Source organism: Winogradskyella arenosi (genome assembly GCF_003337305.1).
Taxonomy (GTDB): domain Bacteria; phylum Bacteroidota; class Bacteroidia; order Flavobacteriales; family Flavobacteriaceae; genus Winogradskyella; species Winogradskyella arenosi.
Genome location: NZ_QPJO01000005.1, coordinates 230,685 through 288,355 on the forward strand (window position 1 = coordinate 230,685; position 57,671 = coordinate 288,355).

General features: G+C 36.8%; 40 protein-coding genes and 1 tRNA gene (2 of these 41 cut by a window edge). 18 read left to right on the top strand and 23 right to left on the bottom strand.

The annotated features are described in order from the left end of the window. On the bottom strand, positions 1 to 1,917 hold the 5' portion of the coding sequence (locus tag DFQ08_RS14260) for a S9 family peptidase (RefSeq protein ID WP_114310713.1). It extends 285 nt beyond the left edge of the window; only the first 1,917 of its 2,202 coding nucleotides appear in the window; the start codon lies at positions 1,915 to 1,917; its stop codon lies off the left edge, out of view. 184 nt (positions 1,918 to 2,101) lie between these two features. On the opposite strand from DFQ08_RS14260, the gene DFQ08_RS14265 reads away from it, so the two are divergent. Both DFQ08_RS14265 and DFQ08_RS14270 read left to right on the top strand, forming a co-directional pair. Then, positions 2,102 to 3,475, top strand: coding sequence for a hydroxymethylglutaryl-CoA reductase, degradative (locus DFQ08_RS14265; RefSeq protein ID WP_262508901.1), 1,374 nt, complete (start codon positions 2,102 to 2,104; stop codon positions 3,473 to 3,475). 155 nt (positions 3,476 to 3,630) lie between these two features. After that, complete coding sequence (locus tag DFQ08_RS14270; protein WP_114310714.1) at positions 3,631 to 4,563, top strand: GYDIA family GHMP kinase; 933 nt, start codon at positions 3,631 to 3,633, stop codon at positions 4,561 to 4,563. Positions 4,564 to 4,671: 108 nt separating this feature from the next. On the opposite strand, the gene DFQ08_RS14275 is transcribed toward DFQ08_RS14270, so the two are convergent. From DFQ08_RS14275 to DFQ08_RS14305, 7 genes are all read right to left on the bottom strand, one after another. After that, positions 4,672 to 6,819 (bottom strand): SurA N-terminal domain-containing protein, encoded by a 2,148-nt coding sequence (locus tag DFQ08_RS14275; RefSeq protein ID WP_114310715.1) that lies wholly within the window; start codon positions 6,817 to 6,819, stop codon positions 4,672 to 4,674. Between the two features lie 263 nt (positions 6,820 to 7,082). Further along, the gene (locus tag DFQ08_RS14280) at positions 7,083 to 8,372 is read right to left on the bottom strand and encodes a hemolysin family protein (RefSeq protein ID WP_114310716.1); all 1,290 of its coding nucleotides are present in this window, start codon (positions 8,370 to 8,372) and stop codon (positions 7,083 to 7,085) included. A 3-nt stretch (positions 8,373 to 8,375) separates the two neighbouring features. Beyond that, the gene (locus tag DFQ08_RS14285) at positions 8,376 to 8,567 is read right to left on the bottom strand and encodes a hypothetical protein (protein ID WP_114310717.1); all 192 of its coding nucleotides are present in this window, start codon (positions 8,565 to 8,567) and stop codon (positions 8,376 to 8,378) included. 33 nt (positions 8,568 to 8,600) lie between these two features. Continuing rightward, entirely contained in the window at positions 8,601 to 9,167 is a 567-nt protein-coding gene (lptC, locus tag DFQ08_RS14290) for an LPS export ABC transporter periplasmic protein LptC (protein WP_114310718.1), read from the bottom strand. Beyond that, entirely contained in the window at positions 9,168 to 10,541 is a 1,374-nt protein-coding gene (locus DFQ08_RS14295) for a hypothetical protein (RefSeq protein WP_114310719.1), read from the bottom strand. Between the two features lie 16 nt (positions 10,542 to 10,557). Next, the gene (locus DFQ08_RS14300) at positions 10,558 to 11,880 is read right to left on the bottom strand and encodes an outer membrane protein transport protein (RefSeq protein WP_114310720.1); all 1,323 of its coding nucleotides are present in this window, start codon (positions 11,878 to 11,880) and stop codon (positions 10,558 to 10,560) included. Further along, a complete protein-coding gene (locus DFQ08_RS14305; protein ID WP_114310721.1) occupies positions 11,880 to 12,608 on the bottom strand; it encodes a type III pantothenate kinase in 729 nt (242 codons plus the stop codon). Before DFQ08_RS14305 ends, DFQ08_RS14300 begins: the two co-directional genes overlap by 1 nt. A gap of 103 nt (positions 12,609 to 12,711) precedes the next feature. On the opposite strand from DFQ08_RS14305, the gene DFQ08_RS14310 reads away from it, so the two are divergent. Then, a tRNA-Phe gene (locus DFQ08_RS14310) sits at positions 12,712 to 12,787 on the top strand. 434 nt (positions 12,788 to 13,221) lie between these two features. Here DFQ08_RS14310 and DFQ08_RS14315 read toward each other — a convergent pair. The 13 genes from DFQ08_RS14315 to DFQ08_RS14375 form a co-directional block, all read right to left on the bottom strand. Next, entirely contained in the window at positions 13,222 to 14,598 is a 1,377-nt protein-coding gene (locus DFQ08_RS14315; RefSeq protein ID WP_114310722.1) for a sugar porter family MFS transporter, read from the bottom strand. A 46-nt stretch (positions 14,599 to 14,644) separates the two neighbouring features. Continuing rightward, a complete protein-coding gene (locus DFQ08_RS14320) occupies positions 14,645 to 15,469 on the bottom strand; it encodes an endonuclease/exonuclease/phosphatase family protein (protein WP_114310802.1) in 825 nt (274 codons plus the stop codon). A 10-nt stretch (positions 15,470 to 15,479) separates the two neighbouring features. Beyond that, positions 15,480 to 17,327 carry a family 43 glycosylhydrolase gene (locus DFQ08_RS14325; protein WP_220235590.1) on the bottom strand — a complete coding sequence of 616 codons (1,848 nt, stop codon included), beginning with the start codon at positions 17,325 to 17,327 and terminating at the stop codon, positions 15,480 to 15,482. Next, positions 17,324 to 17,662, bottom strand: coding sequence for a sulfatase/phosphatase domain-containing protein (locus DFQ08_RS14330; protein WP_114310723.1), 339 nt, complete (start codon positions 17,660 to 17,662; stop codon positions 17,324 to 17,326). The genes DFQ08_RS14325 and DFQ08_RS14330 overlap by 4 nt, the downstream gene beginning before the upstream one ends. Before the next feature lie 2 nt (positions 17,663 to 17,664). Further along, entirely contained in the window at positions 17,665 to 18,552 is an 888-nt protein-coding gene (locus DFQ08_RS14335; protein ID WP_114310724.1) for an alpha/beta hydrolase, read from the bottom strand. A 40-nt stretch (positions 18,553 to 18,592) separates the two neighbouring features. Next, complete coding sequence (locus DFQ08_RS14340; protein WP_114310725.1) at positions 18,593 to 19,117, bottom strand: sugar-binding domain-containing protein; 525 nt, start codon at positions 19,115 to 19,117, stop codon at positions 18,593 to 18,595. Positions 19,118 to 19,214: 97 nt separating this feature from the next. Further along, the gene (gene bglX, locus DFQ08_RS14345; protein WP_114310726.1) at positions 19,215 to 21,557 is read right to left on the bottom strand and encodes a beta-glucosidase BglX; all 2,343 of its coding nucleotides are present in this window, start codon (positions 21,555 to 21,557) and stop codon (positions 19,215 to 19,217) included. A gap of 2 nt (positions 21,558 to 21,559) precedes the next feature. Then, positions 21,560 to 22,363 carry a carboxylesterase family protein gene (locus tag DFQ08_RS14350; RefSeq protein ID WP_114310727.1) on the bottom strand — a complete coding sequence of 268 codons (804 nt, stop codon included), beginning with the start codon at positions 22,361 to 22,363 and terminating at the stop codon, positions 21,560 to 21,562. A gap of 18 nt (positions 22,364 to 22,381) precedes the next feature. Then, positions 22,382 to 23,743 carry a glucoamylase family protein gene (locus DFQ08_RS14355; protein ID WP_114310728.1) on the bottom strand — a complete coding sequence of 454 codons (1,362 nt, stop codon included), beginning with the start codon at positions 23,741 to 23,743 and terminating at the stop codon, positions 22,382 to 22,384. A 265-nt stretch (positions 23,744 to 24,008) separates the two neighbouring features. Further along, positions 24,009 to 25,721 (bottom strand): LamG-like jellyroll fold domain-containing protein, encoded by a 1,713-nt coding sequence (locus DFQ08_RS14360; RefSeq protein WP_114310729.1) that lies wholly within the window; start codon positions 25,719 to 25,721, stop codon positions 24,009 to 24,011. Positions 25,722 to 25,732: 11 nt separating this feature from the next. After that, positions 25,733 to 27,268, bottom strand: coding sequence for a RagB/SusD family nutrient uptake outer membrane protein (locus tag DFQ08_RS14365; protein ID WP_114310730.1), 1,536 nt, complete (start codon positions 27,266 to 27,268; stop codon positions 25,733 to 25,735). A gap of 12 nt (positions 27,269 to 27,280) precedes the next feature. Next, positions 27,281 to 30,313, bottom strand: a complete 3,033-nt coding sequence (locus DFQ08_RS14370; RefSeq protein ID WP_114310731.1) for a SusC/RagA family TonB-linked outer membrane protein — start codon at positions 30,311 to 30,313, stop codon at positions 27,281 to 27,283. Positions 30,314 to 30,562: 249 nt separating this feature from the next. Beyond that, entirely contained in the window at positions 30,563 to 33,373 is a 2,811-nt protein-coding gene (locus DFQ08_RS14375; RefSeq protein ID WP_114310732.1) for a helix-turn-helix and ligand-binding sensor domain-containing protein, read from the bottom strand. 553 nt (positions 33,374 to 33,926) lie between these two features. Between DFQ08_RS14375 and ilvD the strand changes: the two genes are divergently transcribed. From ilvD to argH, 15 genes are all read left to right on the top strand, one after another. Then, positions 33,927 to 35,606 (top strand): dihydroxy-acid dehydratase, encoded by a 1,680-nt coding sequence (gene ilvD / locus DFQ08_RS14380; RefSeq protein WP_114310733.1) that lies wholly within the window; start codon positions 33,927 to 33,929, stop codon positions 35,604 to 35,606. A gap of 98 nt (positions 35,607 to 35,704) precedes the next feature. Beyond that, positions 35,705 to 37,438 carry a biosynthetic-type acetolactate synthase large subunit gene (gene ilvB, locus DFQ08_RS14385; protein ID WP_114310803.1) on the top strand — a complete coding sequence of 578 codons (1,734 nt, stop codon included), beginning with the start codon at positions 35,705 to 35,707 and terminating at the stop codon, positions 37,436 to 37,438. Positions 37,439 to 37,440: 2 nt separating this feature from the next. After that, complete coding sequence (gene ilvN, locus DFQ08_RS14390; protein ID WP_114310734.1) at positions 37,441 to 37,971, top strand: acetolactate synthase small subunit; 531 nt, start codon at positions 37,441 to 37,443, stop codon at positions 37,969 to 37,971. Positions 37,972 to 38,054: 83 nt separating this feature from the next. Continuing rightward, the gene (gene ilvC, locus DFQ08_RS14395) at positions 38,055 to 39,560 is read left to right on the top strand and encodes a ketol-acid reductoisomerase (protein ID WP_114310735.1); all 1,506 of its coding nucleotides are present in this window, start codon (positions 38,055 to 38,057) and stop codon (positions 39,558 to 39,560) included. A gap of 85 nt (positions 39,561 to 39,645) precedes the next feature. Further along, complete coding sequence (gene ilvA / locus DFQ08_RS14400; protein WP_114310736.1) at positions 39,646 to 40,914, top strand: threonine ammonia-lyase IlvA; 1,269 nt, start codon at positions 39,646 to 39,648, stop codon at positions 40,912 to 40,914. A gap of 79 nt (positions 40,915 to 40,993) precedes the next feature. After that, on the top strand, positions 40,994 to 42,586 hold the full coding sequence (locus DFQ08_RS14405) for an NADP-dependent glyceraldehyde-3-phosphate dehydrogenase (protein WP_114310737.1): 1,593 nt from the start codon (positions 40,994 to 40,996) through the stop codon (positions 42,584 to 42,586). Between the two features lie 427 nt (positions 42,587 to 43,013). Next, complete coding sequence (locus DFQ08_RS14410) at positions 43,014 to 43,643, top strand: GNAT family N-acetyltransferase (RefSeq protein WP_114310738.1); 630 nt, start codon at positions 43,014 to 43,016, stop codon at positions 43,641 to 43,643. 4 nt (positions 43,644 to 43,647) lie between these two features. Then, entirely contained in the window at positions 43,648 to 44,826 is a 1,179-nt protein-coding gene (locus tag DFQ08_RS14415) for an argininosuccinate synthase (RefSeq protein ID WP_114310739.1), read from the top strand. A 107-nt stretch (positions 44,827 to 44,933) separates the two neighbouring features. Further along, complete coding sequence (gene argC, locus DFQ08_RS14420; RefSeq protein ID WP_114310740.1) at positions 44,934 to 45,917, top strand: N-acetyl-gamma-glutamyl-phosphate reductase; 984 nt, start codon at positions 44,934 to 44,936, stop codon at positions 45,915 to 45,917. 190 nt (positions 45,918 to 46,107) lie between these two features. Next, positions 46,108 to 46,908, top strand: a complete 801-nt coding sequence (proC, locus tag DFQ08_RS14425; protein ID WP_114310741.1) for a pyrroline-5-carboxylate reductase — start codon at positions 46,108 to 46,110, stop codon at positions 46,906 to 46,908. A gap of 156 nt (positions 46,909 to 47,064) precedes the next feature. Continuing rightward, a complete protein-coding gene (locus DFQ08_RS14430; RefSeq protein WP_114310742.1) occupies positions 47,065 to 48,198 on the top strand; it encodes an aspartate aminotransferase family protein in 1,134 nt (377 codons plus the stop codon). 146 nt (positions 48,199 to 48,344) lie between these two features. Beyond that, entirely contained in the window at positions 48,345 to 49,280 is a 936-nt protein-coding gene (locus DFQ08_RS14435) for a Rossmann-fold NAD(P)-binding domain-containing protein (protein ID WP_114310743.1), read from the top strand. An 80-nt stretch (positions 49,281 to 49,360) separates the two neighbouring features. Beyond that, positions 49,361 to 50,137 (top strand): acetylglutamate kinase, encoded by a 777-nt coding sequence (gene argB / locus DFQ08_RS14440; RefSeq protein ID WP_114310744.1) that lies wholly within the window; start codon positions 49,361 to 49,363, stop codon positions 50,135 to 50,137. Then, complete coding sequence (locus DFQ08_RS14445; RefSeq protein WP_114310745.1) at positions 50,134 to 51,195, top strand: M20 family metallo-hydrolase; 1,062 nt, start codon at positions 50,134 to 50,136, stop codon at positions 51,193 to 51,195. The genes argB and DFQ08_RS14445 overlap by 4 nt, the downstream gene beginning before the upstream one ends. 127 nt (positions 51,196 to 51,322) lie before the next feature. After that, entirely contained in the window at positions 51,323 to 52,600 is a 1,278-nt protein-coding gene (gene argH, locus DFQ08_RS14450; protein WP_114310746.1) for an argininosuccinate lyase, read from the top strand. Between the two features lie 121 nt (positions 52,601 to 52,721). Here argH and DFQ08_RS14455 read toward each other — a convergent pair whose 3' ends face one another. Together DFQ08_RS14455 and gltB are read right to left on the bottom strand one after the other, a co-directional pair. Further along, the gene (locus DFQ08_RS14455; RefSeq protein ID WP_114310747.1) at positions 52,722 to 54,185 is read right to left on the bottom strand and encodes a glutamate synthase subunit beta; all 1,464 of its coding nucleotides are present in this window, start codon (positions 54,183 to 54,185) and stop codon (positions 52,722 to 52,724) included. A gap of 4 nt (positions 54,186 to 54,189) precedes the next feature. Then, positions 54,190 to 57,671: the 3' portion of a glutamate synthase large subunit gene (gene gltB, locus DFQ08_RS14460; protein ID WP_245935446.1), read on the bottom strand. 1,033 nt of this gene lie beyond the right edge of the window; the window shows 3,482 of its 4,515 coding nt (coding positions 1,034–4,515); its start codon lies beyond the right edge, outside the window; the stop codon is at positions 54,190 to 54,192.

Here is a 57,671-nt window from a genome sequence, read left to right on the forward strand (position 1 = left end):
TTGAGGCGTTGTCATATAACGTTCCGTGTATATAGAATCGTAAAATCTCCAGCTTGTTACAGGAGCTACAGCGATGGCCATTTTAAACACATCATTTCCTTTAAACAAGGCATTACTACTCATAAAGCCACCATAACTCCATCCCCAAATACCAATACGAGACGCATCTATATAATTGCGTTCCCCTAATTGTTTTGCAGCTTCAATTTGGTCTTCAACTTCATATTTCCCCAATTCGTTTTGCGTCACTTTCTTAAAATCGGCGCCTTTAAACCCGGTTCCTCTTCCATCTATACAAACCACAATATATCCTTCTTGGGCTAGCATTTGATACCAATAATCATTGGCACCATTCCAACGGTTGGCCACTTGTTGGGATCCTGGTCCTGAGTACTGATACATAAATAAAGGATACTGCTTTGTGGCATCAAAATCCTTAGGTTTAATAGTCCACATATTAAGAGCATTACCATTAACTGAAATAGTACTAAATTCCTTTTCAGAAATCATATAGTCTTCTAATTGCTCAGCTAAGGCTTTATTATCTATAATCTTTTTTAATAATTCGCCTGTTTTTGCCCTATGCAAAGTGTATTGTTGTGGCGTGTTTGCATTAGAAAAAGTATTGATAAAATAGGTGAAATCCGCACTAAATGAGGCACTGTTCGTCCCCGTTTTCTGGGTTAAACGCTTTTTGTTTTTCCCATTCAATTTAATACTATATACATCTCGATTTATCGATCCATTCTCAGTGGACTGAAAATAAATAGTATTGGCCTTTTCATTAAATCCGTAATAATCTGTAACCTCCCAATCTCCTGTGGTCACTTGATTGATCAGCTTTCCATCTTTATTATAGTGATAGATATGGTTAAAGCCATCTAACTCACTCGTCCAAATAAAACTATTATCTTTTAGGAAGGTTAAGTTGAACGTCACATCGATATAAGCCTTATCTTTTTCTGCCAAGACTTTTTTAGCGTCCATAGTTTTGGTGTTAAACATCCATAAGTCTAATTCGTTTTGATGACGATTCATATACTGAACGCTTAAAACGTTAGCCTCATTGGTCCACTCTAATCTAGGAATATAGAAATCCTTATAAGTTTTATTTACTTTTAACTCTTCAAGCTTTTTAGAGGTTACATTGTAAAGATGTAAGGACACTTTAGAATTGGCTTCCCCGGCTTTAGGATATTTAAAAACGTGTTGTGTAGGATAGAGCTCTGAACCATAAACATCCATTGAGAATTCTGGAACATCAGTTTCATCAAATCGAATAAAGGCAATTTGTTTACTATCGGCACTCCAATCAAAGGCTCTTACAAAACTAAATTCCTCTTCATAAACCCAGTCTGTAATACCGTTGATGATTTTATTTTTTTCACCATCAGTGGTAATTTGTTCTACCGTTCCGCTTGTTAAATCCTTTACATAAAGGTTATTCTCAAAACCGTAAGCAATCTTGGTTCCATCTGGAGAAAGTGTTGGCTCTTGTACCAACTGATCGGAAACTTTAGTTACCTTCTTTGTGGCAATATCGTAAATGTAATATTCTCCTAATGTAGAACGTCTAAAAACAGGTTGCGACTGTGTTGTTAATATCAATTTAGACTCATCGCTATTAAACTTATAATCAAAAAAACCTTGAATCTCAGCAATATCGGCTGAAGACACTAAGGTTTTCACTTTTTCTAAGGTTACATAATCGTAGATATCTATGGTAGATGTTCTATTTTGTCTATTAAAATTTAACACTGAATACTGTTTCCCATTCGCCATTGAGTGCAAGGCTTGCATGCCTTCAGTTCTAAATTGTCCGCTCCAGATCTCTTCTAAAGTTATTTGTTTATCTTGACAAAAAACAAGGGTGGTCATTAAAAACGCAACAATAGCGGTAAGGTGTTTAATTTTCATGTGTTGATGTTTATATTCTTGTATACGTTAGGCGCTGTTAACTCTGAATCATAAGGTTGTATGATTCCATTTATGGCCTATTGCTTTTATAAATTTTATGATTGTCACAAAGCAATGCCAAGTTTACTAAAAATTATACAAAAAACCGCCTTTATTAACAGTAAATCGGGTTTTACAATCGATTATGCAGGCATTTTCTAGCAATCCTAGTATCTTTGTTTTTTTTAAAATTAGAACCCACATGTCCAACACCATTTCCGGCTTTTCAAAGCTTTCAAAATCTGACAAAATTAATTGGCTATTAGAGACCTATTTTTCAGAACAAGACCAGGCAAGAACACTTGTAGAAAGCTACTGGAACACAGACGACAAACTACAGAAGCTACACGACGAGTTTATTGAAAATACCATTACCAATTATTATTTACCACTAGGTGTTGCGCCTAACTTTTTAATCAACGATACCCTTTATGCCGTTCCGATGGCTATTGAAGAAAGTTCCGTTGTGGCCGCCGCGAGTAAAGCAGCTAAATTTTGGTTAGAACGTGGAGGTTTTAAAGCTGAAGTCATTGCCACAGAAAAAATTGGTCAGGTGCATTTTATGTACCATGGTGATGTTGCTAAACTTAAGGCCTTTTTTGAGGAAGTGAAGCCCATTTTAATTAAAGATACTGCAGCCATTACAAAAAATATGGAGCTTAGAGGTGGCGGTATTTTAGATATTGAATTGCGCGACAAATCGGATGACTTGCCGCACTATTTTCAACTTCATGCGAAGTTTGAGACTTTAGATGCCATGGGCGCCAACTTCATCAACTCTTGTCTAGAGCAATTTGCCAACACTTTTAAAAGAGAAGCCCTCCTTTATAAGGCTTTTACTGAAGAAGAGCAAAACCTCACTATTGTGATGAGTATTTTATCTAATTACGTACCTAATTGTGTAGTGCGTGCCGAGGTCTCTTGTCCTATTTCAGAATTAAAAAGTAAGGATATTGGAGACCCTGAAGCTTTTGCTCAAAAATTTAAACAAGCAGTAACTATTGCGGAATTAGAACCCTATAGAGCCGTAACCCATAACAAAGGCATCATGAACGGTATAGACGCTGTAGTATTAGCAACCGGAAATGATTTTAGAGCAGTAGAAGCTGGCGTACATGCCTATGCCGCTAAAGATGGCTCATACACAAGCTTAACACATTGTACGGTAGAAAATGACCGCTTTACGTTTTGGATTGAAATTCCTCTTGCTCTAGGAACAGTTGGCGGATTAACACGTTTACATCCATTGGTTAAATTTGCTATGGAAATGTTGCAGAATCCTAGCGCTAAAGACCTAATGAAAATTGTAGCTGTGGCCGGATTAGCTCAAAATTTTGGGGCGGTAAAATCTTTAACCACCACCGGCATTCAAGAAGGCCATATGAAAATGCATTTAATGAATATTTTAAATCAGTTTGAAGCTACCACTACAGAAAAGGAGCAGTTAGTAGAACATTTTAAAACCAACGTGGTTACTCACAGTGCCGTGGTGGAGGCTATAGCGGATTTACGAAAATAAATACGTTCTGATAAGAGCAACTGGGTATTGTACAACGATCTATTGATTAACACGAATTTAGTCCTGTTTTTATACCACGAAATTTAAAACTAGTACAGCGAAGAGATTTCCCTAAGCCTGATAACCGTAACAAACTGGACAAAAAAATTGAACCATTGACACAGAAAACGCAAACCTTTAGAAGTCACGGAAAACTACTACTTACTGCTGAATACGCGGTCTTAGATGGGGCGAAAGCTTTGGCTATCCCAACAAAATACGGGCAATCCTTAGCCGTTACAACGCATAATAATTCTGTTATAGACTGGACGAGTTATAACGAATGTAATGAGATTTGGTTTAGCGATCAATTTGAAATCTTAAAGACTTCTAAAGGCCTACAAGTCCAATCAACCTCTAAAAGCGAGGTTAGCCAACGCCTTATTCAGATCTTTTCAGCCATACAGGGTTTAAATCCTAATTTCTTTAATTCTGATGTAGGTTATAGTATTACCACACATCAAGATTTTAATCGGGCTTGGGGTTTAGGAACCTCTTCAACCTTAATTAACAATATGGCCCATTGGGCTAAGGTAGATGCTTATAAATTGCTAGCGCTAACTTTTGGCGGTAGCGGTTATGATATTGCTTGCGCACAACACGACACCGCTCTTACCTTTCAAATAGAAAAGGAAACTGCTCCAAAAGTAACCCCAGTAGCTTTTGACCCTAATTTTAAGGATCAGCTGTATTTTGTGTATTTAAATGCAAAGCAAAATAGTAGAGATGGAATAGCGTCTTACCGTAAACTTGGACTATTAACCGAAGCCAAAAAGCAAGCGATTAATAGTATAACGGCCGATTTGGAACAATGCACTTCGCGTGTAGAATTTGACCGCTTAATCCATTCTCATGAACAACACATTTCTGAGTTAATTGCACAACAACCCATACAACAGCGTCTGTTTAGTGATTTTAAAGGCGCTATTAAAAGCCTTGGGGCTTGGGGTGGCGATTTTATCTTGGTAAGTTCTAAAGACGATCCAAGTGCTTATTTTAAAACCTTAGGTTACCAGACTATCATTCCTTATTCCGCAATGGTCTTATAAATAGTAAGCATAATTCTTAGCTTTCATAACTAAGGACACGTATAAACCTAAAAAAAGGCTTCACAACAATGTGAAGCCTTTTTTAATATACTCTAGTCTAATCTGGATTTAGTAAACCGTCTTAGCTCTGTTATCTTCAATCTCAGCCGCATCTTCTAAAGCTGTAAACACTTTAGTTTGAACCGCACTTCTACGCTCTGCGTTTAATCGGTTCATAATCGCTGTATAGTTATCTAATTCTGTAGCTTCAGTCACTTTAGTCACTTCAACCACATAAACACCTTTATCCCCATCAATTGGGCTCGAGGTTTCTCCCTGTGCTAACCCGAAGGCTGCACCAATAACTTTAGGCTCAGCTCCTGCCCCAGATAAAGTAGTATTATTAATAGTTAATGCTGCTGCTGTTCTAGGGCTCTGTCCTTGATTTTTAGCTACATCAGCAACTGTTGTTCCTGTAATTTTTTCGCGAATCAGTTTTGCTTTCTTCTCTTTTCTGATTTCTGGAATAGCTGTAATAGACGCATCTTCTGTACTCATTAAACCAGCTTCTCTTTTTTCTACAACTTTAGCTACGATAAATCCGAAGTTGGTAATTGGGAAATTTTTATAAGCGCCTACCTCTGTATCTTCATCAAAAGACCAACGTACTACTTCTCTCTGACTTCCTAAACCAGGAATTGTTTCATCTAAAGGATTAAATGTAATTGGCTTTACAGTTAAGTTACGTTCTTTAGCTAAAGCTGTAAAATCACCATCTTTCGCTGCGATTTCAAATTTAGACATCTTGTTGAAAACATCTTGAAGTGTAGCATCTGAAGGTTCAATTTTAGTTGCAACTGTCGCTACTTTTACCGCTTTATGAAAGCTCTTTTGTTCTAAAATTTCAATGATATGGTAACCAAATGTTGTTTGGACCACATCGATATCGCCTTCCTTGTTATCAAAAGCATAGGCTTTGAATTCTGGAGCCATTCCTGCTAAATAATCAAATTCAATTTCACCATCTTGCTCGTTACTCACTTTATCAGAAGATAAATCTAAAAGATCCATAAACTTCGTTCCACCTTTAATAGCGGCGTAGATACTATCTGCAGTTTTCTTAGCTTGCTCAGGTGTTTTTGTTACAGAAGCATCAGCTCTTTGTCCACCAACATGAGGGATTAAGATATGACGTACTTTAACTGAATCTGGCAATTGTTTCGTAGCAACAACTTTAGACAATTTATAAAATCCGTTGTCTTTGTATGGTCCGTAATACGCACCAGCACTTAAGTTCATTAAAGTATCTTTCGCTACTGTTGGTAACTGACCTTCTCTTAAAAATGAATCGTTGTATTTAATTGCAGAATTAGAATTTACAAATTCTTCGATGTCTGTTGCAGAATCAAACCCAGGAATTGTCTCTGTGTTTTTGCTGCTTTCATTGTATTCTTCTCTGTCCGATTTTAAAGCTAATAATTCCGCTTTAATAGCATCTTCATCAGCTTTAGAAGCTTCTTCTTTAAACTCTACATAAACCACTTCAGTAGTCGCATCCGTAGTGTAAGTTTCTTTATGCGCTTCCATATAAGATTTGATTTCGCTAGTAGACACTTCTACCGCGCTATCATCAATACTTGTGTAAGGCACTTGAACATATTTAATGTCTACTGTTTTAGCATCTGCTAAATAAGCATCTTCAGCTTCTTTAATGGTTGTATTTACACCCGCTTTAATCATGTTGTAATAAGTCTGCTGAATGGCGTTTGTTGCAATAGTCTGTTCGTTGTTTGTCCAGCTATCATAATTTACTAAGAAATTCCCTAACGGTGCTGTTTCACCATCTAAGTCTTTTAAGTTAGCAATAAATGCATTTAGACGATTAACATCGAAGTTTCCATTTGCATCTTGAAACTCTGGATAAGAAGAAAAACTTAATTTTAATAAGTCTCTCATTTCATCTTTTTCTACAGACAATCCTAATTCTTCGAATTCAGATTCTAATACAATTCTGCGTAACTCTTGGTTGTAGATTGCATTCATAGACTGTGTAGACGTTTGTCTTCCACCAGCTCTATCTTGATAGTTTTTTACTTTTTGTTGAAACTCAAGTCTATTGATGTCTTTACCGTTAATGGTTGCAACAACATCTTGAGATCCGCCGGTTAGGGCATCAGAATTTTTGAATAAATCTCCGATTACGAATGAAAATAACGCTAATGCAATTACCAATATTAATACCAGTGAGCGTTGTCTAATTTTATTTAAAACTGCCATAGTCTTTTTGTATCGTCTTTAATTTGGTGTAAATAAGTGTGCGAAAATAGCATATTCTATCAAATAATAAAAGGAGAAGTTTAGTTTTTATAAAGTTGAAAATCTTTAGGCGAAATTTTATAGGAACATGCTAATAAACAGCGGCTCTTAAGCCTTGAATTCTTTAGCATTTAAAGCGGCACTATGCTTATAAAATCTTCTAAAACACTAGGTCATAAAAAGGATTTAAAACGACCTATACACCATTTGAAGTAAAGGGTTTGTTAATCGACCTCTAGAACTTTAAGAATCACTTCGTCTATTTTTGTTGAAGACACTTCGGTAATGGTGAATTTAAAATTCTCTATAAATACATCATCATTCTCTTCTGGAATTCCTTCAGTGGCATTAACGATTAAGCCACCAAGGGTTTCGTAGTTTTCACTCTTAGGAAGATTAAGTTTATAGGTTTCATTGATATAATTCACTTCTAATCGTGCTGAAAACTTATATGTGATGTCGTTAAGCTGCTCTTCTACCATTTCTACGGTATCATGTTCATCTTCAATTTCACCAACAAGTTCTTCAATAATATCTTCAACCGTCATAATCCCCGATGTTCCGCCGTATTCATCAATAACTACCGCCATACTACGACGTTTTTTAATCAAAATATTCAACACATCTTTTACCAAGATGGTTTCAGGAACAAAACCTACAGGCATTAAAATAGCATCTATAGATTTCGGTTTTTTAAACAACTCAAAGGAATGCACATAACCCTTAATATCGTCTATATTATCTTTATAAATAATAATTTTAGTACGACCAGTTTCTATAAAGAGCTGTCTTAAATTTTCAATACTATCGGAGATATCAACACTTGTAATTTCGGTTCTAGGTACCATCACCTCTCGGGCTTTCACTCCTGAAAACTCTAAGGCATTTTGAAAGATTTGTATTTCACTATCCAAATTATCTTCATCTTCTACAGACTCCATTTGCTCTGTGATATAATTTCCAAGCTCTACTTTAGTCATGGCCAACACCACATCTTCCCCTTCAGTTTTAAAGACATATTTTAAGACGTTATCTGAAATCCAGATGATAAAATCTGAAATCCAAGAAAAGACCACATAAAACACATAAGTAGGTACAGCTAATACTTTAAGTAAGGTATTGGCATATATTTGAAAGAAGACTTTAGGTAGAAACTCTGCAGTAACTAAAATCACTAGGGTAGAAATAACCGTTTGAGACAATAGCTGTAGATCTACAAAGAGATAACTAAGAATAGGACTCTCTGAAGGCAGCATGGAGTTAAACCAACGTACTAAAACCTCACCCATTTTAAGCCCATATATAACTAAAGCGATATTGTTACCAATAAGCATTGTCGCAATATACTTTGAAGGTTTAGCTGTTAATTTTGCTAGAATATTACCTAAAAAATCACCTTGCTTTTTCTCTAATTCAATATGAATTTTATTAGAAGAGACATAGGCTATTTCCATTCCGGAAAAGAAGGCAGAAAGTATAAGTGTGGATATAATAATGACTAGATCAGCAGTCATACATTATTTGTTATTACGGTCTTCAAACTTTTTACTAAAACGCTTTCTAAAGAAAAACATAAAAGTCGCTAAAGCCACAAATGCGAGGGATAGGTAAGCACGACTTCTTTCTTCTGACCATTTAGTGATGGCATCGTAAAGGAAAAGCACAGCAAAAACAAGATAAGCGTAATGAAAAATCTTTTGTATTTTCATGGGTTAGGTTCAATTATTAAAGCACAAAGATAGTTAATTATCTACTTCAAAATCACCACCCATTTCTAAGACTTGAGTTTCTTTTAAGTTTTTATCCGAATCAAAGCCCACTCCATGGGTAAGACTTGTTAAACTTTTAAACACAAAAGGTTCATTAGTAAAGGCCCACTCTAGCTTTTGATTGTAATACAATTGCTCTGTAAACAAAGTATCTTTTTGGTGGGTTGCAATTTTAACATCGCCACGTAGGTCTATAAGATCTGTATCTGAATAAACAATGGCATAATTGGAGGTAATGGTGGTTTTGTTACCATCATCATCAAAAATAAAGAGCTCTACGCCTTCTGGAAATTCAGAAAAGGCAAAACTTCGATTAGAGTAATCTAACATTTTTGGACTTAATAGATTGGCTAATAAACGTACCGTATCTTCCTCAAATTCGGTATAGTCCAAATCTATATTTACAGCCTCACCAATAGGTTGGTTTTGTAACACACCAACTTGTTGAACTTTGTCAAAGTCGTTGTTACAAGAAAAAAACATAGTCACAACGATTGCTGTGACTATGAATTTAATACTATGTAAATGAATTGTTTTCAATTAGTTACTTGGTACGGTTACTGAACGTCCTATCCAACATCCTATTTTAATGACTTCACCTGCACAAGTACAGTTAAAGATTTCCGTTTTAGACGGTGCGCTTCCTCTATAACTAGCTGCTGTTTTAGCGGCAATAGATTTTAAACGACCATCTACTCTTCCTGCCTTTTCAGCTTCTAAAGCTGCTAACCAGAATACGGCTCTTTTATTAAAGTTTGTATCTCCACAGCTATTTGCACTCTTAGCATACATTGATGCAATTGATAAGTGTGGTGATCCATCAGATGGATTAAGTTTTAAAGCTTCCATGTAATATTGTCTCGCTTTACCGTAACTTCCTTTAGCTTTCAACTCTTGTGCTAACTTCTTATAAAGTTTCGCTTTCTTTAATGGGTCTGACTCTAATTCTATAGTCTGATCGAAATACTTTTGCTCATTAGTTAATAAATACAAGTAAAACGCTGTATCTGCACTTGGCTCAATCTTATTTTTTTGTTGTACTAACTTTAAGAATAAAGGATCTGACTTACACTCTTTAGCATACATTCTGTTCATGGCACGTTGTAACCACTCTGGATTGTTTTTATTAGCTTCAAAGTCTTTTTCGTATAATGGCACTAACACCTCACAGTTAGCACGTTGCCCTAACTTCTGGTCCATACTCCCAATAATCTTAGTTTCAAAAACCTCGATATTAGATTCGTAGCTTCCTTTACGGCTTTTTTCAATTTTTGTTAATGTTCCTCCAGCTTCTTCTTTTTCAGCATACTTATTTAAGTTCTTCGTGTAGCCTGCAATTAAACCTTCAATAATTTCATTAACATCATCATACTTATCAAATAACTTCTGTGCATCATCTTGTGTTTTTGCACCTGCATCATATAAATCTACCGCAAGAGAGAAGTAAGTATAAAGCCCTACGGCACTTTTAAAGTTAGCCGCATCTTTTTGGTACGCCTCATCAAACATGTTATAAACTTCCTGATCTGTTTTGTTCAGTACCTCCCTGTATTTATAAGCTAAGTTTGCTTTATCTGCAAGGATTTCTCCTAGAGGATATCTTGACTCAAAATACTGTCTACTCTGATCATATAAACTCATTAAATCGTTAATATGTGCTATTTGCTCTGCACCTGTACTATTTTCAATTTTATGCTTTAGAATTTTTTCTCCGTGTACATAGATAGCTCGGTTAAATTGAGGGCACTTTTCTCTAACAATCTTCCAAGGACCATAGGCTTCGTCATATTTTTTATTCTTGGCATAATCATTAAAAATAGAGAGGTTATTCATACACTCCTCATCTTGTTGAGCAAATCCAAGATTAACACTCATAAAAAGTGCTAGAAAAAGTATTGTTATTTTCGTTTTCATTTGTAAATATTATTTGTTAATTATATTTTCTCTGTTCGAACCAACGAGCATTCAAAGATAAGCTTAGATTAAAGTTTACAAAATTCTCTTTGATTAAATTTTGATTCGTTGTTCCACGTTGCCCAAATTCTACACCTAAATTAGCATTAGAAAACAAGTTTCGGTTCCCAACTGGTAAACCTAGACCAAAAGATATGCCAAACTCTTTAATGGATTCATCTTTTATGACTAAACCTGTTTTAGCCATATTAAAACCTGCTCTATACACGACACGTTTAAAATATCCGGAAAATGTATTATAGTTTGGGATATAAAATCCACCAACGGCGATTTTTGAAGCATCTTCAAAAGATGTATTTTGATTAGAGAACACCGGGTTTGAAAACTTACTTGTGTTTTGAAACGTATATTCTGCCCCTACAAACCAAGACTTCGGATTTCCGATACCAGTACCAAAGGTTAAGGTTGACGGCAAGTCTAATTCCGTTTTATCTAAACCTTGAGCTTCAAGATCTGCATCAATAGTGGAAGATACTCCAGTAATATCATAAGTCTCCCCATCTATAGTTACCGTGGAGAACGAACGTACATTTCTTGAGGTCAATTGACTCTCTGGCGCATACGTTGCCGTAGCCGACCATTCTAATTCTTCCGTAATATAAGTTTTATAAGCTACCCCGAAGTTTAGATTTAATCCACTTAAATCTGAGCGGTTAAATTCGCTAGTTTGGTATTGCACCACGCTACCGTCTGGCTCATAAGCCACCTCTAAACCTGTATTTTGAATGTTTCCGAAATTGTAACTAAAATCGACACCAACACTTAATTTTTCATTGACTTGGTAACCGAGTCCTGCAAAAACTTTGTTAACACCACCTTCCCCTTCAAAACGATTAACAAAGACCTCATCATTATTATAATCATCTAATTTATAACCTACAGAAGTAAATGGCATTAATCCGAAGCCAAAACCAAATTTACCTATTGGCATTGAAATGGCTATATAATCGAAAATTGCGGTATTCGCATCATCTTCTGCCGTATTGCTTTTTAAAGTAGAATTGGTCATGGTTCCTGCTACCGTAAACTTTACCGGCCTGCTTTCACCATTAAACGGCATAGATTTCACACTATTTCCGGCATAAGCCGCAGGATTTCTTAAATTAACATGAATACTGTCTAGGTAAACTCCCATACCTCCCATGCTTCGGTTTTCCACCGTACCTTTAGCCATCAAGCTTCCAATACCGTAAAATGAATAGGGAGAACCTGTTCCTTGTTGTGCAAAAGCTGCAGAACTTATAATTGTAATACAGATTACAATGAATCGTTTTATCATTATTTTGAATTATATTCTAGAATGTAATTCAAACCCTCTAGTAGAAAATTTGAATTCGCAAATATGGTATTTTTTAATTGGTTTGACAAAAATTTGCTATCTCCTCCTGTTAAAATAACTGTTAAATCTCTGTATTCGTAGATATAATCTTCTAATACACCGTCAATTTCTTTAGTTACGCCGTGAATCACCCCTGAGTGTATAGCCGATTCTGTAGAGTCTCCAATTAATTTATCAGGCTGCCTTGTTTCTAATAACGGAAGATTTGCTGTTAAATTATTTAAGGCCTTATAACGCAACCGAATTCCTGGTGAAATGGCGCCTCCGAGATAATGTTTGTCTTGGGTTACAAAATCGTAAGTAATACAGGTTCCGGCATCAATAACCAACACATTTTTATTAGGAAACTGATCTACCGCTGCAGCCACCAAAGCCATACGATCTACACCCAAGGTTTTAGGGGTTTGATATTTGTTTATAAAAGGAAAGTTTAAATCTGAATTTAAAACCAACAGCTCTAAATCTTCTGCGACACGATCAACCTGCACTTTAGATAAATGCCCTACTGAAGAGATTATCGCTTTTTCTAATTTTGGGTAGGCGGTTTTGAGTTTTTGGTATTCTTCTGGAAAGCTTTCTAAGGTAAAACTCGATTTATGTAATAAATTTTCAAAATTAAATATTGCGCACTTTACGTACGTATTCCCCACATCTACAACAAGATTCATAGTCTTTTTATATTTCCACAAAAATATAAAATCAAATTTTATTAAAATTGCTTTGGAGATATTAAAAAAGCGCTTATATTTGCACCCGCTTAGCAAAGCAATTGGTGCCTTAGCTCAGTTGGTAGAGCAAAGGACTGAAAATCCTTGTGTCCCTGGTTCGATTCCTGGAGGCACCACCACCAAAACCCGATTCAGATGAATCGGGTTTTTTGGTTTTATACTATTGCCTAATTATTTCTGTTATAACCTATTTAGGGGTTAAGCACGGTTTAGACAAGTATAAACGTGTTTTTTTAACTCGCTAACCGTTGTGCATAAACGTTAGATAATCATCTTTATACAAAATTATCTTAGACACCCATACACTATCCATACATCATCTATATACCATCTATACTGGCGCTATACTTTACTAGACTTTATAAAACTGACATTATATTGACCTAAGCCACTCAAGCTACTTTAATTTAATAACCTTATCGCCTTTTTACATTACTTATAAGTGTCCTGGTATAATCTTATGTCCTACAACAATTTAACCATTTCCAGTACAAACAAAAAAATCAAGACGTTTCCACCTTGATTTTTAAATATGAGTCTTAAAATTTAAGTCTTATTTCCAGAATTCTTCAATTTCCTCTAAAGATTTCCCTTTAGTTTCAGGGATAAACTTATAGGTCACAAAAACAATAACTAAAATAAAGACGATAAAAATGTAATACGGCAATGAGCCGTTCCATGGCGCACTGGTATTCATTTCACTTCCCATAACCACCGGAAAAGACTGTGATACCATATAATTTGCTGCCCATTGTGCCGCAACCGCTACAGACATAGCTACACTTCTTATCTTATTAGGGAACATCTCTGCCAACAACACCCAAACAACAGGCCCCATTGATAATGCAAACGATGCAATAAACATTAACACACCAATCAAAGACAACACCCCAACATTACCTTGCTGTAAGGTTACACTTAACAATAAGAAGCCTACTATCATCCCAACAGATCCGATATACAATAAGGGCTTTCTACCAAATTTATCTACCGTAAACATCGCCACAAATGTGAATACTAAATTTACGAATGCTAAAAGTATTTGTTGCTGCAATACATCTTCTTTTCCAAAGCCTAAAGCTTTTTCAAAAATATCAGCACCGTAATACAATACCGCATTAATACCTGTAAATTGCTGCAACATTGACAACACAGTACCAATGGCAATGATAGCTAATATGCCTTTTGAGAAATAACTCACTTTAACACCATCATTAGTCTTGTTTAAAGACTCTTTAATGTTGTGCAGCTCCTTATTAGCCACTTCATTTCCATTAATCTGTTGTAACACGGCTAATGCCGCTTTTTCTTTTCCTTTTAAAGCCAACCAACGTGGACTTTTAGGCACGATAAACAACAAGATTAAAAACAGAATACTTGGAATTAATTCTGACCAAAACATTCTTCGCCATCCGAAATCAATATTTTCTTCTACACTTAGATCACTTCCTATAAAATATGTTGCTAGGAAAACTACAAAGAAACCAATAACAATAGCTAATTGGTAATAAGTAACCATACGCCCTCTAATATCTGAAGGGGCAATTTCTGCGATATACATCGGAGCATTCATAGAAGCCACACCAATACCTAGCCCTCCAATAATTCTAAACACCACCAACATACTCACCGTTTGTGGTAAAAAGTCTGGAAGCCCCGAACCATATGCTGAGACCGTAAAAAAGATAGCCGATATAATTAAAGACCACTTTCTTCCTATTTTTATACTTAAAGGTCCTGCGACGATAGCCCCGACAAAACAGCCCAAAAGTGCACTACCAACAACCCAACCTTTTAAGGCATCACTGAGATTAAAATATTCTGTAAGATAAAATTGTGCACCGTTGATGACACCTGTATCATAACCAAAAAGCAAACCACCTAAAGCGGAAACCGCTGCGATTAGCAATAAAAAAACACCTTTTTTCATTTTATATATGTATTTAATAATATTTAAGAGACTTAATTAATTTCTGTTACTTGAGCCGCAATGTAATTAAAATTGGCAAATGATCTGACGGATATTGCAAGTTCCAATTATCACTGAGTGCGGCGTATTTTGGCACTTCCACTTCTTTTGAAACAAACACAAAATCTATACGTCTGGTTACAGGCTTATTGAAATGAAAACCATTAAAAGTTCCCTCCGGACCAAAGCTTAGTTTTGCTATTTGTTTTGAATCGTTTAGATCTTCCATGATACGATGAATACTCGGATGATCTGGCTCCATATTAAAATCCCCCGTTAATACGACCGGTACATCTTCTATATTGAAAGCTTTAATTTTTTCAAGAATTAAGACCGCACTATTGGTCCGTGCTAATTCCCCCACATGATCAAAATGAGTATTAAACAACCAAAAGGTTTTTGCTGAAGCTTTATCTTTTAGTAAAGCATAGGTACAAATCCTATGGCATACCGCATCCCATCCTCTAGAAACTTCATCTGGAGTTTCGGATAGCCAAAACGTTCCTGACTTTAAGATTTCAAACTTCTGTGTTTTATAAAACAGGGCAGAATACTCGCCTGCATCTGCACCATCATCGCGTCCTACGCCCACATAACTATAGTCTACCAAAAGACTATCCATGGCTTTCATTTGATTAGGCATGGCTTCCTGAACCCCAATAATATCGGGTTCATAAAATTTAAGTTGCTTTATAAAAAACGGTTTTCTATTAGCCCAGCTATTCACCCCATCTTTAGGATAATCTAGCTTTATATTATAGCTCATCACAGAAATATCTTGAGCGAAGGCAAAGCTAGAGAGCCCCATAAAACAAATTAATAAATACTTCATTATTCTAAACTTATTCAACATAAACAACTGAACTCTTTTCTGAAATGCCATTTTCATTAAACGCTTCAATTGTAAAATAATATGGCGTATCGCGATCTAAACAACGCATTAAATGTGTGGTGGTATCATAAACCTGCCAAGACTGATAAAGCTTATCTTCAGCGATACCCCATCTTATATTATAGCCTTGAGCCCCTTCTACAGCGTTCCATGTAAAGGCGGCGTCTCTACGATCTGCTTGGCGTTCCACCTCAAAACCAGCTACTGCTGATGGCTTGGCTTCTAAACCTAAACCAAACACTCTAAACTCTGACATGGCAAAGTTAGCACCAGGTACTTTTACATTATGATAACGCACATATCTCGCTTTTACCGCTTCCTCTAAAACAATATAGGCGTTAGGGGTATCTTTTTCACTTGTGCTGCGATCTACAACGGTTGTCCAATTATTACCATCTTCTGAAGTTTCAATTGTAAATTGATGTTTTAAACCTTCAGTACGTGTATATATACCCGATTCATGATCGTGAAAATTTAATTGAAAGGCATGGATATATCCAGGCTTTAACATTTCAACAGTGATTGTTTGCTTATCATCATTGGCTTCTGCCACCCAAAATGTCTTTGGATCTTCGTCTGTTAAAACTTTAGAGATGATACGACCTTGTGCATCTTTTTCTAAGGGTAATTCTGTAACCTCAACGGCATCGTCATCTGAAGTAAACTTTTTAACCTGCATTAATGAAGAGGCTACTGTTACCTCAGCTTTATACGATAATAACATCCAACCATTATGTTGCCCTGCCTTGGTAGGATGATTAGCACCAAAACGTGGATAATCGCCATAAGCGGTATTGCTATACATTAGTCCATCTTCGTCAAAATAAGTGGGAAACATGCACAAACGGCGTTCCCATTGCGCATTTGAGGCTAAAGCCATCGTCGCAAAATGCCAGTACTGCCCGTTGGTTTGCTTTACCGTAATTCCATGTCCGGCTCCATTGGTAAATCCACCGGGTTTAAAACTCATCGGGTTATTTTTCATATATTCAAAAGGCCCTAATGGTGTTTCTCCAACATATACTCCATCGGCATAAACATTAAATTGTGTTCCTGGAGCGGCGTATTGTAAATAATATTTTCCGTTGTGCTTGGTCATAGAAGCCCCTTCCATATACCCTTCTTTAAGTGTAGGATGAAAGTTATTTTCCCCAAAGCGTTCCCATCCATGCTCTTCTTCAACAAGATTGAACAATTCTTTACGCACCCCTGTTTCTAAAAAGCGATCGTCTTTATTGAGCATCTTTACATGAAGTGGATGCACATTAGAAGACCCCCAATACAAGTAGGTTTTTCCATCATCGTCTATAAACAATTCCGAGTCTTGAATGTTATTTGTAATGGAAGCCGTTGGGTTCCACTTTCCACTTTTAGGATCGTCGGTATAAAGAATACTACCATAGCCTGCAGGGTTACCCGCAAAATAAACTAAGGAATCTTTATAATTAAAGGCGGTTGGGGCGTTACTCCCTTCAAAAAACCATTGTTTCGGCTTAATGAAATCCCAATTTACCAAATCGGTAGAATGCCAGTATCCAAAAGAGCGGGTGACAAACATGTAATATTCCCCTTTAAATTCTATCACTGCAGGATCTGCCCCAGAACGGTACGATTGGTTACTGCTAGAATTATACACCATATAGGTATAATCTATATCTAACGGGTTAATATAGGTTTGAAAACCCTCCTTTACCATGGCCTTTTCCGTGGAACTCACAGGTGGCGTTTCCGTTTTATCCGTTTCATTTTGGCAAGAAAAAAACAAGCCTATTGTACAGAAAAAAAGTAGTTTTTTCATCGTTTATAATTTAGTGTCTTAGCGGTTAATGGGTTGTAAGAGGTCCCTATATGCCCTCGTAATCGTTCAAATTGTTTAAAAGCACGTTGCACTTTTACTTTCGGTTCGCGTTCAAATTCCTGATTACCAACTTTATATCGATCTTGAAGTGCTTTAAGTTGTACGCGTAATTGTGCTTCTATTGTATCGTAGTTTGGATTTTCAATTTGATTCTGAAGTTCTTCAGGATCGGCTTCTAAGTCATACAACTCCCAAATATCTATATCACCATAATTTTGCTGACAAGACTGAAGCGCCAATAAAAGGACGATGGCTATTACTAGAGATTTTTTCATCCTTATTTTTCTTTAATGATTTTAGTCTGAATGACCTCATTATGAATTACGGTTTGATTAAAAAACTCAAATATCTGATCTAAATCTTTATTAGCAGGGATTCTCGCTATCTCATGACCAGCTCCTTTTACCATATGAAAATAAAAAGCCGTTTCTAAGGCTTGTAGTTTGGCTGCGATGACTTTAGATCCATCAAGCTTCAAATATCCAGCTTGCTGCGGAAGACATAAGCGATGCGATTCGTTTGCGAAAGGCACATAATTATCTTCCGTGCCGTGATATAAAACCGCAGGAATGGCATTATGTTTTGAAATGTAACTAGCATTAAGCACGGCTCCCGCACAGGCAAATACTCCGGCAAATTTCACATTGGCATATGCCGCTTTATCCTTTATAAAATAATCCCTAAGAAATACCGCGTTAAGACTACCTTCTGCCCCAGCACTACTTCCTCCAGCAATTATTTTTGTGGTATCAATTTGTAAGTTTTCAGCTTGAGCTATAAGATATTTTGCAGCATCTAAATAATCAATAGTAGCTTGCTTAAAGGTTTCTATCTTCTCATCCTTGGTACAATCGCAACCAAATCCGGTAGCTTTATTTTTTCGCAACAAACGGTAATCGATAGATACCCCGATATAATTTTGTGCTTTCGCCACATACGACACCAATTTTTGATCATCCGGATAAGCTCTATGACTCCCAGAAAATCCACCGCCATGCATCCATAGCAAAACGGGTAATTTTTCATCTTTTCCTATCCCTTTTGGTGTAAATACATCCATTTTTAAGGTGTCTTTCCCTTTTATGGCATAGGTATAAGTGGTCATTGTTTGCGCCGAAAGCCCCAAACTCAATAAGAAAATACATAAACTGCTGATTGATTTCATTTAATCTAGTTTTTCAATTAATAACCCATTTAAAACGGTTTTATTTTAAACTGATATGTTGTTTGGGTAAACTTATAAATTCTACATCACGGTAAATTCCGCCGTAAAACGTAAAATCGGCATCAAGTGGTGGAATATCTTCGTTATGGGAATTGTCTACAGTAACCTCAATACGGTTATAAGCATCGTAGTTTAAGTAAGTCGTAATATCAAAATTAAAGGCTGTATAGCCTCCATGGTGCGTTCCGACCTCCTTTCCATTAATATAGACAACCGCTGATTGGTTAAACTCATTAAATTTTAAATACTGAATGTGCTCTTGAGATTCCGAAGCTATAAACAGTGTTTTTTGGTAGTAGCCTAAACCCCTACGGTAGCCCGGCTCATCATCAAAAGCATCTGTAGCATTCCAGCTATGCGGAATATTTACGGTTTCCCAAGTTGTTTTATCACTAGAATACTGCCAACCCGAATTAATCATTTTCGTCTGAGCCTTGAGAAAACAAGTAAAAGCCACATACAGCAATAAGACTAGGGATTTGTACTTAAAACATATATGTGGCATAGGGTAGCTATTAATCTAACGGATACTTGTAATGTGTAACACACCTTAAATAACCTGCACTCTATAGCAGGTTATTTAAGGTTGCATTACAACACTGTTATTTTGTTAATTGAAATGTTTTCATCATCTCTGTATCAGAATCAGTCCCTACAAAAACCTGAAATTCTCCTGGTTCAGCAACAAAATCTAATGCTGAATTATAGAATTTTAAATCTTCTACAGTTAGGGTAAAGTTAACGGTTTTAGTTTCGCCTTTTTTAATGGCTACTTTCTCAAAACCTTTTAATTCTTTTACGGGTCTGGTAACGGAACCAACAAGATCTCTAACATAAAGTTGTACCACTTCTTTACCATCATAATCCCCGGTATTGGTAACATCTACAGAAACCTCAACCGTTCCATTATTATCGATACGTGTTGTATTTAAGTTGAAATTAGAATACTCAAAAGTGGTGTAACTTAGACCATATCCGAAAGGATATAAAGGCTCGTTACGCACATCAATGTAGTTACTTTTAAATTTCTCAAAGCGACCTTCATCATTCCCTAAAGGACGACCTGTATTTTTGTGATTGTAGAAAATTGGCACTTGTCCAACATTTCGTGGGAAGGTTGCTGTTAATTTTCCAGAAGGGTTTACCGCTCCAAATAACACATCTGAAATGGCTCTTCCTGCTTCACTTCCCGGGAACCACACATTAAGAATAGCAGGCACATTATCATTCTCTTCAACTAACACCAAAGGACGTCCCGTGAACAGCACTAACACCACTGGTTTTCCCGTTTTAAGCAAAGCATTTAATAAATCTTTTTGCACTTGAGGAATGCCTAAATCGGTTCTACTACTGCTCTCTCCGCTGAATTCTGCTGACTCTCCAAGGGTCGCTACAATAACATCAGATTTTGAAGCCACTTGAAGCGCTTCATCTAATAATTGTTTATCGGTACGGCCGTCTCTAGGAATTGACTTCCCGAACATTGTAGCGCGTCGTTCTAATTCTAAATCGTAATCTACATTACTTCCTTTAGCGTATAATAAAGTAGCTTTATCACCGATAACTTCCGTTAAACCATCAAAAACAGAATTAGATTTTTCTTGATCTGTAGCCACACTCCAAGTCCCCGCCATATTATTAGCAGCCTTAGCCAATGGACCTATTAAACCAATAGTTCCTGACTTCTTAATCGGTAATAATTGAGCTTCATTTTTAAGCAATACCATAGATTCCGCTGCAACTTTACGCGCAAAGGTTCTATTTTCTGGGGTAAAAATTTCAGTATTTGCTCTCTTTATATCACAATATTTATAAGGGTCATCAAATAAACCCAATTGAAATTTAGCTGTTAACATACGTCTTACAGCCGTATCAATATCGTCCATTGAAATTTTTCCATTCTCATAAGAGGTTTTCAGTGTTTTTGCGAAAGCAGCTGGAATAGAAGGCGAATCGCCAGCCATATCCATATCTACACCCGCTTTTAAAGCTTGCTCTGAAACTTCAAATTTATCACCTACACCATGAGGGATCATTTCATAAATTCCTGTATAATCGGTAACCACAAAACCATTGAATCCCCAATCGTCTCTTAAAAGATCTGTTAACAACCATTTGTTTCCTGTTGCTGGCACACCATCAATTTCATTAAATGAGGCCATCACAGATCCAACACCAGCATCTATCGCTGCTTTGTAAGGTTCTAAATACTCATTATACATTCTTATTTTACTCATGTCTACCGTATTATAATCACGCCCTGCTTCTGCAGCACCATATAATGCAAAATGTTTTACACAAGCCATTAGCGTATTATTGGCACTAAGATCATCTTGCTGATAACCTCTCACCATTGCTTCAGCAATACGGCTTCCTAAAAATGGATCTTCACCATTTCCTTCAGAAACACGTCCCCATCTAGCATCTCTAGAAATATCTACCATTGGAGAAAAGGTCCAGTTTACCCCATCTGCACTAGCCTCTGTAGCCGCAACACGAGCCGTTTGTTCTATCATCTCCATATCCCATGAACTAGAAAGTCCTAATGGAATTGGAAAGGTTGTTTTATAACCATGAATAACGTCCATCCCAAAAATTAATGGAATTCCTAAGCGACTTTTTTCAACCGCAATTTTCTGAACTTCATAAATTTTCTCTACTGTTTTAATATTAAATAAGCCTCCAACTTTACCCTCTTCAATACGCTTACCAACATCAGAACCTTTAGCCGCACCTGTGGTAATATCTCCTGAAGTAGGAAGGTTTAATTGTCCAATTTTTTCATCAATAGTCATTAATTCTAAAATAGAATCTACTTTTGATGCATACGGGTTCTCAGTCTGTGATTGCGCCGTCTTAGCCGTATCTGTATTAGAATTACAGCTTGCCAATGTCATTGCCATAACAGCAATTGCGATAGTTTGTACGTTAATTAATTTCTTCATTATTATATTTTAGTATTTGAAAAAAGCCATGTTAATAATTCTGGTTCTGCAAAAGCAGGGTCCCAACTGTTGTGGTTTGCAAAATCATAAAGCGTAAGTTTAGGAAAACCACCTGCATTTATAATTGCTGAAGCCATTGCTAAGGATAGCTTAGGATCTACAACATCATCTTTAGCCCCGTGAAAAATCCAAAGTGGTATATGCTGAGCAAAAGCGGTTACCGATTCTGGATCACCACCACCACAAATTGGAATGGCGGCTGCGAACATTTTAGGATGACGGTAAATCAACTCAAAAGTTCCCATACCTCCCATGGATAAGCCCATAGCATACACCTGGTCGGTTTTGATATAAGGCTGAGCCAACATTTGGGTCATTAAATCGATAACGGAAGCCATTGCTTTAGTAGGCGCTTCCTTATATTTATAATTAAATGTGATTGGTTTTGTGGAACGATCCGCTTCTAGTTTTGCCCAATAATCATCTTTAGGACATTGTGGAAAAATGACCATCGCTGGAAATGAATCTCTCACTGTTTTCTTTAAAAACAAACCACTACCATGCAGCAATTGGCTCTCGTTATCCGATCCGCGTTCACCTGCACCATGAAGCACGACAATTAGGGGATAAGCTTTAGAGGCATCAAAATTTTTAGGCAACAGTTTTCTGTACTTTAAAGTATCACCATGAGCAATATGCTGTTCATAAGAGAATAGTGCTTTTGGTGCTTCCTTTTCTTGAGCATGAGCTGTTGTTGCACTAGAAATCACGATACTTAAAAATGAGATTAAAAATAAATATTTCATAAGCCTATAAATGTTGGATTAAAATGAAAATCCAAGATTGGTTAAACCATTCTGAACGTCTTCATTTTGCATAAAATAATTCCACAATAATCCTGTTCTATAATTCTCAATCATGATAATTTCTGGGCCTTGATCTATAGCTAAATACCGTTCTGTTACCCAATTGTTATAATGTGGACTAAAGGCATCATAAAATCCAGCAGGACCTAATAAGGTGTTCTTCTTACTATAGAAATAATGCAAGGCTGCTAATGATTTTTCTGGTGTATAGGGCATAGAACTTATGGCAGCTGTTGGAGAAATTACTCCTAAATCATTATCAGGATTATGCGCTGAATATCCTGTAGAACCGTCCGCATTACGACTGTAACTTGCGGTAAGTCCCCAACAATCCTCACCGTAATCAGCATAATTATTTGGGTTATTCACACAATGTTGATAATTGATATTACTGTGATTAACATTTAGCTCCCAGTAGTTGGCATACTGATCTGATAAATTTGTAGGATCTAGACCCAAATAGGAATAATGAGCCCAAAATAATGGACCACTACCTGAACCCGCATGATCTAAGACTAAAGGAATACCATACTGACTTGACCCGGTAACAATTGCTCCATTACTCGCCCATCCTTCATGATACACCTCTGGAGTAATACTATAATCTGGAGAAGCTGCACCTAGAATAAAAGCAATTAAAGTTTCGTTATAGCCTTTTAATTCGAGGTCCATAGCAAAGCCGTGATTAGGACTCCAATGCCAATACAAGGCATTTTCATTTTGAGTATACCAATTCCACTCTACACCTTTCCATAATGCATCTGCTTGACTCGCTAAAGCCATCTCGTCCTCAGATCCATTTTTAAAATACTCTTTAACACAGATAAGGCCTTGTGCTAAAAGTGCCGTTTCTACTAAATCACCTCCATTATCTTGATCACTAAATGGAATAACGTTACCGTTGTTACCATCTATCCAATGTGGCCAAGCCCCATGGAAACGATCGGCATTTTCAAAGAAATTTAATATTTGATTGAGACGTTCATAGCCTTCGCTTCGAGAAATAAAACCTCTTTCTATCCCTACAAGAATAGCCATAAGTCCGAAACCACTTCCACCAGTGGTCACTACATTTTGACTATCTGACGGCGCATCCATATGGTAACGCTCTCTTGCGGCACCCGAATTAGATTCCGCATAATCCCAAAAATATTTAAATGTAGACTCTTGGGTAAGATCCATTAATTCATCATCCGTTAAAGTTTCAACTATCGGATCATCATCACCATTAGGATCGTAAGGTTCTTGATAGCCAGGACCATCATCGGAACCACAATTAAAACAGAACAAGGCGATTATTAATAAATTAAACACTTTCATATTTTTTAATCGTTAATTATATTTTTAGCGTCACCCTATTGCGATGAGCTAATTTATGTTGAATAAACCCTGTATAAAAATCCACTTATCACCTTCAGAACAAGACATAATTTAGGCTGCTCTGATACTTTTATGCACAGCGGAATCTATAGCCCAAAGTATTGGGATATAGCGGCATAATTAGGGATTCTAAGCATGCCGCCAATAAAATATAGGGGTAATTAGTCGGGATTATTCAATTCAATCTTTTCTAACTTTTAGCGTCTTAAAGCATCTCTGCAATCTCTGACGGCGATAAGGCTTTATTAAACAACCTTAACTCATCAATACCACTTAAATCTGATAAGTGCCCCCAGTAACTGAAGGTCTCCCCACCAGCTCCAATTGTAATCTCTGTACAACCCGTCCAGTCTATACTAGAGCCTAATGCAGATGAAAGTTGCTCTACACCGTTAAAGTAAATTTTACTTTCTGTAGCCGAAACTGTTAGAGCCACATGAACCCATTCGCCGGCAGTAACATCAATAACACCACCGTCATTCCAGCTTTCTGCATCACCAGTCCCAACATTCACTTTTATACGTTGCTCCGTTTCACTCCCTTCTCTGAATAATCTGAAACCTTGATTTCTATTTTCAGGGATATCATTTCCTACAACTAAAATTCCTGAACGATCCGGCGTTCCATCAACTTTATACCAAAAGGTTGCACTAAAAGCATCAGCACCAAACAAGCCATCTATAGGAAATGTAAGGTAAGAATCTGCCGCACCCATAAACGCATTTCCTCCTTCGTAACCTTCACCTAAAAAGGTTGTAGCCCCTACCATAGTTGGTTCATCTAAGCTTACAAATTCAGTATTAAACCCATCAAAAGGCATGTAAAACGTTTCACCATCATAGGTTGGCTCATAAGGATTAGTGACGTTAATCATATTCTGAATTTCGTCTTGCGTTAATGTGGTATCAAACAAACGCAATTCATCCATAATACTGTTGTCCGATTCGTGCCCCCAATAGCTAAAGGTTTCACCTCCTGCACCAATGGTTAAATCCGCAGTTCCTGTCCAATCAATAGCACCACCAAGTTCTGCTGTATACACAGGTAAACCATTAAGGTAAATGATCGTTTCTGTTGATGAAATTGTAAATGCTACATGTACCCACTCGTCAGCAGTGACATCTATAACACCACCATCATTCCAACTTTCAGCATCTCCAGTACCAACATTTAATTTAATACGTTGCTCTGTTGCACTCCCTTCTCTAAATAACCTTAAACCTTGATTTCTGTTTTCAGGAATATCATTTCCGATAGTTAAAATCCCTGATCTATCTGGATCTCCGTTCACTTTGTACCAGAACGAACCACTCATATTACTTCCAAACATACCTTCCACTGGGAATGTGATGTAAGAATCTTGAGTTGCACGGTAAGCGTTTGTTCCTGCAAAATACTCACCTGCAAAAGTTGGAGTACCAACCTCTGAAGCCTCTGTTATAGATAGAAGTTCTGTATAACTACCATCGAAAGGCATATAAAAAACCTCACCTGCAAATAGTGCTTCATAAGGAGGGGCTTTAGAAAAGTTAACCGTACTGATGGTTGCATTTCCGGCTAAATCATTACCGGTTACCGTTAATACGTGATTGCCACTAGAAAGGCTATTATAAGTAAAGGTTTCGTTAACCACTCTATAATCTAAAAACGTATCGAAGGTTGCAATGTCTACACCGTCTAAGTTAAGCACCACTGAACTTACTTCGATATCATCTTCTACTTCAAATTTAATCTCAATAGGCACTATCAGCTCTAGACCTGTGATTACCGTTCCTTCTGTAGGATAGTTAATGGTGACTACAGGTGCTCCTGCATCTGGTCCTGGATCTACGTCTGTAATTGGATCAATACCATCGTAGCATGATGCCATGCTTAGCATTACAACCAATCCTAATATGTATTTATATATGTTTTTCATGTTCTAGGTTTTTATTGGTTAAGTGGTAATAAATCTAACTGTGCTTGTGGGTAAGGTAAAAGCTTATCATCAGCTGTAAATGTTCGTCCTTCATAACTTAATTCATCAAACTTATTTAAACGAATCATATCAAAGTAACGTACCCCCCATTCCATAGCAAGTTCAGCAAATTTTTCATCCATAACATCATCAGTAGTTACTCCTGTTAATGCTGGCATTCCCACTCTTGCTCTTACTTCGTTTACAGCATCGTCAGCAGAGCCTGCTGAACCACTTGCGCCTTGCGTTAAGGCTTCTGCATACATTAATAAGATTTCTGCGTATCTGATAACTAAAAGGTTTTTACCAGAACCATATCTTGTTCTACCAGGCGTTAAATCTACAGATGGTAAATAATGTTTTCCACTGGCAAACATCGCTCTAGCGTAATCGTTAAAGATGTCACCATCTTCAGTTACATTAGAGATAAAGCTTGGTAAGGTTGCATAAGCCGGATCTGAAGTGATTTCATCAATACCACGAGGTGTGAAATTAACACTTGTAGTTAATCGTGTAGTTTCCCCTCTATCAATCATGAATTTAATAAACTTTAAACTTGGCTCATAGAAGCCCCAACCTCCAGAAGCACCTTCTACAACTGGTGTCCAATTTGATGGTCCGAATGGTCCGTACTCATGAGCGTTCTCAGTACCAGATTCTGTACCGTAATCTGAGAACTGGAGTTCAAATAAATTTTCATTACTACGCTCGCCTTCTTTTTTAAATAAATGGTAGTAATCTGGATACAGGTTGAACTTATTAGAATTGATAATTTCTCCTGTAACATCGGCTACAGCTTGGTAATTTTCTAATTCTAATTGCGCTAATGCTTTAATTGCCAAAGCGGTATACTTAGTAACCCCACCAGAAACATCTTGTCTTTCGTTTGGTCTAGCATCTGGCAAGAAAGGAATGGCTTCATCCATTAGATCTGAGATGTATTGCATGACTTCTGCTTTGGTTTTTACCCCATTATCTAACTCTTCTGTAATATTAGACGTTTCAATAATAAAGATATCTCCCCAAAGTCTAGACATTTGAAAATGTGTAAACCCACTTAATACTTTACATTCTGCCATATATTGGTCTGCACGTTCTATATCTTCATCTTCAACAGCAAAATCTTTGTACGACTGTATGGTTTCGCGAGAGCTTACAATTCTTACGATATCACCATAGAAATTCTCCCAAATTTGGTTGTACATCCAAAACCCGTTATCGTAATTAAAAAGGTCTGTATCTGCAAACTGCGGTTGATCTCCAAGCCCTCCTGCATTTACATCATCACCTCTAACACCAATTAATAATGGATCTTCCCATCCTCTTGAATACACTGCTGAATAGGACCCGATAAGTGGTAAAATCATATCCTCAGAAATGGTAAAATCTAGATCATCTGCTGCGAGCTGACCATCATTTTCTTCTAATTTATCTGCACATGAAAAAACGACCATACAGATTGCTAGCGTAAGCGCTAACGGTTTTATTATTTGATTTATATTTTTCATAATAGCTTTTTTTTAAATTTTAATATTCACACCAAAAGTATATACTGCAGGAACAGGATAGGTCTGACGATCTACACCATTACTAACTTCAGGATCGAATCCGTTGTAACTAAAAACCGTGATAGGACGCTCTGCCGTACATGTAAATCTTACTTCTGGCATATTTTCACCCAAAGCTTTTGCAGGAAGTGTATAGGCTAACTGAATATTTTGAACTCTAAAGTACGAACCATCTTCTACAAAGAAGCTGCTCATTTTCTGATTCCAAGCTTTTCTTCTTCCTTCTGAGGATGGGAAAGAATTACTTGTCCCTTCACCATGCCATCTATTAATTGCAAAATCAGCATCAATATTAGTGTCATTAGTAAAGATCACCTCACCTCTTTTACGATTTAAGATTTTATTTCCAGTCTGACCAGAAACTGCAACAGAGACTTCAAAGTTTTTATAAGACACATTGAAGTTACCACCATAACTAAAGGTTGGTAAATAAGAACCTAATACCACACGGTCATCAGCATCAATAACACCATCGTTATTTTGATCTTTATAAATTAGATCTCCAGGAATTAATTGGTTATTATTTTGATTTGCTTCGTACTGTGCAGTTGGATCTGCTGCTACTTGCGCATCATTTTGGTAAACACCAGCAACTTCCCAACCATAAAAAGCATTTACAGGCTCGCCTACAATAAGACGTTGACGGAACTCAGCACTCCCTGTATCTACATAACCTTGTTCGCTATCTATTTTAGTGACTTCATTTTTAAGAGTTGCAATGTTACCTCCAATAGAGAAACTCCAATCGTCATTAATATGCTGTGTCCATGCGGCTGCAACTTCTAAACCTTGGTTACGCATTTCTCCAATATTAGTATCAACAACTTCAGCAGTAATAGGCGTTACCTTAGGTAATACTAAATCTTTAGTATCACGAATGTAATAGTCAACTTCTAAAGTCAATCTATTATTAAAGAGACGTGAGCTAATACCAAAGTTTGTTTCTTCTAAAATCTCACGTTTTAAGTTTTGAAACGTATTGGTTGTTAAAATACCGTTCATTTGTGTATCTCCAATATCTGCCGTTGTCTGAGATACGGTTCTTGTACCGGCACTACCGCCTAAGAATCCATTGGCTAACTGCCCCCAACTTCCTCTTAATTTTAAGAAGTCTATAGTATTGCTATCCTTTAAAAAGTTTTCTTCAGAAAGCACCCATCCTAATCCAACAGCTGGTGTTGTTACCCATATTTCTCGAGGGAATCTTCCGTCTCCTTCATGCCTTAAGGTGGCATTAAATAAATATTTATCTTTATAACTGTATTCTACTCTACCAAAGTAAGCAATAGAATATTGACGGTCTCCCGATTCAAAAACTTGCTCATTAAACGTTGTTGGATCGGCAAAATTTAAATACCAAGAGCTCTCTAAGCCAATACCTTGAATTTCATTACCTGTCGCTGAAAACGCATTATCCTGATAGTCTCTGTAAGAAGATCCGGCTAAAACGGTTAGGTTATGATCTCCAAAAGTATCTGTATACGTTAAAGTGTTATCCCAAATTTGCTTTGAGTATTTTAACTCAGCTCTTCGTATACCAGATTGTGCACGTTGCGATTGCCCAGAAATAAAATACGGTAAATACACATTACGTTCCGATATCGTAGAATAATCATGACTGTAAGATGTTTTAAACTTTAATTTATCTGGAATTAAGCTATAGTCTAAAAACATACTTGTTAAAACCTTTCTGATTTTAAGCTGATTATTATTATAAGTCATTGAAGGGAATGGGTTTTGAGACCCACGGTAACCTAATAAGGTAGCATCTGAAAACGGTGTTGATGTCGCAGCCGTATTGGTATAATCATATACTGGTAAGATTGGCACTGCTGAATACGCTTGAAACCAAGCTCCATTTTCAGGATTGTATTGCGTAGCATTACTAAAAATAGCATTAGTACCAAGCGTTAAACGCTCTGATAATTCAATATTTATATTAGATTGAATGTTAAAACGCTCATACTCATTTTTCATATCTAAAATTCCTTCTTGCGAAAAGTAGTTAGCATTTACACTATAAGTCGTTTTTTCTGACCCCCCTGTAACACCTATAGCATGACTAGAAATTGGAGCTACACGCAGAATCTCCTTATACCAATCTGTATTTACATCTGGCACATTAGGATTTACACGACTTCTCCCAAAACGTTGCATAGCATTGTTTACAAAATCGATATCAGCTTGAGAATTGGATTCGTAAGCCATCGTAACAAACTGCTCTGCATTGGCCATTTTAAGTACATTTTGAGCATTCTGATACCCGGTGTAGCCATTATAAGTAAATACAGGCTTCTGCTCGGTTCTACCATTTTTAGTTTCAATGATAATAACACCGTTAACCCCCGCTTGTCCAAAAATTGAAATTGAAGACGCATCCTTTAACACTGAAATCGTTTCAATTTGATTGGTATCCAAGAAATCAATGGTATCATAAAACATACCATCAACCACGTAAAGTGGTGTATCTCCACCTTTATAAGAATTGGCTCCCCTAATTCGCACTGTTGGAGATCCCCCAGGTGTACCGCTACTTACCACCTGTACACCAGCCACTTTACCTTGAATAGATTGCATAACATTACTACTCGGTGTTTTAGCAACATCTTCAGATTTTACAGTAGAAATGGCTCCGGTTAAATCGGCTTTTTTCTGAGTTCCATACCCAACAACAACGACTTCATTAAGCGATGCAATATCATCCTTTAAGATGACATTGATTTGAGATTCACTGGTTACGGTGATGACCTGCGGCGTAAATCCGACATAGCTAAACTCAATTTGGTCCCCGACTTCAGCTTTAATGGTATAGTTTCCATCAAAATCTGTAGTGGTTCCTCTACTTGTTCCTTTAATTATGACACTTGTCCCTGGTAAGGGCATTCCATCACTCTCACTTGTTACAGTTCCATTAATTTCTTTCTGTTGTGCAAAAGAACAGATCGAAAAAAACAACATCAACAATAGACTAATTTTTGTTTTCATATAGATTGTTTAATATTAAATAATAGAGTTAGTTTATTTAATTACGAAGTTAAAATCTAATGTTAAACCTTGTTAACATCTATTTACATTTTAAATACGCCATACATCGGCAATACAGGGTACATCGCACCACAAAACCAGCTATGACGTACTATAAAGCTATAAAAAAAACGTTGTAGTAGGGTTATATTCTCCTAAATGACGTAGTAATGACGTAGTGATGTGTCATCATAATAAGAATTATTACATCTAATTTTTGATATTTAATAAATAATCCACCAAAGAAATGTCATTTTCCAAATCTAACTTCTTTTTCAATCGGTATCTATGGGTTTCCACACCTCTGACCGAGATATTCATTAGCGGAGCGATTTCTTTAGAGGAAAGATTCATTTTGATGTAGGCACAAATCTTCAAATCTTTCGGAGTAAGGACCGAATGTTTAGCCTTAAGGGTTTCAAAAAATTCATCATGTACCTGACTAAAATTATTCTCAAAAACTTCCCATTCGTCTTTAAGAACTATAGAATTATCGAGCTTTTTTACCAACTTTTTATACGAATAATAATTACTGAAACTATCCTTATTTGCCATCAATTCCTTTTTGATATCTTGAAGGGTTTCATTTTTCTTCACCAAGGCCATGGCATTATTAGCTAATTGTTTACTCTTAAGTTTTATTTCATTCTGTAAAGAGTCGTTTTTTAATTGTACAATTCGCTTTTCATTTTCTAAAGTTTGCTCACGAAGCATTTCTTGTTGCGCTTTTTGGTACTTCTCCCTTATAAGTCGTTGCTCTTTGGCCATTTTTTTATGGTGAAGAGTATAAAATAAAACCACTGTTAATAGCACTAAAACAAAATAGACCACATAACCCCAAGTATCCTTGTACCATGGTGGTAAAACTTCTAAATTTAAAACTTGTACCTCGGAAACGTTCCCCGCATTATCGCCAGTTCTAAAAAACAAGGTATAGTCTCCATCTAATAAATTATCGAACTCTACTTTTGGCCCCTCCACTTTATACCAGTCCGCATTTTTCGGTAGCACTTTAGATTCTGATATATGATATTCAAAATAATGATTTTTTGATTTAGACGATGACAGCACCACACTAATACTTTCCTTAAACTTAAAATCTATTGGTGCTTTATCTAAATCCTGAATCGCTACAGGAACTTCGTTAATGCTGATGCTTTCAATTTTAGGTTTATACAATTCTACACGTGCGGTGGCTTTAGAATTAATAATCATAAAGCCGTTATCCAAGTTCAATGCGTAAATAGAGTCCGATAGCACAGAAACATTTTCATAACCTATGATATAGCTATTCTTTAGAAAACTATCATTGAGCACAAATTCTTTTTGGCTGTTATCTAAAGATTTAAATTTTATAAAGCCTGCTTTATTTTTTAAGGCAAACAAATCGGCATTATCATCAGAAATAATATAACTCTCTTTTCCTAAGACATCATTTAATAAGGTATAAGGTACAATGGAATCTAAGACAGGTTCATACTTCTGCCATCCCCCATTGGTCGATTTAAAGCTAATATTGTTCTTTATATTATAGACACGAACATTATAAGGTGAACTAATTCCCTTAGCTTCATAGCTTAAGACCGACTCAATGCTCTTATAATCTTCAGAAAATTTAATTTTAGACACTCCTTTTATGGCATGAGCCACCCAAGCGGTGGTTGGATTTTCAAACACTAGAAATCGCGCCGGGATTGCTGTTTTTCCCAAATGCTGGGCCTTCCAAACCCCATTCTTTTTTTCAAACTTTACCAATCCAGAGTAGGTCCCTTGAATATAGGTCCCTTGGCGCTCCGGAACTTTCTTAATTGTCCAACCCCCAGTATAGTTCGATATTAAAGTGAGTTGATCATTTTTAACAATAAACGTTCCTTCGTTATGACCACAGAACAAATCGCCTTCAACAATTTCCAAATCCCAAACCTGCCCTTGAGACCCTTCAATAAATTGCAATGTTCCATCGTCTTTTAAACGAAATAATCCTGTATTCGTTCCTACATAAATATGCCCCTTATAAGGTAACACATCGTAAACCGCGCCGAGCTTTCCAGAAACATCGTTAAAAAAGTAATTAGAACTATGCAGTTCTACATTTGCAATACCATTATCTAAACCCAGCCACAGATTATCGGTATCATCTAAACATTGCCCTAAAACCGTATTATTAAACAGTCCATTTTCCTTACTAATATGAAACTTTTTACGCCCTTGATGGTCGGTGAGAAACAATCCATCTTTAATAGTCCCAAAAACCATATCCCCATTTTTAAGGACCGAAAACTCATTTAGCTGGTGCTGTTTAATCGCTTTATTAATTTCAAAATCGGTAGGTTTAAGTTGGTCCTCCTCTAAGAAATAACTTCCTTTTAAAGAGGTAACCAGGAGCAGTTTCCCTTCATAAGCATCGATAGAAACGATTTTGGTATCTTTTAAGAGGTCATCAAAAAAGAAAGGTTCCAAACGCATATCCTTTAACACAAAAACACCCTCATTTAAGGTACTTACCAACATTTTATCATCAACAACACTACAAGAAATAATAACCGATCGCGACTTAAGCTGTGTTACGGTTTTAAAATCATAGACATAGACGTTTAAGAACGATCTAAAAATAATTTTATCCTTATACTTTACAATTCCCCAAATCTCTTCATTAGGTGCAATTTGATCGGCCACCAAAGCACTTAAAGAATGGTATTTTAGTTGTGCAAATTCATCACGTTCCCAATACCCAAAAGCTTCATAAGACCCCGTGTACACTCTATCCTTAGTTGCTAAAACAGAACGTACAATAGTTTTATTGGGTAACGGATAAAATTTCCAAACCAAAGCATCATACTCTAGCAAACCACTATTGTTAGCTACATACACTTTACCATCAGGAGCTCTGGAGATATCCCAGTTTTGGTTTCCCGCTTTATATTCGGCCAAGGTGTAATTATGGATACTAGGCGCAAATTGCCCAAAGCATTTAAATGAAACTATAATTAAAAGTAATGTGAATGAAAGAAACTTATTCATAAGCTTAAAATACCTAATTAGGGTCACAGGATTAAAAAAATTGAAGTCGATAGACACGCTAAAAAATGCCCAAAGAGACGTAAATCTAACCTTCGTTATTCACAAAGATAAAACATTAGGAAGACTGCTAATTTAAAATCCACTTCAATTCTTCGCGTCGCATATTTTACGGGCCATCTCCGGAAATTTGTCCTCTAAATATTTTGCAGAACAGATTTAAATTCCAATATTTGACAAGTACAATGAACAGACAATTCTTAAATAGCATTATTATTATTCGCATCGAAATTATTCTTCGACGCCATGGGATGCTATAATATAAAATTAAATAACACTATATCGTAAGCCTTCCACTCTTTTGGAAGGCTTTTTTTTATGCAAAAAATTAAAGCTTTTGAACATCATAATTAAAACCTATTAAATAACTGATTTACAACAATTTAAGACAAACCCGCAAACATTGAATTTAGATGAACAATTGCAATCTTATTATCAAAACCATACATAACAAGTAATTTAGATTCATTAAATCAATTTTGCCTTTAATAAAACTATGAGCGAATTAAATAAATACAGTAAAACCGTAACTCAAGATGCCACACAACCGGCTGCTCAAGCCATGTTGCATGCTATAGGGTTAACAAAAGAAGATTTTTTTAAACCTATTGTTGGTATTGCCAGCACGGGTTACGAGGGCAACCCTTGTAATATGCACCTTAACGATTTGGCTAAACTTGTAAAGCAAGGCACAAAAAATGAAGACGTTGTAGGCCTTATCTTTAATACCATTGGAGTGAGTGATGGTATTTCTATGGGAACACCAGGCATGCGTTACTCGTTACCTTCTAGAGATATCATCGCAGATTCTATGGAAACTGTTGTTCAGGCTATGAGTTATGATGGTTTAGTGACTGTTGTAGGCTGTGATAAAAACATGCCAGGCGCGTTAATGGCCATGATCCGATTAAACCGACCGTCTATATTAGTGTATGGCGGAACCATAGATTCAGGATGCCACAACGGAAAAAAACTTGATGTTGTTTCTGCTTTTGAAGCCTGGGGAAGCAAAGTGGCAGGCACCATGGATGAAACCGAATATCAAAATATTGTTGAAAAAGCCTGTCCGGGCGCTGGGGCTTGTGGCGGAATGTATACAGCCAACACCATGGCATCAGCCATTGAAGCCTTAGGAATGACCTTACCATTTAACTCCTCTAACCCCGCTTTAAGCGATGCAAAAAAAGAAGAGTCCGTAAAAGCAGGTGAAGCTTTACGTGTGCTTTTAGAAAAAGATATTAAACCTTCAGATATCATTACCAGAAAATCAATTGAGAATGCCGTAAGACTGGTCACGATTTTAGGAGGCTCTACCAATGCCGTATTACACTTTTTAGCGATTGCTAGAGCGGCTCAAATAGATTTTACCTTAAAAGATTTCCAAGACATAAGTGACAACACGCCATTTTTAGCCGATTTAAAACCAAGCGGTAAATACTTAATGGAAGATGTGCATGCCATTGGCGGTATTCCTGCCGTTTTAAAATACTTATTAAAGAAAGGCTTAATTCATGGCGATTGTTTGACGGTTACTGGAAAAACGATTGCTGAAAACCTATTGGATGTTGCAGATTTAGCCGAAGGACAAGACGTCATACATTCTATAGAAGAACCAATTAAGATTTCAGGACACCTTAGAATGTTGTATGGCAATTTAGCGACCGAAGGAAGTGTTGCTAAAATTACAGGAAAAGAAGGACTCTGTTTCAGAGGAAAAGCTAAGGTTTTTGAAGGCGAATATGCGGCTAACGATGGTATCCGAGACGGAAAAGTTAAAAAAGGAGATGTCGTGGTTATTCGTTATGAAGGCCCTAAAGGGGGACCAGGAATGCCAGAAATGCTTAAACCAACAGCGGCTATTATGGGGGCCGGACTAGGAAAAGATGTGGCGTTGATAACCGATGGACGTTTCTCTGGAGGGACTCACGGTTTTGTAGTAGGTCATATTACACCCGAAGCACAAGAAGGTGGAACCATTGCAGTTGTAAAAGACGGTGACATTATTACCATTGATGCAGAAACCAATTCCATTTCTCTTGAGGTCTCTGAAGAAGAACTTCAAAAAAGACGTGAACAATGGACCGCACCAGAATTAAAGTTTGAACGTGGCGTCTTATACAAATACGCCAAAACCGTATCATCAGCATCGAAAGGATGTGTTACTGATGAGTTTTAAAATAAGAAAAGACAAGGAGCATATAGCCAAGAATTAAATGGCCTTTATCAACAAGACCAATGACCTCAACCGCCACACTCCATAATCCATTAAACCCTATGGAAATTAAAACAGAAGAAAATAAATTGAAGCAAAGCTCTACTACAGAACGTATTTCTGGTAGTGAAGCCATTATTAAGTGTTTATTGGCTGAAGGTGTCGATATACTTTACGGATATCCAGGCGGTGCCATTATGCCTGTGTATGATGAACTTTATAAGTATCAAGATAAAATTCACCACGTCCTAACACGTCATGAACAAGGAGCAACACATTCGGCTCAGGGCTATGCCAGAATTTCTGGAAAAGTTGGAGTTTGTATGGCTACCTCAGGACCTGGAGCTACTAATCTTATCACTGGAATTGCAGATGCACAGATAGACTCAACTCCTATGGTATGTATTACAGGTCAGGTGGGTTCCCATTTATTAGGAAGTGACGCGTTTCAAGAAACCGATATTGTAGGCATCTCTACACCGGTAACCAAATGGAATTGCCAAATTACCAAGGCCTCGCAAATTCCAGAAATGTTAGCTAAAGCCTTTTATATTGCTAAAAGCGGAAGACCAGGACCTGTATTAATTGATATTACAAAAGACGCACAGTTTGAAGAATTCGACTTTAAATATGAAAAATGTAAAGGTGTAAGAAGTTATAAGCCCGTTCCCGAAACGGATACAACATCACTTCAAGCCGCTGCAGACCTTATAAATTCCGCTAAAAAACCACTAATTGTATGGGGACAAGGCGTTATTTTAAGTAAAGCCGAAGAAGAATTTAAAGCCGTCATTGAAAAAGCCGGAATTCCATCTGCTTGGACCATTTTAGGCGCCTCAGCCATACCAACTGATCACACTTTAAATGTAGGTATGGTAGGTATGCACGGTAATTATGCGCCTAATGTTTTAACCAATGAATGTGACGTCTTAATTGCAATAGGGATGCGTTTTGACGATCGTGTTACAGGTAATTTAGCCTCATATGCAAAACAAGCGAAGGTCATTCATTTTGAAATTGACCCTGCTGAAATTGATAAAAATGTAAAAACAGATATCGCCGTGCTTGGTGATGCTAAAGCAAGTCTAAAAAGTTTACTGCCATTATTAGAACCAAATTCGCATAACGATTGGCATCAAAAATTTAAGGATTTATATGCTATAGAATACGATAAGGTTATAAAACATGACCTTCACCCAACTAAAGAGGGCTTAACCATGGGCGAAGTGCTTAAAGAAATCAATATTCAAACTAAAGGAGAAGCAGCTATAGTAAGCGACGTGGGGCAACATCAAATGATTGCCTGCCGTTATGCTGACTTTAAAGTTTCTAAAAGTAATATAACCTCTGGTGGCTTAGGCACAATGGGCTTTGCGCTTCCTGCTGCAATTGGTGCAAAAATGGCCGCTCCAGAAAGAGAAGTTGTTATGATTGCTGGTGATGGCGGTTACCAAATGACTATTCAAGAACTAGGCACTATATTTCAACAACGTGTACCGGTAAAAATAGTAGTTTTAAATAATGAATTCTTAGGAATGGTACGCCAATGGCAACAGTTATTTTTTGACAAGCGTTATGCTTCTACAGAAATGACTAACCCCGATTTTATAACCATAGCTAAAGGTTACCATATCGAGGCTCAAAAAGTTACAGAACGAAAAAATCTAAAAGCAGCTATCAAAGACATGATTGATTGTGAGGGGCCTTATTTCTTAGAAGTAAGAGTAGAAAAGGAAGATAATGTTTTTCCTATGATCCCAACAGGTGCAAGTGTTTCAGATATAAGATTAGAGTAATTATGGAGAATCAAAATATCAAATTCACCGTATCAATATATACGGAAAATAACATTGGTTTACTGAATAGAATTTCAGCAATATTCCAAAGAAGACATATGAACGTTGAGAGTCTTAACACCTCACCTTCAGAAATTGAAGGGGTTTCAAGATTTACCATCGTTGTAAATATTACAGAGTCTCAAATGAAAAAAGTCATCGGACAGATAGAAAAGCAGGTTGAAGTGATCAAAGCTTACTATCACACCGAAGAAGAAATCATTTACCAAGAGTCTTGCTTATTTAAAATTAAATCTGAATTGCTCTTTGAAGAGCGTCAAATTCAAAATATCATTAGAGAAAGCAACGCCAATATCGTTACGGTAAACAAGAAGTTTTTTGTCTTAGAGAAATCGGGAAGAAAAGAAGAAATCGATTTGTTGTACCGCGAATTAAATGCCTTTGGCATCATGCAATTTACAAGATCAGGACGTGTAGCGGTGACTAAAGACGAAATGAAAATTTCTACCCTACTTAAAGCGTTTCAAGAATAAAAAAATTAAAGAAAAAAGAAGATAGCCTAAGCTTAAAACATACAACAGCTTTAATCTATTTTCTGAACTAAAAACAAATAACAATGTCAAATTATTTCAACACATTAGCATTAAGAAATCAATTAGAGCAATTAGGAAAATGTCGTTTTATGGACCCTTCAGAATTTGAAGATGGCGTTAACGCATTAAAAGGAAAAAAAATCGTCATTGTAGGTTGTGGTGCACAAGGGCTTAACCAAGGGCTTAACATGCGCGACTCAGGTTTAGACATTTCTTACGCCTTAAGACAAGTAGCAATAGATCAAAAACGCGAGTCTTACAAAAATGCTACGGCTAACGGTTTTAACGTAGGGACCTATGAAGAATTAATTCCTACTGCCGATTTAGTCCTTAATTTAACGCCAGACAAACAGCATACTAATGTTGTAAATGCTGTAATGCCTTTAATGAAAAAAGGAGCGACTTTAAGCTATTCGCATGGTTTTAATATTGTTGAAGAAGGTACTGAAGTTCGTGAGGATCTTACCGTAATTATGGTGGCACCAAAATGTCCAGGAACCGAAGTAAGAGAAGAATACAAACGTGGTTTTGGTGTTCCTACTCTTATTGCTGTGCATCCAGAAAATGACCCAGAAGGTAAAGGTTGGGCGCAAGCCAAAGCTTATGCTGCTGCTACAGGAGGCGATAGAGCTGGTGTTTTAGAATCGTCTTTTATAGCCGAAGTAAAATCGGATTTAATGGGCGAGCAAACAATTCTTTGTGGCTTATTACAAACCGGAGCGATCTTATCTTTTGATAAAATGGTAGAAGAAGGTATAGAACCAGGTTATGCTGCTAAACTTATTCAGTACGGTTGGGAAACGATTACCGAAGCTTTAAAGCATGGAGGAATCACCAACATGATGGATCGTTTATCGAACCCTGCTAAAATTAAAGCCTTTGAATTATCTGAAGAGTTGAAAGGCATTATGCGTCCTTTATTTGAGAAGCATATGGATGACATTATCTCTGGACATTTCTCTAAAACCATGATGGAAGACTGGGCTAATGATGACGAAAATCTTTTAAAATGGCGTTCAGAAACTGGTGAAACTGCTTTTGAAAAAACAGAATTAACCTCAGCACATATTACAGAACAAGAATATTTTGATCACGGCGTATTATTAGTTGCCTTTGTTAAATCTGGTGTAGAACTTGCTTTTGAAACTATGGTAAGCGCGGGTATTATTGAAGACTCAGCATATTACGAATCTTTACATGAACTTCCATTAATTGCTAATACCATTGCTAGAAAGAAATTATTTGAAATGAACCGTGTAATTTCTGATACAGCTGAATATGGTTGTTATTTATTTGACCATGCTTGTAAGCCGTTATTAACAGATTTCATGAAAACTGTGGACACCTCTATTATCGGAAAATCATTTTCTAAAACTACAGGTGTAGACAATAAAGAATTGATTGCGGTAAACGATGCCATTAGAAATCACCCAATAGAATCAGTAGGTCAACGCTTAAGAGCAGCCATGACCGCTATGAAGGTTATAAAATCTGAAGACGTAGCCGTTGAAGATTCTGTATTGGCCTAAAATATAGACCCTACCAAGTTTTTGTTTAAAACTTGGTAGGTATTTTATTAATTAAAGAGAATTTCTGCCTTTGCAGAATGTTAGCATGGAAGAAACGACAACAACATACAAACCTACTCTAAAAGCTGTTGAAGCTGCTGCCGAAAAACTTAGAGGCATTGCACATGTCACACCGCTCATAAAAAATTTACAATACTCAAAATTATTTGACGCCAACATCTATTTTAAAAGAGAAGACCTACAAGTGGTCCGCTCGTATAAAATTCGTGGTGCTTACAATAAAATTTCATCTTTAAGTCCAACGCAAACTAAAAATGAAATTGTCTGCGCTAGTGCCGGCAACCATGCCCAAGGTGTAGCAATTTCTTGTAAGTTGTTAAAAATTAAAGGGACTATTTTTATGCCTTCACCAACACCAAATCAAAAAATTGAGCAGGTGAAGATGTTTGGGGAAGACTATATTACGGTGGTTTTAGTGGGCGACACTTTTGATGATGCTAACCATGCGGCTATGGAAGAATGCCAACGCTTAAACAAAACGTTTATTCATCCTTTTAATGACGAAAAAGTTATTGAAGGTCAAGCTACAGTTGGATTAGAAATTATAGACCAGGCCAAAGTGCACCCTATTCACTATGTTTTTGTACCTATTGGTGGTGGCGGACTCTCATCGGGCTTATCTTCAGTTTTCAAAATTCTCTCACCGCAAACCAAAATTATTGGGGTAGAACCTAAAGGCGCTCCCTCAATGCTAACTTCTATAAAAAACAATAAAAACACCGAGCTAGAAGCCATTGAAAGTTTTGTTGATGGTGCTGCTGTAAAACGTGTTGGTGATTTAAATTTCGCTATTTGTAAAGAAAACCTATCGGAGGTCGTTACCGTAGATGAAGGCAAAATTTGCCAGACCATTTTAGACCTTTATAATAAAGACGCCATAGTGGTAGAACCTGCTGGTGCATTAAGCATATCTGCCTTAGAACAATATGCCGATGAGATAAAAGGTAAAAATGTCGTTTGTGTTGTTAGTGGTAGTAATAACGACATTACCCGAATGGCAGAAATTAAAGAACGTGCTTTAATCTATGCGCAATTAAAACATTATTTTATAATTAAGTTTCCACAACGTGCCGGTGCTTTGCGCGATTTTGTTGTGGATATCTTAGGCCCAACTGACGATATTACTCATTTTGAATATACCAAAAAGGTAAACCGAGAAAATGATGTTGCCGTTGTTGGACTTCAGTTAAAATCACCCGAAGATTTAGAACCTTTAATCTCTAAGATGAAGCGTCATAATTTCTTTGGTGATTATTTAAACGATAAACCCGATTTATTTCAATTCTTAGTATAGCTTAACATAGATTTAACCGGAGTAAAGGCGCTATTTGTGTACCTTTAATAAGAATATAAACCCTAAACTAAAGGTCATTATGAAGTCTACTTTTGAGGACATTCCCTCCCGCTTTCAAATCAATACCCTTATTAAACAAAACACCTATTTAGTCGGTGGTAAATTAATACCATGGCAAGGTGAAACTTCGGAAGTTTATTCCACAATTTCATCCACAGCGACTTACAAACCCACCCTATTAGGTACCATTCCTACATTAGGGGAAACGGAAGCTTTAAGTGCGCTTGATGCCGCTTGCGAAGCCTACAATAAAGGTCAAGGTTTATGGCCTACCATGAAAGTGGAAAACAGAATAGCGTGCATGGAAAACTTCGTGACGCAAATGAAAACCAAACGCGACGAAATTGTTAAACTTCTCATGTGGGAAATTGGTAAGAATTTAGCCGATTCTCAAAAAGAGTTTGACCGTACCGTAGAATACATTTACGATACCATTGAGGATTATAAACAAATGGATCGTGATAGTGCGAAATTTGAAAAACATTCTGGTGTTAATGCCCATATTAGACGTGGACCATTAGGAGTCGTTTTATGTTTAGGACCTTATAATTATCCTTTAAATGAAACCTTCGCCCTTCTTATCCCTGCGATTATGATGGGAAACACCACCATTTTTAAACCTGCTAAACATGGGGTTTTATTAATTACACCTTTATTAGAAGCGTTTAAAACTAGTTTCCCTAAAGGGGTTGTAAATATTATATATGGTAGAGGCCGTACTGTGGCCGCACCCATTATGCAGTCAGGGAAAGTAGACGTACTCGCCTTAATTGGTAATAGTAAATCCGCTAACGCCTTACAAAACCAACATCCAAAAAGTAACCGCTTACGCTTGGTCTTAGGCTTGGAAGCGAAAAATCCTGCTATTGTATTACCCGATGCCGATTTAGATTTGGCTATAGAAGAATGTATAGCAGGTTCCACCGCTTTTAACGGACAACGATGTACGGCTTTAAAAGTACTTTATGTGCATGATAGCGTTGTTGAAGAATTTAACAAACGATTTTCAGCTAAGGTAGATGCCCTTAAGTTTGGAAATCCATGGGAAGAGGGAGCTCAATTAACCCCCTTACCAGAACCCGAAAAACCTGCATACATCCAAGGTCTTATTGATGATGCTACCCAAAAAGGCGCGCAGATCATCAACACCAAAGGTGGAGAAACTACAGAGAACTATATTTTTCCAGCGGTATTATATCCCGTATCTAAAACGATGCGTGTTTTTAAAGAAGAACAATTTGGCCCTGTAATTCCTATAGTGCCGTTTAGTGATATTGATGAGCCTTTAGATGACATGGCCGCTTCTAACTATGGCCAGCAAGTAAGTCTCTTTGGTAAAGACGTTAAAACCTTAGCTCCTTTAATAGACACTTTGGTCAATTTAGTTTGTCGTGTTAATCTTAATAGCTCTTGTCAACGTGGACCTGATGTATACCCATTTACGGGGCGTAAAGATTCTGCAGTTTCTACATTGAGTGTCCATGATGCTTTAAGATCCTTTTCAATAAGAACCTTTGTAGCCTCTAAAGACAATGCATATAACAATGCTATTTTAAAGGACCTATTAGATTCTAGAGCCTCTAATTTTGTTAGCACAGATTACATTCTTTAATTTAAGAGACAATAAATAAGATATGTACAATTTAAAATTGATTTATTCCGAAATCCATAATTTTTGAGTAAATCAATTTTAAATTAATGGTCATCAAAAAATTTTACCTATATTAGTACTATGTTTACATTGAAACACAAATATAGAGCACCCAGACCAGAAGGTCTTGACCTACGCAAACGACGCCACTAATACTTCTTATTAGTCGCTAATTCTATATTCATTTTATTCATTTCATTGTGTTCAACTCAAATTTCAACTTACATCCTCAATCCTTAATTATCACTTTAGATAATCCTAGTATTGTACGCCACTTTTTCTCACGTCGCCCGTAAGGGTATGACTATTTTTATAGAACTCAGGTGAGTCCAGTTCTGCTTTCAAACATTCAAATTCAACAACATTTATAATTTAAATATCAATTACAATGAAAATTGTTATTGCTGATAAATCCCATAGCATATACGCGGAAGTCATTTGTGATACTATTGCAGAAGCCGCTAAAGTTAGAGGAACAGGTATCGCTAAACGTAAGCCCGAATATATCATCACTAAAATGGAGAACGGTAATGCCGTGATTGCTTTAGAGGGTGATAAATTTGCAGGATTTTGCTATATAGAAGCATGGAGTCATGGAAAATTTGTAGCCAATTCTGGACTTATTGTACATCCTGATTTTAGAAATTTAGGACTTGCTAAGAAAATAAAGAAAGTGGTTTTTGACCACTCCAGAACCAAATTCCCAGATTCTAAAGTGTTTAGTATTACTACAGGTTTAGCGGTTATGAAAATGAATAGTGAACTCGGTTATAAACCAGTTACATTTTCAGAACTAACCGACGATCAATCCTTTTGGAAAGGCTGCCAAACATGCAAAAACTTTGATGTGCTTACAAGAACAGAACAAAAAATGTGTCTTTGTACCGGTATGCTTTATGATCCTGAAAAAGCTGAAACCACAAAAGAAGTCAGTCATAATTACGATAAAAAAACATGGACTAGACTAAAAAACCTCAAGCAATCCATGTTCCTTAAAAAAGAAAAAAAACAAAATTAAGCATATGAAAAAGTTAGTTATCGCCTACAGTGGCGGATTAGACACCTCTTACTGTGCAGTAAGTTTGAGTAAAGCAGGATATGATGTACACGCTGTTAGTGTAAATACTGGCGGTTTTACTGCTGAAGAAATTAAGACCATAGAAAGCAACGCTTATAAAATGGGCGTCTCTACTTATAAAAATATTGATGCCATTGCTTCCTATTACCAAAAAGTCATTAAATATTTAATTTTCGGAAATGTCCTAAAAAATAATACCTATCCCCTATCTGTAAGTGCCGAACGTATTATTCAGGCTATAGAAATTATAGAATATGCCAAAAGTATTGATGCACAATACATTGCTCATGGTAGTACTGGCGCCGGAAACGACCAGGTACGTTTTGATATGATTTTTCAAACTTTAGCTCCAGAAATAGAAATTATAACACCGATTAGAGATCAAAAACTGACACGTCAACAAGAAATTGATTATTTAGTTGAAAACGGTATTGACATGTCTTGGAACAAAGCCAAATACTCTGTTAATAAAGGGCTTTGGGGAACTAGCGTTGGCGGCGAAGAAACCCTGACCTCAGATAAACCCTTACCAGAATCTGCCTACCCGTCACAATTAAAACATACCGATGCAGAAAAAGTAGTACTCTCTTTCTCAGAAGGCGAACTTGTTGCAGTGAATGGGATAAAAAATGATCCTGAAATTAATATTGAAGTGTTAAACACCTTGGCTTCTGGTTATGCCATCGGCAGAGATATTCATGTTGGGGATACCATTGTTGGCATTAAAGGTCGTGTTGGTTTTGAAGCTGCTGCTGCCCTAATCATTATAAAAGCGCACCACTTATTAGAAAAACACACCTTAACCAAATGGCAACTACAACATAAAGATTACTTATCTAATTTTTATGGAATGCACTTACATGAAGGGCAATACTTAGATCCTGTAATGCGAAATATGGAAGCCTTCTTACAAAGCAGTCAAGATAAAGTGACCGGTGATGTGTTTATCACCCTAAAACCTTACCATTTCTCTTTAGATGGAATTTCATCAGAACACGATTTAATGCGCGCAAAATTTGGAAGTTATGGCGAAGAGAATAAAGGCTGGACTGCTGAAGAAGCTAAAGGTTTTATTAAAATCTTCGGAAATCAGAATAAGATTTACCAACAAGTGAATAATTAATTAAGAAGAAAAACACTCCTGAAGTCCCCTCAAGGGGACAGATCACTCAGTTAAATTGGACTATTGTCCCCTTGAGGGGACTTTAGGGGTGTAAAATTTGAATTGATATGAGTACGTTAAAAATAGGAATTATCGGCGGAGCCGGTTATACAGCAGGAGAGCTAATCAGACTTATATGCAACCATCCGAAAACAAATCTCAATTTTGTATTCAGCACCTCTAATGCAGGGAACAAAGTATATAAAATACACCAAGATTTAATAGGTTCAACAGACTTAGAATTCACAAGTACAATTAATCCAGATGTCGATGTTTTATTCTTGTGTTTAGGACATGGAAATTCAACCGCTTTTTTAGAAAAAAACAAATTTTCAGACCATACTAAAATCATTGATTTAAGTAATGATTTCAGGTTAGTTGCGGATAAGAATTTTGAAGGTAAAGATTTTATCTACGGTTTACCAGAGCTTAACAAAGACGCTATAAAAAACGCCAATCACATTGCAAATCCGGGTTGTTTTGCAACAGCCATACAACTCGCTTTATTACCATTGGCAAAAGCCGAAGTTCTACACCATGATGTTCATATTAATGCTGTAACTGGGGCGACAGGTGCTGGAACCTCGTTATCTAAAACCACGCATTTTACATGGAGAGATAATAACTTTTCGCACTATAAGGCCTTTACACATCAGCATTTGGGGGAGATTAATCAGACGGTAAACCAATTACAAAACGATTTTGACTCTGACATCAATTTTATGCCGAATCGCGGTAATTTTTCAAGAGGAATTTTCGCCACGCTTTACACCAAATTTGATGGCACACTTGAAGAGGCCAAACAATTATATAAAGATTTCTATGACGATGCGGCGTTTACCTTTATTTCTGATGAAGAAATTCATTTAAAACAAGTGGTAAACACCAATAAATGCATTCTTCATTTACATAAACACGAAGGAAAATTATTAGTCACAAGCATCATCGATAATTTATTAAAAGGCGCTTCAGGGCAAGCCATTCACAATATGAATTTAATGTTTGGATTTAAAGAAATAGAAGGCTTACAATTGAAGGCTAATTATTTTTAAAATCCCACAAGATCGCAGTGATCTAGTCGGTGTAAATAGCGCATAATACCCGCAAGGTTTTTACAACCTTGCAAGAGTTAAAACAGAATAAGTTCAACTTAAAATGATTACCGTTTTCGCGGTCATTAATATGAACCGAGCATTTTTTAATGCGAACACATTTTACCATTAAAAAAAATAGAAAAGCAAAATGAAAATAGCAATTATAGGCACCGGAAATTTAGGCAAATCTATTGCCAAAGGGTTAATTACTAACAACGCTATTACCACGTTGTATTTAACCAAAAGAAACTTGGAAGATATTCAAGATTTAGAAGGGTATAAGAATGTACTGCTCACTACCGATAATATAGAAGCGGTAAAACAATCAGACATTTTAATATTTGCTATTCAACCCGCACATTTTGAAAACATTTTAAGAGATATTCAGCCTTATTTAACCGACAAGCATGTTATAATTTCAACGATTACTGGTTTTTTAATACCGCAGATAGAAGCCCTTATTGGAAGCGACCAGTATATTATCCGCGCCATGCCCAATACAGCTATTGCGGTTGGTAAATCTATGACCTGTTTATGTAGTAATGAGAACGGCAAAAAGCGTCTTAAAATTGCTGAAGCTATTTTCAATAGACTTGGACATACCTTAGCCATTCCGGAAGCACAGATGCAAGCCGCCACCGTAGTTTGCGCTAGTGGTGTTGCTTTTTGGATGCGTTTAATTAGAGCAACCACCCAAGCCGCTATTCAATTAGGTTTTGATGCTAAAGAAGCTCAAGAACTCGCCATGTACACTAGCGAAGGTGCAGCCAATTTATTAATTACTAACGGGCATCATCCGGAAGAAGAAATTGACCGTGTTACCACGCCGAAAGGCTGCACCATTGAAGGTCTAAATGAAATGGAACACAAGGGATTGAGTTCGTCTTTAATTCAAGGTATGGTAGCTTCGTTTAATAAAATTAACAACATTAAAAAGGAACAAATTTAATAGCAATATCTCGCAAGGTCTAAACTAGCTTGTGGACATATCCTACAATGGTTCAAACCCCAAAGCCTCCAAAGTCTCAGCTTGAGTTTGGAGGTCTAAAAATAACAGACTACACCTTTAAGGTTTTTAAAAACTTAAAGAATTAAAATTAAAAACATGAGTTTATTTAATGTTTACCCTTTATTCGATATTACACCTGTAAGCGCCAAAGATGTCTACGTTTATGATGAAAATAATGTAGAATATTTAGATCTATACGGCGGCCATGCGGTGATTTCTATTGGGCATACCCATCCTAAATATGTTAAAGCCATTTCTAATCAAGTTCAACAATTAGGCTTTTATAGCAATGCTATACAGAACCCTTTACAAAATCAACTTGCCGAGAAATTAAAATCCCTTTCCGGCTGTAAAGATTACCAATTATTTTTGTGCAATTCAGGAGCAGAAGCGAATGAAAATGCCTTAAAACTCGCTTCGTTTCACAATGGAAAACATAAAGTTTTAGCTTTTAATAATGGGTTTCATGGTAGAACTTCTGCCGCGGTAGCTGCTACGGATAATCCTAAAATAGTCGCTCCAATTAATGCACAACAAGAAGTAGATTTTTTGCCTTTAGGAAATTTAAAGGCTGTAGAAAAGATCCTTCAACAAAATAAAACTTGTGCCGTAATCATAGAATGCATTCAAGGCGTTGGTGGTTTAGACCAAAGCACTACGGAATTCTATCAAGGTTTAGAACAACTTTGTAAACAATACAACACCACTTTAATTGCAGATGAAGTCCAGTCTGGATTTGGTAGAACTGGTGATTTTTTCGCCTTTCAAAAACATCAAATAACGCCCGATATTATTTCTATAGCTAAAGGAATGGGGAATGGATTTCCAATTGGAGGGATATTAATTCACCCTTCCATAAAAGCTTCTTTTGGACTTTTAGGGACTACCTTTGGTGGTAACCATTTAGCGTGTGCAGCATCACTATCTGTATTAGAGGTTATTGAATCGGAACAGCTCATGCAAAATGCCAAAGAAATTGAAACCTATTTTAGAGAAAAAGCACAAACACTTCCAGGATTAAAAACGATAAAAGGACGCGGATTAATGTTAGGATTAGAGTTCGATTTCCCAATTTCAGATTTACGGAAGAAATTAATTTTTGACCAGCATATATTCACAGGAAGTGCAAAGAACCCTAATTTGTTAAGAATTCTTCCTCCTTTAACCATTCAGAAAAAACATATTGATTTATTTTTTGAAGCGTTAATCAATGAATTAAATACATTATAACATGATACTGTTGAAAACACTCCTTAAATCTCCTCACAGAGACAATCTCCTCAGACGAATTGAATAATTATCCGTTTGAGGGAACTTTAGGGTGTAAACGCAAAGAAAGTCAAACTAAAAGTTTCCCCACCTTCGTGGGCACAAAGATGAAAAACTACACCAAAATAAAAGATATTCCTAACTTATCTGAAACCATTAAAGACGCCATTTTACTTAAAATGAATCCTTTTGAATTTCAAAATTTAGGACAACACAAAACCCTAGTGATGTTATTTTTTAATTCGAGTTTAAGAACACGTCTAAGTACTGAAAAAGCGGCAAAAAACTTAGGGATGGAAGTCACCATCTTAAACGTTAATGATGCTTGGAATCTTGAATTTGAAGATGGCACAATAATGAATATGGACAAATCTGAGCATGTAAAGGACGCGGCTCAGGTCATTTCACAATACGCCGATATTATTGCTGTAAGAGCCTTTCCAAGTCTTACCGATAAAGCTAAGGACGAATCAGAATTCATTCTCAATAGCTTTAAAAAATATGCTACAGTACCGATTGTAAATATGGAAAGCGCCACCGCCCATCCTCTACAAGCCTTGGCCGATGCCATTACGCTTACTGAACTTACAGAAAAAGCGAAACCAAAGGTGGTATTATCGTGGGCGCCACACCCAAAAGCTTTGCCACAAGCCGTTGCCAATTCATTTGTAGAAATGATGCAAGATCTAGAGGTCGATCTAACCATTACTCACCCTGAAGGCTATGAATTGAGTGAAGCTATTACTAAAGACACCCCAATCAATCACAACCAAGAAGAGGCTTTAAAAGATGCCGATTTTGTATATGTTAAAAACTGGAGTAGTTATAAAGATTACGGACAAAACCTTAACCAAGATAACAACTGGATGATGACCCAAGAAAAACTTGGTAAGGCTAAATTTATGCACTGCCTACCAGTAAGACGTAATGTGGTAGTTGAAGATGCTGTTTTAGACAGTGATCAATCCGTAGTTATTAAACAGGCCAACAATAGAACTTATGCCGCACAAGTGGTGTTAAAGCAGATTTTGGAAGATTTATAAATGAATTATTAGAACCTAGTAGATTTCAAAAACCTAGCAGGTCTAAAGCAAAAAAAAATACTCACTTTAGCGAGCACGAGATGAAAACAATAAAAGTCATAAAAATAGGAGGCAATATCATCGATAATGAAGAGGCTTTAGCAGCTTTCATTAAAGAATTTGCAAGCCTATCAGGTCCTAAAGTTTTGGTACATGGTGGTGGAAAATTAGCTACCAAACTAGCCAAACAGATGGATATTCCGGTACAAATGCACGAAGGGAGACGTATAACTAACGTAGACACCTTAGATATTATTACGATGGTGTATGCTGGAAAAATCAATAAAAATATCGTGGCACAGCTTCAAGCTAACAATTGCAATGCTATTGGATTTTCAGGCGCTGATGGCAACACTATTATTACCGAAAAACGCCCCGCTAAAACCATCGATTACGGTTTTGTTGGAGACGTAAAAAAGGTCAATACAAACACTTTAGAAGTTTTACTAAACAATAACCTTACGCCTGTTTTTTGCGCCATCACCCATGATGAAAATGGGCAATTACTCAATACCAATGCCGACACCATTGCTTCGGAATTGGCCATTGCTTTTGCATCTAACTATGAGACGGAATTGTATTATTGTTTTGAAAAAAATGGGGTTTTAAAAGACGTCAACCTAGACGATTCTGTTATAGAACATATAGACAACAACACGTATAAAACCCTTATTGAAAACGGTACTATTTATGAAGGCATGTTACCCAAATTAAATAACTGTTTTCACGCCATTAATCACAAGGTAAAAAAAGTGTGCATCGGAAAATCACAAATGCTGTTTCACACGACAACTAAACATACAACCATTACAAAATGATAGAAAAACTGACTAAAGAAGCCATTGCGTTACTCAAACAACTTATAGAAACGCCATCATTTTCTTCAGAAGAAGAGCAAACGGCATTACTTATTGAAGCTTGGTTTACATCTAAAAAAATTCCTTTTAACAGAGACCATAATAACATTTGGGGAACTAATAAACATTTTGACGACAGTAAGCCTACGCTACTTTTAAACTCGCATCACGACACCGTAAAACCCAATAATGGTTATACTAAAGATCCTTTTAAAGCCATTGAAGAAGAAGGGAAATTATATGGCTTAGGAAGTAATGATGCTGGTGGATGCCTGGTATCTTTAATCGCCACCTTCACATACTTTTACGAGAAAAAAAACCTCAACTACAACTTGGTTATTGTCGCTTCTGCAGAAGAAGAAAGCAGCGGACCTAGGGGCCTTAATAGCATGTTAGACATTATCCCTAAAATTGACGTGGCCATTGTTGGTGAACCAACCTTAATGAATTTGGCCATTGCCGAAAAAGGATTGGTTGTTTTTGATGCAAAAGTAAAGGGAACGGCAGGACACGCCGCACACCCTAATGAAGACAATGCTATTTATAATACCATCGAAGTCTTACAATGGTTTAAAGATTATCAATTTGCTCGAAATTCACCGGTTTTAGGCGATGTAAAAATGACGGTAACACAAATTAATGCCGGAAAACAACATAATGCGATTCCTTCAGAAGTGGATCTTGTAATCGATGTACGCGTTAACGATAAATATACTAATGAACAAATTGCTGAAATCTTAACACGAAAATCACCCTGTGCCACCATAACACCTCGAAGCCTAAGATTAAACTCTTCATCGATCCCAATGAATCATGCCTTAGTGGAAGCCGGAATTGAGCTTGACAGAAGCACTTATGGTTCTCCAACCCTCTCTGACCAAGCCGTTTTAAGTTGCCCTTCTCTTAAATTAGGACCAGGAGATAGCACACGGTCACACACCGCAGATGAATTTATTTATCTTGCTGAAATTGAAGAAGGTATTGATTTGTATATTAAATTGCTTGAAAAAGTATTATAAAAAAGAAACTAGAGAAAAGAAGCAAGAGCCGCGATAATAACCACTAATGTTTGAGTGAGCAGTCTTTGTGTTAACAGCAAAGGGCTTTAGGTCTTGGTTCTAAATTTTAAAAATTAAAATTAATAGTATGAAACTTTGGGATAAAGGATTTTCAATTGATAAAAAAATAGAATTATTCACCGTTGGTAACGACCGTGAAATTGATATGCATATCGCTAAATACGATGTACAAGCTTCTTTAGCACATGCCATTATGTTAGAATCCATTGGAATTATAACTTCAGATGAATTGGTGCAATTAAAATCAGGATTAAAAGTCTTAGCGGAATCTATTGAAGATGGTACATTTACAATTGAAGATTCTTTTGAAGATGTTCACTCTAAAATTGAGCATGAACTCACGAGAACCTTGGGTGATGTTGGAAAAAAAATCCACACTGCCCGATCAAGAAACGATCAAGTTTTAGTCGCACTTCAATTGTATTACAAAGAGAATTTAGAAGTCATCAACCAAAAAACAAAAATGCTTTTTGATACCCTTCTAAATTTAGCGGAAACTCATAAAACCAAATTATTACCAGGGTATACGCACTTACAAGTCGCCATGCCATCATCATTCGGGTTGTGGTTTTCTGCCTATGCCGAATTACTTATTGACGATGTTTACGTGTTAAATGCTGTCTCTAAAATCGCCGACCAAAATCCTCTAGGATCTGCGGCAGGTTACGGAAGCTCCTTTCCTATCGATAGAGCGAGCACTACGGAAACCTTAGGTTTTTCAACCTTAAAATATAATGTAGTGGCCGCGCAATTAAGTCGTGGTAAAAGTGAACGTGCCATTGCAAGTGCTTTAGGCGGACTCTGTAATACCATGTCGCGTTTTGCGATGGATGTTTGCCTTTATATGAGTCAGAATTTCGGCTTTATTAGCTTCCCAGATGAATTAACGACCGGTAGTAGTATTATGCCGCATAAAAAGAATCCTGATGTGTTTGAATTAATTCGTGGGAAATGTAATAAAATTCAAGCTCTACATTCTGAAATGCTATTAATTACCAACAATCTACCAAGTGGCTATCATAGAGATTTCCAGTTACTTAAAGAAAATATTATTAATGCTTTTGAAGATGTAAAGGACATTTTAGATATTTTCAATTACGCCATTCAGCAAATCATTGTTAAGGACATTGATTTAAATGACGAAAAATACCAATACTTATTTACGGTAGATAGTATTAACAATTTGGTTGTTGAAGGGATGAGTTTTAGAGAAGCCTATCAAAAAATAGGTGGCCAAGTTCAAGCCGGCACCTACCAACCCGATTTAGGTAAAGAACACTCTCATATAGGAAGTATTCATAATTTATGTTTAGATGACATTAAGGCCAAATACCCGAAGTCGTAAATCTTACTAAAACCTATAAAAAAAAATAAAGCATCTGAAAAAATCAGATGCTTTTTACTTCCTACCCTAATAATAACTACCCCTAGAATATAATAGTAGTAGAAGTCTTTTTAAAATTTTATTATAATCCAACTAAATCACCTGTTGGGTTTTTAGTTGCTAAATCCGAAGATCCCATTAAAAATATATCCACTTGTCGTGCAGCCTCTCGGCCTTCAGAAATGGCCCAAACAATTAAAGATTGTCCTCTTCTCATGTCTCCAGCCGTAAATATATTTGGGATATTGGTTTGATACGTTCCGTATTCTGCTTTATAATTAGAACGTACATCTCTGTGAATCCCTAATTGATCTGCAATTGTGGCTTCTGGCCCCGTAAACCCTAAAGCTAATAAAGCTAAGTCACATTTCCAAGTTTTTTCGCTCCCAGGAACCTCAATAAGTTTAGGACGTTCTCCTGGTATCATTTCCCACTCTACATTTACAGTTTTTAAAGCCGTTAGTTTTCCTTTACTATTGGTAACAAACTCTTTGGTATTAATAAGCCAATTCCGCTCTACCCCTTCTTTATGAGAGGTCGAGGTTTTTAATTGCAATGGCCAATACGGCCAAGGTGTTGTAGGCGAACGATGTCCTGGTGGCTTCGGCATAATTTCAAAATTAACAACCGATTTTGCGCCTTGACGGTTAGAAGTTCCGATACAATCTGAACCTGTATCTCCACCTCCAATGACAATAACATTTTTACCCGTTGCCAGCACCTGATCTTTAATTTTCTGACCAAAAACCACTTTAGTTTGTTGGGTTAAAAAATCCATGGCTTGCACCACACCATCAGCATCGATACCCGGTGTTGGTAGGCTTCGACGCTCAGTTGCGCCTCCACATAACACCACAGCATCAAACTTTTTAAGCTCCTTAATATCGTAATTAACCCCAACATTAACATTGGTCTTAAACACAATACCTTCTGCCTCTAAAATCGCTAAGCGTCGGTCTATAATCCCTTTTTCCATTTTAAAATTAGGAATTCCATAACGCAACAAACCGCCAATAGCGTCGTCGCGCTCAAAAACCGTTACCGTATGCCCGGCTCTATTTAGCTGTTGTGCTGCGGCAAGACCTGCTGGTCCAGAACCCACTACGGCTACCGTTTTTCCTGTTCTTATTTTTGGAGGTTGGGGTTTTATCCACCCTTCCTTAAAGGCACGCTCTACAATATTTTTTTCTATATTTTCTATAGACACTGGATCTTCAATAATCCCCAAAACACAAGCTTGCTCACAAGGAGCAGGACATAAACGTCCTGTAAACTCTGGGAAATTATTTGTAGAATGTAAAATCCATGATGCTTTTTGCCATTCGCCTTGATGCACCATATGATTAAAATCTGGAATTAAATTCCCTAATGGACATCCACTATGACAAAATGGAATCCCACAATCCATACAGCGCGATCCTTGTTCAGTGATATCTTTTTCATTTAGCGGTACCGTAAACTCTTTGTAATGCTTTACACGATCTTTTACGGACTTATATGTTTCATCCTTTCTTTCGAATTCCTTAAAACCTGTTACTTTTCCCATTCTCCTATACTGTTTCTAATTCTTCTACCATTTGCTCTTCCGTCTCTAAACGCTTTAAAGCACGTTTGTATTCTGTTGGCATAACCCGTACAAAATGACGTAAACTCACATCCCAATCGGCTAATAAGTCAGCCCCTCTTTGGCTATTGGTATATTTTACATGTTTCTCAATAAGGGCTTTTAATTCTAAGCCATCTTTTTTAAGAATTTTTTCAAACTCTATTGTTTCGGTATTACACAAACCATTTATAAACTTACTCTCCGGATCGTAAACATAAGCGATTCCTCCACTCATCCCTGCCGCAAAATTTCGTCCTGTTTTACCTAAAACAATAACTTTTCCTCCGGTCATATACTCACAACAGTGATCGCCAACACCTTCTACTACGGCCACAGCCCCAGAGTTTCTTACGGCGAAACGTTCACCTGCAATTCCATTAATATAAGCCTCCCCTTCTACTGCTCCAAACAGACAGACATTACCAACAATGATATTATCTGCGGCCACAAAACTGGCTTTTTCAGGTTTTTTAATAATCAGCTTAGCTCCAGACAATCCTTTTCCAAGGTAATCATTGGTATTCCCTTCTAAAGTAAAGGTTAACCCATGAGCACTAAAAGCTCCAAAACTTTGCCCTGCCGAACCTGTAAAACGAATGTTTAATGTATCTTCAGGCAAGCCTAAATGTCCGTATATTTTAGAAATTTCATTACTTACAATAGCACCAACGGTTCTATTGGTATTTTTTATAGGATAAGCCAAGGACATCTGCTCTTTACGATACAAGGCACGATGTGAATCTTTTAAGATTGTAAAATCTAAAACATTCTCTAAATTATGATCTTGTTTCTCCGTATTCTTTACCGTCATTTGATCATAAACCGCTGGACGATGCAATATAGAAGACAGATCTAAACCTTTCGCCTTATAATGCTTAATTGCTTTATTGGCATTTATTTTATGGGTTTGCCCAATCATTTCGGCCATGGTTCTAAATCCTAATTCAGCCATGATTCCCCTTAATTCCTCTGCGATATAATAGAAGAAATTAATAACATGTTCGGGTGTCCCTTTAAAGTTTTTTCGTAATTCTTTATCTTGAGTTGCAATCCCAACCGGACAAGTATTTAAATGACATTTTCGCATCATAATACAACCGGAAGCTACTAGCGGCGCTGTAGCAAAACCAAATTCTTCAGCTCCTAATAAAGCAGCTATTGCCACATCACGACCTGTTTTTAATTGTCCATCGCACTCCACAACAATTCGACTTCGCAGATTATTAAGCACTAATGTTTGTTGCGCTTCGGCTAAACCAAGTTCCCAAGGCAAACCTGCATGTTTTAATGATGTAAGCGGCGATGCTCCTGTACCACCATCATAACCCGATATGAGTACCACATCGGCTTTTGCTTTGGCAACACCAGCAGCAATAGTCCCCACACCAACTTCTGAAACTAATTTTACATTAATACGAGCATCTCTATTGGCATTTTTAAGGTCGTAAATTAGCTGTGCTAAATCTTCAATAGAATAAATATCGTGGTGTGGTGGCGGTGAAATTAAACCTACAAATGGGGTAGAATTTCGAGCCGAAGCAATCCAAGGTAAAACTTTTTCACCAGGCAATTGCCCTCCTTCTCCTGGCTTAGCCCCTTGAGCCATTTTAATTTGGATCTCTTTCGCATTGGCCAAGTAATGCGATGTCACACCAAAGCGTCCTGAAGCTACTTGTTTTATAGCCGAGTTTCTACTATCTCCATTAACATCGGGCTGAAAACGTCTTCGGTCTTCTCCACCCTCACCAGAATTAGATTTTCCTCCAATTCTATTCATGGCGATGGCTAAATTCTCATGCGCTTCACGTGAAATAGACCCATAAGACATTGCTCCTGTTTTAAAACGTTTTACAATTTCAGTCCAAGGTTCTACTTCATCTAAAGAAATAGGATCGATGTTATTAAATTCGAATAAACCACGAATGGTCATTAAATTTTCGGACTGTTCATTAATCGTCTTCGCATACAAATCATAACTCGCCTGATCACTTAAACGTACCGCTTGTTGTAGTTTGGCAACCGTAGTAGGATTAAACAAATGCTTCTCGCCATTACGCCTCCATCGGTAATCGCCACCAATATTTAAGCCCAAACGGGTGTCTAATACTTTTTTTGGAAAAGCATATTTATAACGTTGGTCAATTTCTTTTTCAATTTCATATAAGCCTATCCCTTCTATTCTTGAAGCGGTATAAGGGAAATATTTTTCTACAAATTCTGAATTAAAGCCTACAATCTCAAAGATCTGAGACCCTCTATATGAATGAAGTGTAGAGATTCCTATTTTATTCATCACTTTTAAAATCCCTTTTCCGATGGCCTGATTAAAATTATCGACAGCTTGTTGCTCATCCATCCCTTTAATAAAGCCTTCCTTCACCTGAATACGGATAATTTCATTCACCATATACGGGTTTACCGCACTCGCTCCATAACCAAATAAGGTCGCAAAATGATGCGGTTCTCTTGGTTCAGCAGATTCTATGATAATATCAAAATAAGACCGTTTCCTTAAACGATTCATTTGGTGATTCACATAAGAACAGGCTAATAATGACGGTATCGGCGCCATTTTTTTATTGACCCCACGATCGGATAAAACAATGATGTTTGTTTTTCGTGTTAAGGCTTTTTCTATCTGAATGATAATAGCATCTAAAGCGTCTTCTAAACCGTTAAGTCCTTTTTCTTTTTCGTAAAGAAGCTCTATGGTTTCTGCCTTAAAACCTTCAACAGTAATATTTCTAATTTTTTCTAAATCGGCATTAGAAATTACCGGATTCTGAATTTTTAATTTTCGACATTGGCGTTCTGTAATACTAAAAATATTACGGTCTTCCCCTAATGACAAACTAATATCCGTTACAATTTCCTCACGAATTCCATCTAAAGGTGGATTGGTAACTTGCGCAAACAACTGCTTAAAATAATTGGATATAATTTGAGGTTTATTAGACAGTACCGCAAGTGGCGTATCTATTCCCATAGACCCAAGGGCTTCTTTCCCTTTAACCGCCATTGGGGTTATAACCTCTTGTATCTCTTCGAACGTGTAGTTAAACAAACGCTCTCTGGTTTTCATATCAATGGTTTCAATAGGACAAGTTTCACCTGTATACGGAATGTCTTTAAGGTGTAGTCTTGTTTTATCTAACCATTCTTGATAAGGACGTTCCTTAACAATCTTACTTTTTATTTCTTCGTCATTAATTATTCGTCCTTGGTTCATGTCTACTAAAAACATTTTTCCAGGCTCTAAACGACCATGACTTTCTACATCTTCAGGAGCAATATCAACCACGCCAATTTCTGAAGACATAATTAATTTACCACTTTTAGTAACGGTATAACGCGATGGTCTTAAACCATTTCTATCTAATAAGGCGCCAATATAATTTCCATCTGTAAAAGGCACTGAAGCTGGAC

What these genes read in the sequence shown, in the direction of transcription:
- DFQ08_RS14350 (WP_114310727.1), bottom strand. Translation starts at nt 22,363, where the DNA reads ATGAAATATTTATTTTTAATCTCATTTTTAAGTATCGTGATTTCTAGT.
- DFQ08_RS14305 (WP_114310721.1), bottom strand. Translation starts at nt 12,608, where the DNA reads ATGAATCTTGTTGTAGATGTGGGGAATACGTACGTAAAGTGCGCAATA.
- DFQ08_RS14320 (WP_114310802.1), bottom strand. Translation starts at nt 15,469, where the DNA reads ATGAAGTATTTATTAATTTGTTTTATGGGGCTCTCTAGCTTTGCCTTC.
- DFQ08_RS14315 (WP_114310722.1), bottom strand. Translation starts at nt 14,598, where the DNA reads ATGAAAAAAGGTGTTTTTTTATTGCTAATCGCAGCGGTTTCCGCTTTA.
- DFQ08_RS14455 (WP_114310747.1), bottom strand. Translation starts at nt 54,185, where the DNA reads ATGGGAAAAGTAACAGGTTTTAAGGAATTCGAAAGAAAGGATGAAACA.
- DFQ08_RS14265 (WP_262508901.1), top strand. Translation starts at nt 2,102, where the DNA reads ATGCAGGCATTTTCTAGCAATCCTAGTATCTTTGTTTTTTTTAAAATT.
- DFQ08_RS14365 (WP_114310730.1), bottom strand. Translation starts at nt 27,268, where the DNA reads ATGAAAAATATAAATCAAATAATAAAACCGTTAGCGCTTACGCTAGCA.
- DFQ08_RS14375 (WP_114310732.1), bottom strand. Translation starts at nt 33,373, where the DNA reads ATGAATAAGTTTCTTTCATTCACATTACTTTTAATTATAGTTTCATTT.
- DFQ08_RS14360 (WP_114310729.1), bottom strand. Translation starts at nt 25,721, where the DNA reads ATGAAAAACATATATAAATACATATTAGGATTGGTTGTAATGCTAAGC.
- DFQ08_RS14430 (WP_114310742.1), top strand. Translation starts at nt 47,065, where the DNA reads ATGAGTTTATTTAATGTTTACCCTTTATTCGATATTACACCTGTAAGC.
- DFQ08_RS14355 (WP_114310728.1), bottom strand. Translation starts at nt 23,743, where the DNA reads ATGAAAGTGTTTAATTTATTAATAATCGCCTTGTTCTGTTTTAATTGT.
- argB (WP_114310744.1), top strand. Translation starts at nt 49,361, where the DNA reads ATGAAAACAATAAAAGTCATAAAAATAGGAGGCAATATCATCGATAAT.
- DFQ08_RS14280 (WP_114310716.1), bottom strand. Translation starts at nt 8,372, where the DNA reads ATGACTGCTGATCTAGTCATTATTATATCCACACTTATACTTTCTGCC.
- DFQ08_RS14415 (WP_114310739.1), top strand. Translation starts at nt 43,648, where the DNA reads ATGAAAAAGTTAGTTATCGCCTACAGTGGCGGATTAGACACCTCTTAC.
- ilvN (WP_114310734.1), top strand. Translation starts at nt 37,441, where the DNA reads ATGGAGAATCAAAATATCAAATTCACCGTATCAATATATACGGAAAAT.
- DFQ08_RS14330 (WP_114310723.1), bottom strand. Translation starts at nt 17,662, where the DNA reads ATGAAAAAATCTCTAGTAATAGCCATCGTCCTTTTATTGGCGCTTCAG.
- DFQ08_RS14275 (WP_114310715.1), bottom strand. Translation starts at nt 6,819, where the DNA reads ATGGCAGTTTTAAATAAAATTAGACAACGCTCACTGGTATTAATATTG.
- DFQ08_RS14445 (WP_114310745.1), top strand. Translation starts at nt 50,134, where the DNA reads ATGATAGAAAAACTGACTAAAGAAGCCATTGCGTTACTCAAACAACTT.
- ilvD (WP_114310733.1), top strand. Translation starts at nt 33,927, where the DNA reads ATGAGCGAATTAAATAAATACAGTAAAACCGTAACTCAAGATGCCACA.
- DFQ08_RS14410 (WP_114310738.1), top strand. Translation starts at nt 43,014, where the DNA reads ATGAAAATTGTTATTGCTGATAAATCCCATAGCATATACGCGGAAGTC.
- DFQ08_RS14285 (WP_114310717.1), bottom strand. Translation starts at nt 8,567, where the DNA reads ATGAAAATACAAAAGATTTTTCATTACGCTTATCTTGTTTTTGCTGTG.
- argH (WP_114310746.1), top strand. Translation starts at nt 51,323, where the DNA reads ATGAAACTTTGGGATAAAGGATTTTCAATTGATAAAAAAATAGAATTA.
- DFQ08_RS14370 (WP_114310731.1), bottom strand. Translation starts at nt 30,313, where the DNA reads ATGAAAACAAAAATTAGTCTATTGTTGATGTTGTTTTTTTCGATCTGT.
- proC (WP_114310741.1), top strand. Translation starts at nt 46,108, where the DNA reads ATGAAAATAGCAATTATAGGCACCGGAAATTTAGGCAAATCTATTGCC.
- DFQ08_RS14435 (WP_114310743.1), top strand. Translation starts at nt 48,345, where the DNA reads ATGAAAAACTACACCAAAATAAAAGATATTCCTAACTTATCTGAAACC.
- DFQ08_RS14295 (WP_114310719.1), bottom strand. Translation starts at nt 10,541, where the DNA reads ATGAAAACGAAAATAACAATACTTTTTCTAGCACTTTTTATGAGTGTT.
- bglX (WP_114310726.1), bottom strand. Translation starts at nt 21,557, where the DNA reads ATGAAGAAATTAATTAACGTACAAACTATCGCAATTGCTGTTATGGCA.
- argC (WP_114310740.1), top strand. Translation starts at nt 44,934, where the DNA reads ATGAGTACGTTAAAAATAGGAATTATCGGCGGAGCCGGTTATACAGCA.
- ilvB (WP_114310803.1), top strand. Translation starts at nt 35,705, where the DNA reads ATGGAAATTAAAACAGAAGAAAATAAATTGAAGCAAAGCTCTACTACA.
- DFQ08_RS14405 (WP_114310737.1), top strand. Translation starts at nt 40,994, where the DNA reads ATGAAGTCTACTTTTGAGGACATTCCCTCCCGCTTTCAAATCAATACC.
- DFQ08_RS14335 (WP_114310724.1), bottom strand. Translation starts at nt 18,552, where the DNA reads ATGAAATCAATCAGCAGTTTATGTATTTTCTTATTGAGTTTGGGGCTT.
- DFQ08_RS14325 (WP_220235590.1), bottom strand. Translation starts at nt 17,327, where the DNA reads ATGAAAAAACTACTTTTTTTCTGTACAATAGGCTTGTTTTTTTCTTGC.
- DFQ08_RS14300 (WP_114310720.1), bottom strand. Translation starts at nt 11,880, where the DNA reads ATGATAAAACGATTCATTGTAATCTGTATTACAATTATAAGTTCTGCA.
- ilvC (WP_114310735.1), top strand. Translation starts at nt 38,055, where the DNA reads ATGTCAAATTATTTCAACACATTAGCATTAAGAAATCAATTAGAGCAA.
- DFQ08_RS14340 (WP_114310725.1), bottom strand. Translation starts at nt 19,117, where the DNA reads ATGCCACATATATGTTTTAAGTACAAATCCCTAGTCTTATTGCTGTAT.
- ilvA (WP_114310736.1), top strand. Translation starts at nt 39,646, where the DNA reads ATGGAAGAAACGACAACAACATACAAACCTACTCTAAAAGCTGTTGAA.